Annotated in this window: 38 protein-coding genes and 1 pseudogene; 16 read left to right on the top strand and 23 right to left on the bottom strand. The window is 63.6% G+C overall.

The genetic code is table 11. From position 1 onward, the window contains the following. Window positions 1-152: 152 nt before the first annotated feature. Window positions 153-638, bottom strand: a complete 486-nt coding sequence (locus GSQ89_RS29710) for a MaoC/PaaZ C-terminal domain-containing protein (RefSeq protein WP_254073425.1) — start codon at window positions 636-638, stop codon at window positions 153-155. Window positions 639-655: 17 nt separating this feature from the next. Continuing rightward, entirely contained in the window at window positions 656-1,411 is a 756-nt protein-coding gene (locus GSQ89_RS29715; protein WP_158931732.1) for an SDR family oxidoreductase, read from the bottom strand. A gap of 118 nt (window positions 1,412-1,529) precedes the next feature. Between GSQ89_RS29715 and hmgA the strand changes: the two genes are divergently transcribed. The 3 genes from hmgA to GSQ89_RS29730 are packed head-to-tail and all read left to right on the top strand — an operon-like array spanning window position 1,530 to window position 4,897. Next, window positions 1,530-2,858, top strand: coding sequence for a homogentisate 1,2-dioxygenase (gene hmgA / locus GSQ89_RS29720; RefSeq protein ID WP_158931733.1), 1,329 nt, complete (start codon window positions 1,530-1,532; stop codon window positions 2,856-2,858). 51 nt (window positions 2,859-2,909) lie between these two features. After that, a complete protein-coding gene (locus GSQ89_RS29725; RefSeq protein ID WP_158931734.1) occupies window positions 2,910-4,103 on the top strand; it encodes an ABC transporter substrate-binding protein in 1,194 nt (397 codons plus the stop codon). Window positions 4,104-4,144: 41 nt separating this feature from the next. Continuing rightward, window positions 4,145-4,897: a DUF3750 domain-containing protein gene (locus GSQ89_RS29730; protein ID WP_158931735.1), complete on the top strand. Its 753-nt coding sequence runs from the start codon at window positions 4,145-4,147 to the stop codon at window positions 4,895-4,897. A gap of 3 nt (window positions 4,898-4,900) precedes the next feature. On the opposite strand, the gene GSQ89_RS29735 is transcribed toward GSQ89_RS29730, so the two are convergent. After that, complete coding sequence (locus GSQ89_RS29735) at window positions 4,901-5,473, bottom strand: hypothetical protein (protein WP_158931736.1); 573 nt, start codon at window positions 5,471-5,473, stop codon at window positions 4,901-4,903. 42 nt (window positions 5,474-5,515) lie between these two features. Between GSQ89_RS29735 and GSQ89_RS29740 the strand changes: the two genes are divergently transcribed. Further along, the gene (locus tag GSQ89_RS29740; RefSeq protein WP_158931737.1) at window positions 5,516-6,736 is read left to right on the top strand and encodes an MFS transporter; all 1,221 of its coding nucleotides are present in this window, start codon (window positions 5,516-5,518) and stop codon (window positions 6,734-6,736) included. Between the two features lie 131 nt (window positions 6,737-6,867). Here the strand turns inward: GSQ89_RS29740 and GSQ89_RS29745 are convergent, their stop codons facing one another. The 3 genes from GSQ89_RS29745 to GSQ89_RS29755 form a co-directional block, all read right to left on the bottom strand. Then, window positions 6,868-7,221, bottom strand: a complete 354-nt coding sequence (locus GSQ89_RS29745; RefSeq protein WP_158931738.1) for a GxxExxY protein — start codon at window positions 7,219-7,221, stop codon at window positions 6,868-6,870. Window positions 7,222-7,406: 185 nt separating this feature from the next. Then, window positions 7,407-8,159, bottom strand: a complete 753-nt coding sequence (locus GSQ89_RS29750; protein WP_158931739.1) for a creatininase family protein — start codon at window positions 8,157-8,159, stop codon at window positions 7,407-7,409. An 83-nt stretch (window positions 8,160-8,242) separates the two neighbouring features. After that, entirely contained in the window at window positions 8,243-9,454 is a 1,212-nt protein-coding gene (locus tag GSQ89_RS29755) for an LLM class flavin-dependent oxidoreductase (protein ID WP_158931740.1), read from the bottom strand. A 115-nt stretch (window positions 9,455-9,569) separates the two neighbouring features. On the opposite strand from GSQ89_RS29755, the gene GSQ89_RS29760 reads away from it, so the two are divergent. Further along, a complete protein-coding gene (locus tag GSQ89_RS29760; protein WP_158931741.1) occupies window positions 9,570-10,436 on the top strand; it encodes an SMP-30/gluconolactonase/LRE family protein in 867 nt (288 codons plus the stop codon). Window positions 10,437-10,734: 298 nt separating this feature from the next. Here GSQ89_RS29760 and ligA read toward each other — a convergent pair whose 3' ends face one another. The 6 genes and pseudogenes from ligA to GSQ89_RS29790 all read right to left on the bottom strand — a co-directional run bounded on the left by ligA (window position 10,735) and on the right by GSQ89_RS29790 (window position 18,953). Continuing rightward, complete coding sequence (gene ligA, locus GSQ89_RS29765) at window positions 10,735-12,810, bottom strand: NAD-dependent DNA ligase LigA (protein WP_158931742.1); 2,076 nt, start codon at window positions 12,808-12,810, stop codon at window positions 10,735-10,737. A gap of 58 nt (window positions 12,811-12,868) precedes the next feature. Further along, window positions 12,869-14,584: a DNA repair protein RecN gene (gene recN, locus GSQ89_RS29770; protein ID WP_158931743.1), complete on the bottom strand. Its 1,716-nt coding sequence runs from the start codon at window positions 14,582-14,584 to the stop codon at window positions 12,869-12,871. A gap of 33 nt (window positions 14,585-14,617) precedes the next feature. Next, window positions 14,618-15,484 (bottom strand): outer membrane protein assembly factor BamD, encoded by an 867-nt coding sequence (locus GSQ89_RS29775; RefSeq protein WP_254073426.1) that lies wholly within the window; start codon window positions 15,482-15,484, stop codon window positions 14,618-14,620. 192 nt (window positions 15,485-15,676) lie between these two features. After that, complete coding sequence (gene lpxC / locus GSQ89_RS29780; protein ID WP_158931745.1) at window positions 15,677-16,627, bottom strand: UDP-3-O-acyl-N-acetylglucosamine deacetylase; 951 nt, start codon at window positions 16,625-16,627, stop codon at window positions 15,677-15,679. Between the two features lie 209 nt (window positions 16,628-16,836). Next, window positions 16,837-17,588: pseudogene (locus GSQ89_RS29785) on the bottom strand (IS5 family transposase). Window positions 17,589-17,795: 207 nt separating this feature from the next. Further along, on the bottom strand, window positions 17,796-18,953 hold the full coding sequence (locus GSQ89_RS29790; RefSeq protein ID WP_158931747.1) for an epoxide hydrolase family protein: 1,158 nt from the start codon (window positions 18,951-18,953) through the stop codon (window positions 17,796-17,798). Window positions 18,954-19,067: 114 nt separating this feature from the next. Between GSQ89_RS29790 and GSQ89_RS29795 the strand changes: the two genes are divergently transcribed. Next, on the top strand, window positions 19,068-20,771 hold the full coding sequence (locus GSQ89_RS29795) for a tetratricopeptide repeat protein (protein ID WP_158931748.1): 1,704 nt from the start codon (window positions 19,068-19,070) through the stop codon (window positions 20,769-20,771). A gap of 7 nt (window positions 20,772-20,778) precedes the next feature. On the opposite strand, the gene GSQ89_RS29800 is transcribed toward GSQ89_RS29795, so the two are convergent. Beyond that, window positions 20,779-21,150: a nuclear transport factor 2 family protein gene (locus GSQ89_RS29800; RefSeq protein WP_158931749.1), complete on the bottom strand. Its 372-nt coding sequence runs from the start codon at window positions 21,148-21,150 to the stop codon at window positions 20,779-20,781. Window positions 21,151-21,548: 398 nt separating this feature from the next. Here GSQ89_RS29800 and GSQ89_RS29805 point away from each other — a divergent pair, with 398 nt between their 5' ends. Together GSQ89_RS29805 and GSQ89_RS29810 are read left to right on the top strand one after the other, a co-directional pair. After that, window positions 21,549-22,868, top strand: coding sequence for an MFS transporter (locus GSQ89_RS29805; protein WP_158931750.1), 1,320 nt, complete (start codon window positions 21,549-21,551; stop codon window positions 22,866-22,868). Between the two features lie 44 nt (window positions 22,869-22,912). Continuing rightward, window positions 22,913-23,503 carry a carbonic anhydrase gene (locus GSQ89_RS29810; protein ID WP_158931751.1) on the top strand — a complete coding sequence of 197 codons (591 nt, stop codon included), beginning with the start codon at window positions 22,913-22,915 and terminating at the stop codon, window positions 23,501-23,503. A gap of 51 nt (window positions 23,504-23,554) precedes the next feature. Here GSQ89_RS29810 and GSQ89_RS29815 read toward each other — a convergent pair whose 3' ends face one another. The 3 genes from GSQ89_RS29815 to GSQ89_RS40345 all read right to left on the bottom strand — a co-directional run bounded on the left by GSQ89_RS29815 (window position 23,555) and on the right by GSQ89_RS40345 (window position 27,884). Continuing rightward, the gene (locus tag GSQ89_RS29815) at window positions 23,555-24,148 is read right to left on the bottom strand and encodes a hypothetical protein (RefSeq protein WP_158931752.1); all 594 of its coding nucleotides are present in this window, start codon (window positions 24,146-24,148) and stop codon (window positions 23,555-23,557) included. A 110-nt stretch (window positions 24,149-24,258) separates the two neighbouring features. Further along, window positions 24,259-27,705, bottom strand: a complete 3,447-nt coding sequence (mfd, locus tag GSQ89_RS29820) for a transcription-repair coupling factor (protein ID WP_158931753.1) — start codon at window positions 27,703-27,705, stop codon at window positions 24,259-24,261. Next, a complete protein-coding gene (locus GSQ89_RS40345) occupies window positions 27,702-27,884 on the bottom strand; it encodes a succinate dehydrogenase assembly factor 2 (protein ID WP_371734314.1) in 183 nt (60 codons plus the stop codon). Before GSQ89_RS40345 ends, mfd begins: the two co-directional genes overlap by 4 nt. A 157-nt stretch (window positions 27,885-28,041) precedes the next feature. On the opposite strand from GSQ89_RS40345, the gene recG reads away from it, so the two are divergent. Both recG and GSQ89_RS29835 read left to right on the top strand, forming a co-directional pair. Further along, window positions 28,042-30,099: an ATP-dependent DNA helicase RecG gene (gene recG, locus GSQ89_RS29830; protein WP_158931755.1), complete on the top strand. Its 2,058-nt coding sequence runs from the start codon at window positions 28,042-28,044 to the stop codon at window positions 30,097-30,099. A gap of 105 nt (window positions 30,100-30,204) precedes the next feature. Further along, the gene (locus GSQ89_RS29835; RefSeq protein ID WP_216856477.1) at window positions 30,205-33,576 is read left to right on the top strand and encodes a DEAD/DEAH box helicase; all 3,372 of its coding nucleotides are present in this window, start codon (window positions 30,205-30,207) and stop codon (window positions 33,574-33,576) included. 509 nt (window positions 33,577-34,085) lie between these two features. Here the strand turns inward: GSQ89_RS29835 and GSQ89_RS29840 are convergent. Then, a complete protein-coding gene (locus tag GSQ89_RS29840; RefSeq protein WP_158931757.1) occupies window positions 34,086-34,568 on the bottom strand; it encodes a glycosyltransferase family A protein in 483 nt (160 codons plus the stop codon). 188 nt (window positions 34,569-34,756) lie between these two features. On the opposite strand from GSQ89_RS29840, the gene GSQ89_RS29845 reads away from it, so the two are divergent. The 3 genes from GSQ89_RS29845 to GSQ89_RS29855 are packed head-to-tail and all read left to right on the top strand — an operon-like array spanning window position 34,757 to window position 38,355. Next, on the top strand, window positions 34,757-36,112 hold the full coding sequence (locus GSQ89_RS29845; protein WP_216856478.1) for an NtaA/DmoA family FMN-dependent monooxygenase: 1,356 nt from the start codon (window positions 34,757-34,759) through the stop codon (window positions 36,110-36,112). A gap of 59 nt (window positions 36,113-36,171) precedes the next feature. Further along, window positions 36,172-37,248: a putative zinc-binding metallopeptidase gene (locus GSQ89_RS29850; protein ID WP_158931758.1), complete on the top strand. Its 1,077-nt coding sequence runs from the start codon at window positions 36,172-36,174 to the stop codon at window positions 37,246-37,248. A gap of 27 nt (window positions 37,249-37,275) precedes the next feature. Continuing rightward, a complete protein-coding gene (locus GSQ89_RS29855) occupies window positions 37,276-38,355 on the top strand; it encodes an NAD-dependent epimerase/dehydratase family protein (RefSeq protein ID WP_158931759.1) in 1,080 nt (359 codons plus the stop codon). A gap of 247 nt (window positions 38,356-38,602) precedes the next feature. Here GSQ89_RS29855 and GSQ89_RS29860 read toward each other — a convergent pair whose 3' ends face one another. The 3 genes from GSQ89_RS29860 to GSQ89_RS29870 form a co-directional block, all read right to left on the bottom strand. Then, window positions 38,603-39,388, bottom strand: a complete 786-nt coding sequence (locus GSQ89_RS29860) for a fumarylacetoacetate hydrolase family protein (protein ID WP_158931760.1) — start codon at window positions 39,386-39,388, stop codon at window positions 38,603-38,605. 10 nt (window positions 39,389-39,398) lie between these two features. Beyond that, the gene (locus tag GSQ89_RS29865) at window positions 39,399-41,078 is read right to left on the bottom strand and encodes an AMP-binding protein (protein ID WP_158931761.1); all 1,680 of its coding nucleotides are present in this window, start codon (window positions 41,076-41,078) and stop codon (window positions 39,399-39,401) included. A gap of 199 nt (window positions 41,079-41,277) precedes the next feature. Continuing rightward, window positions 41,278-42,249, bottom strand: coding sequence for a DMT family transporter (locus GSQ89_RS29870; RefSeq protein ID WP_254073427.1), 972 nt, complete (start codon window positions 42,247-42,249; stop codon window positions 41,278-41,280). A 287-nt stretch (window positions 42,250-42,536) separates the two neighbouring features. Between GSQ89_RS29870 and GSQ89_RS29875 the strand changes: the two genes are divergently transcribed. After that, on the top strand, window positions 42,537-43,919 hold the full coding sequence (locus GSQ89_RS29875; RefSeq protein ID WP_158931762.1) for an ABC transporter substrate-binding protein: 1,383 nt from the start codon (window positions 42,537-42,539) through the stop codon (window positions 43,917-43,919). 176 nt (window positions 43,920-44,095) lie between these two features. Here GSQ89_RS29875 and GSQ89_RS29880 read toward each other — a convergent pair whose 3' ends face one another. The 3 genes from GSQ89_RS29880 to GSQ89_RS29890 form a co-directional block, all read right to left on the bottom strand. After that, complete coding sequence (locus GSQ89_RS29880) at window positions 44,096-45,358, bottom strand: ammonium transporter (protein ID WP_158931763.1); 1,263 nt, start codon at window positions 45,356-45,358, stop codon at window positions 44,096-44,098. Window positions 45,359-45,541: 183 nt separating this feature from the next. Further along, window positions 45,542-46,342, bottom strand: coding sequence for a hotdog fold domain-containing protein (locus GSQ89_RS29885; protein WP_158931764.1), 801 nt, complete (start codon window positions 46,340-46,342; stop codon window positions 45,542-45,544). 153 nt (window positions 46,343-46,495) lie between these two features. Beyond that, window positions 46,496-47,395 (bottom strand): VOC family protein, encoded by a 900-nt coding sequence (locus GSQ89_RS29890; RefSeq protein ID WP_216856479.1) that lies wholly within the window; start codon window positions 47,393-47,395, stop codon window positions 46,496-46,498. A gap of 165 nt (window positions 47,396-47,560) precedes the next feature. Between GSQ89_RS29890 and GSQ89_RS29895 the strand changes: the two genes are divergently transcribed. Next, window positions 47,561-48,796, top strand: a complete 1,236-nt coding sequence (locus GSQ89_RS29895; protein ID WP_158931765.1) for an MFS transporter — start codon at window positions 47,561-47,563, stop codon at window positions 48,794-48,796. Between the two features lie 287 nt (window positions 48,797-49,083). Next, window positions 49,084-49,857, top strand: a 774-nt coding sequence (locus GSQ89_RS38810) for a transposase (protein WP_216856480.1), incomplete at its 3' end; no start/stop codon positions are given.

Genomic DNA, 49,857 nt, shown 5'->3' on the forward strand with positions numbered 1-49,857 from the left:
ATGCGCGACAATTGGTGCAAACAAATCAGGAAACCTGTTACCCATGTGCCCGGTCTGAAGTGTTACCAAGGTGCCCGGTTGTAGAGGCCTTCGCCCACCATGGCGGTGGTACAACGTTACCGACAGCTCAAGGGCCACATCCGTTGGTTTGATCAGCCGCCGGTGCCGCGTGCCTTCACCATGCGCAGCGGGTTGTAGGTGATGACAACCGAACCGTCCTGCTTCTTGACGCGGTTGAAGGTGCGGACCAGGCCGCGGTTCGGGCGGCTAGCGCTGCGGCGGCTTTCCACGACCTCGCACTCCACATGGATGGTGTCGCCGGCGAAAGTCGGGCCGGCAACGTTCAGTTCCATGTTCAGGAAGGCGAAGCCGGTGTGCTGCATGGTGGCATGCACCAGCAAACCCTCGGCGAAGGCGTAGACCATGGCGCCGGGGACGACGCGCTGGGTGATGTCGCTTTCAGTGCGCAGGAATTCGGTGTTGGAGAACAGCACCTCGGTCATGCCGGTCACGCCGATGAAGTTGACCAGATCGGCTTCCGTCAGGGTGCGGCCGATCGTGCGGAATTTGCGGCCGACCGGCAGGTCCTCGAAATACTGGCCCAGGCCCAGAACCTCGTATCCATCGATTTCCGTCACGGCGTTTTCCTTTTTCGTTACGACATAGTCAGGCCGCCGGATACGCTGAGCGTCTGGCCGGTGATGTAGGCGGCGTCATCGGATAATAGGAAGGCGATGGTGCCTGGATAGTCCTCCGGCTGGCCGATCCGCTTCAGTGGAACGGCACGCGCCATCGCCTCGCCCACCTTGGCACCGTCGGGCGTGCCGGCCTTGAATTCGTCGAACAATGGGGTGTCGGTCGGGCCGGGGCACAGAACGTTCAGGGTGATGCCCTTGCGGGCGACTTCACGAGCCACGGTTTTGGTGAAGGCGATGATGCCGCCCTTGCAGGCGGAGTAGACCGCTTCACCCGAGGACCCGACGCGCCCGGCGTCGGAGGATACGTTAACAATCCGGCCGAAGCCGCGCTGGACCATGCCCGGCAGGACAACATGGTGCAGATGCAATGGTCCATACAGGTTGATGCCGATGATGCGGTCCCACAGGGCCGTGTCGGTGTCCAGGAAGTTGCGGAACCGTTCCCAGCCGGCGATGTTGGCGAGGAAGTCGATCGGACCGATTTCGGTCTCGAATTGGGCTACAGTGGCTTCGACGTTGGTTCGGTTGGTGATGTCGGTGCGGGCGAACCACGCCCCGCCGGGGCAGCGCGCGATGGTGGCGGCGGCGCCGGCTTCGTCGATGTCCAGGATGCCGACCCGGCATCCTTCCTCGGCCAGGCGGATCGCCGTGGCCCTGCCGATCCCGCTGGCACCGCCAGTCAGCAGGACGCGACGGCCGGAAAGTCCCTTCATCGACGGTCTCCCTTGGTTCCTCTCACCGAAGGTATCGCACGATCCCACCCCGAACCAGGGTACTGGCGCCGGCGGCGGTGAGGGTGTGAGATCGCGGCGGGCAGGAAAGGATCGTCCCATGAACGACATCGCCGCGCTGTCGATCACGACCACCGGTTACCAGTCAGGTTTCGGCAACGGTTTCGAGACCGAGGCGCTGCCGGGGGCATTGCCGGTCGGGCGCAATTCGCCGCAGCGCTGTGCTTACGGGCTGTATGCGGAGCAGATCAGCGGATCGCCGTTCACCGCGCCGCGCGCCAGCAACCAACGCAGTTGGCTGTACCGCATCCGCCCGACGGTGGCGCATTGGGGCACCTTCCAGCCGGTCGATCCTGGCCTGTGGCGCACCGCCCCCTGCGCCGAAATCCAGGTCCCGCCCGCGCCGATGCGCTGGGACCCGATCCCGCTGGGCGATGAGGCGCTGACCTTTCTGCATGGGGTGCGGACAATCACCACGGCGGGGGATGCCGGAACGCAGGCCGGCATGGCAGCCCACGTCTACCTGGCGACGCGATCGATGACGGACGAATACTTCTACAATGCTGACGCCGAGATGCTGTTCGTCCCGCAGCAGGGCGCGTTACGGCTGCGCACCGAGTTCGGGATCATCGACATCACCCCGTGTGAAATCGCGGTGATCCCGCGTGGGATAAAATTCAGCGTGGAATTGCCGGGCGGGCCGGCGCGCGGCTATCTGTGTGAGAACTACGGCGGCGCCTTCACCCTGCCCGAACGCGGCCCGATCGGGGCCAATTGCCTGGCCAACCCGCGCGATTTCCTGACTCCGGTGGCGGCCTACGAAGACCGAGACACCCCCTGCCGCCTGGTAGTCAAATGGGGCGGCGCCTTGTGGCAAACGGACCTGGACCACGCGCCGCTGGACGTAGTGGCGTGGCACGGCAACTACGCGCCGTACAAATACGATCTGCGCCGTTTTGCCCCGGTCGGGCCACTGCTGTTCGACCATGCCGATCCCAGCATCTTCACCACCCTGACGTCGCCGAGTGAGACCGCCGGCACCGCCAACATCGATTTCGTCATCTTCCCGGAACGCTGGGCGGTGGCCGAAAACACCTTCCGGCCGCCCTGGTATCACATGAACATCATGAGCGAGTTCATGGGCCTGATTCAGGGGGTCTATGACGGCAAGACCGGCGGCGGCTTCGTGCCGGGTGGATTTTCGTTGCATAATACGATGCTGCCACATGGCCCGGACAGAGCCGCCTTCGACGCCGCCAGCCATGCCGACCTGAAGCCGCACAAGCTGGAAGGCACGCTGGCGTTCATGTTCGAGACCCGTTATCGGCAGAACGTCACCGCCTATGCCGCCGGCATCCCCCAGCGGCAGACCGCTTACGGAACGTATGGCAGCGCGCTGGCCAAGCGGTTCGATCCCAGCCGCCCGTGATTGCCGAAGGCGAACAAAGACCGCCAGAATAGCGGCCAGGAGGAATCGGGCATGCAGCGTAACACAATCGGCCGGCGTGCCGTGCTTGGCGGCGCGGCCATTGCACCGGCGTTCAGGGCAGCAGCGGCGCAAACTGGTCCGGTGCGGGTCGCGGTCCTGACCGATGAGAACGGCCCGTACACCGACAGCGGTGGGGTCGGGAACATCGCCGCCGCCCGTATGGCGGCACAGGATTTCGGTGGCGTGGTGCTGGGCCGGAAAATCGACATCCTGCACGCCGACACGCAGAACAAACCCGACGTGGCCGGGTCCATCGCGCGCGGCTGGTACGATTCCGGTGTCGATGCGATCATCGACCTGCCCGTCACACCGGTCGCCCTCGCCGTGCAACAAGTCGCTCGGGAAAAGGCCCGGACGGTGATGATCACCGCCTCGGCGATCAGCGAATTCACCTCGAAATTCTGTTCGCCCACCAGCAGCCATTGGGCGGACGATACGCATGCGCTGACCAGCGGTGTGGCCAAGCTGATGACCGGGCCGAACAGCCGCACATGGTTCTTCATCACGGTGGATTTCAGCTTCGGCACGGCGCTGGAATCGATGACCGCCAAGGCGATCGAGGCGAACGGCGGCAAAGTCATCGGCGATGTGAAATTCCCCATTGGCAACAGCGAATTTTCCTCGCAGATCGTGCAGGCGCAGGGGTCCGGCGCGTCGATCATCGGCATCGCCGCGGTGGGTGGCGACCAGGTCAACCTGATCAAGCAGGCGGCGGAATTCGGCCTGCGCAAGAACGGGGCCCGGCTGGCCGGCTACCTGGTCTATATCACCGACATCCATGCGCTGGGCCTTGACGTCGCCCAGGGGCTGAGCTTCCCGGCGAGTTTCTACTGGGACCAGAACGACGACTCGCGCGCGTTCGCCAAACGGTTCATGGCGGAACGGAAGGCGATGCCGACCAAGAACCAGGCGCTGAATTACGCCTGCACGCTGCATTTCCTGAAGGCGATGGCGCAGGCTGGCACCGACGATCCGATCGCCGTGAACAAGGCGATGCGGGCGATGCCGGTGGCGTATTTCGGCCGCCCCGCGACGTTGCGTGCCGATGGGCGGCTGTTGTACGACGTCACGTTGTATCGCGTGAAACGACCCGATGAGAGCCACTACCCGTGGGACTACTACACCGCGGTCGGCACGTTGCCGGCGTCGGATGCATTCCTGCCGATGAACCCCGTCTGCGCATAACGCGGGTTGTCGTTTCATCCCCCGGCGGCAATCTATGGGCTATGATCGCCCTCCTGAAAGCCTTCCTGGCGCTGTTCGCGCTGTTCTATGTCCTGCCCATTGCCGCCTCGGCGGCTCTGTATGCCGTTGGCGGGACCGGTGCAGGCTGGCGAACGGCGGACCGATCCAGCACCGGTGTCCTGCCGGACCCTGTTCGCCACCGGGCCGCGGTCGTGCGCGTCTTTTCCGCCAAGACCGTTCGGTGGCGCGGCATCCTTGCGTCGCATAGCTGGATCGTTGTTAAACCGGAAGGGGCGCCGTCCTATACCCGTTACGACTACACTGCCTGGGGCGAATGGCCGATCCGGGTCAATGGCTTCGAGCCGGATGGGCGCTGGTTCGGCCACGCCCCGCAAATCGTCTTCGCGGCGGACGGCGACGCCGCCGCGGCCCTGGTGCCGAGGATACAGGCGGCCATCGAGCGGTACACCTGGCGCAACCCCGGCGATTATCACGTGTGGCCTGGACCCAACTCCAACACCTTCGTCGCCGCCGTCATGGACGCCGTGCCGGACATGCGGGCGGCCTTGCCGCCGACGGCGATCGGCAAGGATTTTCCGTACGACGGAAAATGGCTCCGCCTGACGCCCGGCCGCACCGGCGTGCGACTGACATTCGGCGGCTACGGCGGCGTGACGTTCGGTTGGGTCGACGGGCTTGAGATCAACATCCTGGGGGCCGTGGCCGGCATCGACATCCGCCGGCCGGCGGTGAAGCTTCCCGGCCTCGGCCGGTTCGGCGTCGCGCCGACGTGATGCCTACGCCTCCATACCTCCGACGGCTTCGATGCGCACATCGTCCCGGTCCTCCCGCAGCGCTTCATCAAACGGCACCGATTTGTCATCGGGATTCTCTGCCATTTCCGCCACCGCGAACTCGACCGCCGCGACGATTTGGGCGAGGTTCACCGTCGCCACCGACGCGCCTTGCACCGGCGATCCCAGGAAATGCTTCGACCGCCAGGCCAGGTCGATGCCCTCGGGCACACCGGGGTCATCCAGCAGCACATCCAGCAGAACGATCCCTTCCGAGGACTGGTGGGCGGCCGCGATCGACGTCAGGCGCAGTACGTCGCCGGTTGTCAGCAGCAGCCCGAACGTCCCCCGCAATCCGATCATCCGGCGTCCCAGCCAGGCTGGCAGCAGGCCCGCGACCGTCTCCGGCTCCGTGATCCGCGTCCATGTCAATGCCTGGTCCTCCTCATTGCTGTTCATCCGCCGGCATATGGTGACGACGCGCTCGGACAAACGCCGCCCCGTCATCACGTCAAATTTCGCGACCGTGCCCATCGCGGTTTCGTCATCCGACACCATAAAGACAGCGGCCCCCATTCACGGCTGTTCGGCCACGTGCTTCCAGGAGAGTGAACGACAATGTCCGACACCGCGGACCGGCCCACGCGGGCGCAAATCCATGTCGTCCTCGCGGCCTTTCTGGGGTGGACACTGGACGCATTCGACTTTTTCATCATGGCATTCGTGCTGCGGGAGGTCGCTGCCACCTTCGGCGCCCCGATCGGCAGTGTCGCCCTCGCCATCACCCTGACGCTCGCATGCCGGGCGATCGGCGCGGTGCTGTTCGGGCGGCTGGCCGACCGTTATGGGCGACGGCCGACGCTGATGGTCAACGTATTGTGTTATTCGCTGCTGGAGTTCTGCTCCGGCCTGGCCCCGACGCTGGCGGTGTTCCTGATCCTGCGCGCGCTGTACGGCGTGGCGATGGGGGGCGAGTGGGGCGTCGGTGCCTCCCTGACGATGGAGAGCGTGCCGGCGAAGTGGCGCGGTACGGTATCCGGCCTGCTGCAGGCGGGATACCCCTGCGGCTACATGCTGGCCTCGGTGCTGTATCTGGCGCTGCCGTGGCTAGGATGGCGCGGGATGTTCATGGCGGGCGTGGTCCCGGCGCTGCTGGTGTTCTATATCCGCCGCACCGTGCCGGAGAGTCCGGACTGGCTGGCTCGCACCCAGCAGCAGCGCAAGGTCGGCATCTGGACGGTGCTGCGCCAGCACGCCGGGCTGGTCGTGTTCGCCGCCATCGTGATGATGGCGTTCAATTTCTTCAGCCATGGGTCGCAGGATCTGTATCCCAGCCAGTTCCTGGGGGCTCAGCATCATCTTGCGGCGGATCGGATCTCGCTGATCACCATCGTCGGGAATGTCGGCGCCATCCTGGGCGGCATCGGCTTCGGCACGCTGTCGCAGCGGATCGGGCGGAAATGGGCCATTGTGATCGCGGCGTTGCTGGCACTGCCGGCGCTGCGCGTGTGGGCGTTTTCGACCACGCCAGCGATGCTGGGGCTGGGCGCGTTCGTGATGCAGGTGTGCGTGCAGGGGGCGTGGGGTGTCGTGCCGGTCTACCTGAACGAACTGTCGCCGGCATCGATCCGCGGCACGTTCCCGGGTCTGGTTTACCAGTTGGGCAACTTCCTGGCAGCAGCGAACGCCAACATCCAGATATGGCTGGCGGAGCGGTTCGACGGCAATTACGGCATGGCACTGGCGATCGTGGTTGGGATCGTGGCGGTGGTGATCGCCGTTTCGGTGGCGTTGGGACGGGAGCCGAAGGGCACGCGGATGGGGTCTGATTCGGTCTAGGAACAGCGGCGTTCGGCCATGTCGTATTGGCGGCCATCGCGGGTTTTCGATTTGGTTCTGTGATGGTGGCTTTTCGTTTTTTGAGGCGGATGACGCGGGATAAGGGGGGATAAAGGGGATTCCTTTTGTGATCAGGCTTGGGCGGTGATGCGGCGGATTTCAACTTTGGGTTGGCCGCAGCTGATCAGCAGGCATCGGAGCTTGCCGGTCGCCCGTAAGTCGTTTCGGTTTTGCGAGGTGTACACGTCGCTCAGGGCGCCGACGACCTTGAGTTCGATGATGACCTGATCCTCGACTATCAGGCCGGCGGTGTGTTCATCGACAATTACGTCGTCGTAAAAGACCACGGTGCCACGCTGCTGGACGACACCTAACCCGGACTTTCGTATGTCGTGGGCAAGGGCGTTCCTATAGACCCTTTCGATGAACCCATGACCGAGCCCATTGGCGCCCCTGAAAGCGCAGCCGACGATCCGTTCACTCACCGGCGAAACAACCGCGAATCCCCTTCATCCATCTACATCCCGCGTCATCCGCCTTAAAAGCCTGCCGTGGCGTCGATGACGACACCTGGTGGGAGGCGAATCTCCTCCGGCGATCTCAGCATTCCCCCTCTCGCCCGCGCGGCCGAGAGGGGGTCACATTTCCCTTGGGTTCGGGCTCGTCCGGCTCAGGCATTCTCCCCGACAAACGCTGCATATGTCTTCGCCAATTCCGGCACGGCAGTGTCGAAGAACCGCTGTCCTTTCTCCGGCGTGGCCAACCCGGGGTTCGATCCGATCCGGCCGTCCGGAAAGCGCCGGCGGTAATCGGCCGGACCATGGAACCGGCCCGAGGGCGCCCGAGCGGGATCGAGTGTCGCCTGCTTGATGGTTTCCGGCAGGGCGTATTGGGTCAGCGCGACCTCACTGGCTGTCGCATGGCTGCCTTCGTCGTCGCCGAACACTTCTTTCGCCAGGTCGCTCATCGCGCGCCCGTCCCACCAATTGGCCAGCCGGCACCGCAATTCGTCGTTGCGCGCCGTGCCGAATGCGCCCTCGAACGCGGCGTAAATCTCGGAGAATGCCGCCTGGACGGTTGCGATGTTGCCGCCGTGGCCGTTGATGAACAGAAAGCGGCGGAAACCATGCCGGGCGAGGGACAGCACATAATCATGGATGATCGCGATCAGGGTGGAGGGCTTCACGGTCATCGAACCGGCAAAACCCATGTGGTGCACGGCGATACCCACCCCGATCGTCGGCCCGACCATGGCGCCGGCCGACTCCCCGACCGCGCGGGCAAGCACCTCCGCGCAAATCGCATCGGTGCCGATCAGGCCGTTGGGGCCATGCTGTTCGGTCGAGCCGATCGGCAGGATGATTCCTTTGGACCGGGTCAGGTAGGTCTCGACTTCCTGCCAGGTCTGGTGCTGCAGCAGCATACGCGCTCTCCTAAAATGGGTCCGTGACGGCGATCATCCGGCCATGACGTGGCGTCGATCCACCGCATCACAAGCGAAGTCCTTCATTCCGCCGCCTTCGTCACGGCGGCTTCGGCAATGGGAACGCGCGTGACCTGATGCGCCTGCAACCGAGGCATCACTTCGCGCCCAAAACGACGGATCTGTTCCAGGAACATATCGTGCGGCATGGATCCGCGGTTCAGGCTCACCAGCAGCGTGTTGGCGCCTGTCTTGTCCGCCTCGGCGATCAGGCGTTCGGCTACTTCATCGGGCCGGCCCCAGGGCATGTGTTCGGCGCGCTGCTCGACATCCGCCATGGTCATGTTGCGGAAGTCTTCCCGCGAATGCGCCGCCTGCTTCAGGTTTTCCTGGCGGACGTAATCGGTGGAATTGGCGCTGACGTAGCCATGTTCACGCTGGATGGCGGTTTCGGTGAAGTTACCGTGACTGAACAAGGTGCGGTTGAAATACAGATGGTAGGGGCCGTTTTCCTTTACCGCCTGAGCCTTGCTGTCGGCGACATAGGCACTGACGCCGATCGACAGATGATCCGGCGTCACGGTCCGGCCATGCCGAGCCTGAATGGTGGCGTAGAGGCGGATGATGTCCTCGCGCAGGCCGCCGGGTGCGAGACCGGGCGTGATGGGAATATTCTTGCGGGCGGCAAATTCGATGGATTCGCGGCTGCCGACGATCGGCATCCATACCGGCGGCCCAGGCTGCTGCACCGGACGAGGCCAAAGCGCCACATCCTTGTAGGACCAATACTTGCCGGTGAACGAAAACACGTCGTCGGACCAGGCGCCAAGAATGATGTCGTAGGCTTCCTCGAACCGCTCCCGCGACAGCGCCATGGGCACGTTGTGGACCTGGTACTCGCGCGGGATGCCACGCGCGAAACCCGAGATCAGCCGCCCGTTGGACAGGCAGTCGATCATCGCCAGTTCTTCGGCGAGGCGCAGCGGTTCGTGCAGGGGCAACAGATTGCCGTAAATCAGCAGTTTCAGGCGTTTGGTGCGCTGCGCCGCCGCGGCCGCCATCAGGTTAGGCGAATTCATCAGCCCGTAGGGCGAGGTGTGATGCTCATTAAAGCCGACACCGTCGTAGCCGAGGCGATCCATTTCTTCCCAGGCCTGAAGATGTTCCTCGTAGGTGCGGACAGCCGTGGCGGCGTCGAAATGCGCCTTGCCCAGCGGGTAGGGCAGTTCGCTGCCAACCTTCAGGTGGTCGAGATGCCGGTCATAGGCCAGCAGATCGAAGACGAAGACCTTCATCGCGACGCTATCTCCCCATCGTTCTGGGCAGGTGTGGCAGATCGGCGCGGATGTGTGAAGGTTGGCGCGCTGACCGGGGCGGTGTTTACTGCCGACAGCCAAAACGGAGGAAGCGATGACCACATTGTCCGATGTCCTGGAAACCACGGCGCTGGAACGCGTTGCGTCCGGGTTCGTCTTCACCGAGGGGCCGCTGTGGCATCCTGATGGCTTTTTCTACTTCGTCGATGTGCGGAGCAACGTGCTGTATCGCATGGTGCTGGGGCAACCGGCGGAGAAAGTCCGGGACACGCTTGGCGGCAATGGCACGACGTTCGATTTGCTCGGGCGCCTGGTCAATTGCGAAGGCGATGGACGGCGGGTAACGCGGACTGAAAGCGATGGAACCGTATCGGTCCTGCTGGATCGTTTCGAGGGGAAGCGGCTCAATCGCCCCAATGACGTGATCTGCCATTCCGATGGATCGTTGCTGTTCACCGATCCCAGCCTGCGCGTTCCGTTGGCCGAACGGGAACTGGACCAGGCGGGGATCTACCGGATCGCACCCGATGGCGGTGTCTCCCTGGTGGCTAAATTCGAGTACCCGAATGGCCTGGCGCTGTCGAAGGATGAGCGCACGCTGTATGTCGCGAACACGCGGTGGACCCAGTATATTCATGCGCTGGAACTGGATGCTTCGGGCAACATGGTGCGGCGACGGGTTTTTGCCGATATGTCGGCTGACGGAACGAACGGCGTTCCCGACGGGATGAAGGTGGATGAAGCGGGACGCGTGTTCTGCACGGGCACCGGCGGCGTCTGGGTGTTTGAGCCGGACGGCACGCGGATCGGCATCATCGAGACGCCGGAGGTTTGCGCGAATATCAGCTTCGGCGGTCCCGATCTGCGGACGTTGCTTCTGACGGCTTCTACATCGGTGTACACGGTGCGGGTCAGGATGCCGGGGTTGCCGCACCCTTGGTACAAGGTTCGGGGATCGTAGAACGGTTCTTGCCGGGTCGGGTGGTGCGAGCAAGCGTGTCGTTGTCTATCCGTTAACGGCACGTTGCTCCCCATACGCTATGAATGATCTCGTTATGCATCCGTCATGGCCGGGCGTGTCCCGGCCATCCACGCTTCGCCGGCCGGTGCGAAGATGGCCCGGCATCTCTATCCCGATGCCTATGGGATACGTCCGGCCATGACGGCGAAAGAGGCGTAGCGGGGGATTGCCGCGGCGCTTTGCTCCTCGCAATGACAAGGAGACATGGCCGGGCGTTGGTTGGGATCGGCGACGATTGCTACCCGACGTGTTCCCGCCATTCGGCCTCGGTCATGGTGCGGACACCGAGTTCCACCGCCTTGCGGGCTTTCGATCCAGCGTCGGCGCCGACGACCACGATGTCGGTCTTCTTCGATACCGAATCGGTTACCTTCGCGCCCAGCGACTCCGCTCGGGATTTCGCTTCCGGGCGCGTCATGGTTTCCAAAGTTCCGGTGAATACCACGGTTTTTCCGGCGATCGGGCTGTCGGCGGCGTCGGCCTTGGCGGCCTCCTGAATGGTCAGTTCGGCGGCGAGTTCGTCCAGGGCGGCGATGTTGCGGGCCTCACCAAAGAAGTCCGTCAGTTCCTCGGCGATCGTGGGGCCGATGCCGCTGATGCTGCCCAATTCCAGCCGTTCGTCCGATCCGAGCTGGGTCGCGGCCAGCATCTGAGTCCGCCAGTTGGCGAAACTTCCGTAGTGACGGGCAAGCAGTTTGGCGTTCGTGGCGCCGATCCGCCTGATGCCGAGGGCGTAAATAAACCGCTCCAACGGCACGGTCTGCCGCGTCCTGATCGCTCGGGACAGGTTGGCCGCCGACAGTTTGCCCCATCCCTCGCGCGTCGCGATTTCTGCCTCGCGTTCCGGCAGCTTGAACAGGTCGGCGGGACCGTGCAGCCAGCCTTCGTTGTAGAATTCCTGGATGGTTTTCTCACCGAGACCATCGATGTCGAAGGCAGGGCGGGAGACGAAATGGATCAGCCGTTCGACCCGTTGCGCCGGGCAGATCAGGCCGCCGGTGCAGCGCTTGACGACTTCGCCGGGCGGGCGAACGGCGTGGCTGCCGCAGGCCGGGCATATGTCGGGGAAAACGTAGGGGGTCGATCCTTCCGAACGGCGGTCGGTTACCACGGAAACGATCTGCGGGATCACGTCCCCGGCGCGTTGCAGCACCACGGTGTCACCGATGCGGATGTCCTTGCGGGCGATTTCATCTTCGTTGTGTAAGGTTGCACGAGCAACAAGGACCCCGCCGACGTTGACGGGTTCCAGTTCGGCGACGGGGGTCAGTGCGCCGGTGCGGCCGACCTGGATGCGGATGTCCCGCAGCACGGTCGTTGCCTGCTCCGCCGGGAACTTCCACGCCGTCGCCCAGCGTGGGGCTCGGCCGACGAAGCCCAGGCGGCGCTGCAAGGCCAGGTCGTCGATCTTGTAGACGACGCCGTCAATGTCGTAGCCCAGGCCGGATCGTGCCAGCCCGATTTCACTCTGGAATGTTTCGGCATCGGCTTCGCTGCCCAGGCGTTTCGACAGCGGGTTAACGTCGAAGCCCCAGACTTTCAGTCGTTGCAGATAATCCCAATGGGTGGTGGCGACGGGCTCGCTGCTTTCGCCCTGGGCATAGGCGAACAGCGACAAGGGCCGGCCGGCGGTGATCTTGACATCCAGTTGGCGCAGGCTGCCGGCGGCGGCATTGCGCGGGTTGGCGAAGATCTTGGCGCCGGCCTCGGCTTGCGATTGATTCAGAGCCAGGAAATCGGCCTTGGTCAGGAAGACCTCGCCACGAATTTCGATGAAGGCCGGCGCCTCGCCGTGAAGCCGGTCGGGCACCGATTTCATGGTGCGAAGGTTGGCGGTGACGTCCTCACCTTCCGTGCCGTCACCGCGGGTGGCGCCGCGCACGAAATGGCCATGCTCATAGGTCAGGCTGATCGACAAGCCATCAATCTTAGGTTCGGCGACGAACACCAATGGTTCAGTACGACCAAGAAACCGTTTGGCCCGTGTGCAGAATTCAGCGAACTCAGTGGCGTCGAAGACGTTGTCGAGCGACAGCATAGGCACGCGGTGACGGATTTTCGCAAAACCGGATTCGGGCGCTCCGCCGACACGACTGGATGGGGAATCGGGGCGAATCAGTTCGGGGAAGCGGACTTCGATCGCGGCGTTGCGGCGGCGCAGGGCATCATAATCGGCGTCGGTGATCTCCGGCGCATCGTGGGTGTGGTAGGCCGCGTCGTGATGGGCGATCTCTTGCGCCAGGCGCGCGAGTTCCTCGGCGGCTTCGGCTTCGGTTAGGGATTCGATCGTGGTTTGATGGGTGGGTTCTAACATAGGGCGACTGATCGGTTGGTGGACCTGCCGAATATTCTACCGTCACGGCCGGGCGGTCTCATACCAGCAACCCCTGCGTCGGGCGCTGCCCTCGCAGCAGGTCGTCGGCAGCCGCTCGGGCTGCATCCGAAATGATTTCACCTGCAAGCATCCTGGCGATTTCCTCTCGGCGGTCCGGCGGCGCCAGATGCTCCACAGTCGTCGCGGTGCGGTCGCGGGCGGCGGCTTTTGCCACACGCAAATGGGCCGCTCCGCGCGCGGCGACCTGCGGACTGTGAGTCACGACCAGCACCTGAACCCCCTCGGCGACACGCACCAGACGTTCCCCCACAGCGGCAGCCGTTGCGCCGCCGATGCCGGAATCCACCTCGTCAAACACCAGGGTCGGGACGGCGGAACCGGCGGACAGCACCACTTTCATCGCCAGCATCAGGCGTGACAACTCCCCGCCCGAGGCAACACGCGCGAGGGGGCCGGGTTCCTGGCCCGGATTGGTGGCGATCAGGAAGCGCACCTGGTCGGTTCCGTTCGGCCCCCAGGCGGTATCGGGCAGCACACCGACCTCGGCGAAGAAACGTGCCTTGTCCAGGCGCAGCGGCGGCAGTTCCTTCGCGACCGCCTTTTGCAACTTGCCGGCCGCGGCATGACGCGCCGCCGACAGCGCCTTGGCCGCCGCGACGTAACGATCGCGGCCATCCCGGGCGGCTTGCTCCAGCACGGTGATCTCGGCCGCCCCGTTTTCCAGGGCACCAAGCCTGGCGGCCAGGGTGTCCAACAGGGCTGGCAGGTCGGGAACCGCGACGCCGTGTTTGCGGGCCGAGGCGCGCAGGGCGAACAACCGTTCCTCCGACTGTTCCAGCAGCCTTGGATCGACGTCGGCATCTGCGATCAGGCGCGTCAGCAGGGTTTCCGCCTCGGCCAGTGATTCCTCGGCCCGTTCCAGTGCGGCCATGGCGGGATCGGCGGGATTGCCGCCTGCCTCGGGCTGGCCGGATGGCGCCAGGCGCTGCAATGACCGGACGGCGGCGCGCAAGGAAGCAGCGGGACCCGAATTGCGTCGATCGCGCGGCGTCAATTCGGCCAGGGCCGCGGCGATCGCCTCTGCCCGCCGTTCACTTTGTTGCAGGCGTTGCCGTTCACGCGCCAGGGTTTCTTCCTCGCCGATTCGGGGCGCCAGGGTGGCGAGTTCTTCGACCGCGTGACGCAACCATTCCTCATCCCGTTCGGCGGCGGCGATGGCGTCCCGGGCCTTTTCCAGAATGGCGAGGGCATCCCGCCAGACGCGCCATGATTCCGCGACGGCCGTTCGGAGTGTCGCGGGCACGCTGAAGGCGTCCAGCAGGCCGGCGTGGCTGGCGGGATCGGCCAGGCTCATTTGCTCGTGCTGGCCCTGCACTTCCACCAGCAGCGCGCCGATTCGGCGCAGCAGGCCGACGCCCACGGGGTGGTCGTTGACGAAAGCGCGCGAGCGTCCGTCCTTGGTGACGATCCGGCGCAGCACGATCTCATCCTCGGCGGCCAGGCCGTGTTCGTCGAGCACGGCCATGACCGAATGGTCGTCGGGTGGGGAAAAGCAGGCGGTGACGCTGGCTTGTTCGGCGGAAATGCGCACCAGGCCGGTTTCAGCCCTGGCGCCGAGGGCGAGGCCGAGACTGTCCAACAGGATGGATTTGCCGGCGCCGGTTTCGCCGGTCAGCACGGTCAGGCCATTGCCAAAGGCGAGATCGAGGCGCTCGATCAGCACGACATCGCGAATCGACAGCGCGGTCAGCACGCCGCGTTGCTCACATTTCTTAACAAATGGCGGTCAGAACACCGCATGCCAGGCACGGGAGAAGAAGCCGCGCGACGGAGGCTGGTCGTCTGGCGTTTGGCCGTTGTTGTGTGCCACCCCGTCTGCCACAAGCTGGCGGTAGCTGTCGCTGTACCAGTCGCTTCCCGGGTAGTTGTATCCCAGCACCGCGGCAGTTTTGCGGGCCTGGTCCTTCAGGCCGAGGGCCAGGTAAATTTCGGTCAGGCGGGCCAGCGCCTCGGGCACGTGGTTGGTGGTCTGGAAGTCGTCCACCACGCGCTGGTAGCGGCCGATCGCCGCCTCATAGAGATGCTGCTTCTGGTAGAAGCGGCCGACCTCCATTTCCTTGCCGGCCAGATGGTCGACGCACAGATCGATCTTCAACTTGGCGTCGCGGGCATAGGCGGAGTCGGGAAACCGGGTCACCACCTCACGCAGCGCATTCATCGCCTGTTCGGTGCCCTTCTGGTCCCGCTCGATGTCGGCGATCTGCTCATAATAGCAAAGCGCTCGCAGGTAGTAGGCGTAGGCAATGTCGCGATGCACCGGGTGCAACTGGATGAAGCGGTCGAGGATGCCGATCGCGTCGGTGTATTTGTTCTGCAAATATGCCGAGTAACCCGACATCAACTGGGCGTTCACCGCCCAGGACGAGTAGGGATAGTTCTGCTCCACAGCATTGAACTGATCGTCGGCGGTGGTGAAGCGGCGGGCGTTCAGCGCGTCCACGCCGTTATTATAGATCTCATCCACCGGGCCGGTGGTGGTTTCCGTCGTCTTGGGTTTGTCGCTCGACGAACCGCAGCCGGACAACAGCGGCAGAAGCAGCGTCATCCCGAGGAAAAGGCCGCGCGGAAAGCGCCGGGGAGGTGTGGAATGCATGGGGCGACTCTCGTTCATCGCTAGGCTTATACCATGCCATCGCGATCCGCGAATACGGGGGTTTATCGGTGCCCGGCGCGAGGGGAACGCCAGAGCATGATCGCGCTAAGCGGAACGTCCAGAGCGCGTGAATCATACGATCAAACAAAGCGTTAGAGCGTTTTCTCCCTGCACAGTCAGGGAGAAAACGCTCTATGCCGCGGCGGCGAGGGGGTCGGTGGCCACGACGCGCCAGGCGGCGGCATCGGCGAACAAGGCCCGCAGCAGGCGATTGTTCAAGTCATGGCCGGTGCGGTGCGCCACGTACCGGCCATGCAGCCGGCCGCCGGCCAGTGCCAGGTCGCCCACGGCATCGACCAGCTTGTGGCTGGCGAATTCGTTATCCATGCGCAGGCCGCCGGGATTGAGGATATCGGCGCCATCCACGACGATCGCGTTGTCCAAGCTGCCGCCGCGGGCCAGGCCGGCGGCCTGCAACTGCTGGACGTCCTCGGCATGGGTGAAGGTGCGGGCCGAGGCGATTTCGTGGCGGAAACTGTCGGGCGTCAGGCACAGGGAAGCGGACTGGCGGCCGATGGCGCTGGCGGCGAAATCGATCGAAAGGTCCATCTGCAGCACCGGGTCCGTGGCACGCCCCGCCGGACCCAGCGGCCGCAGCTCGGCCCAGGCCTTTCCGGCGGTGACGCGGACGGTGCGGCGGATTTCGACGACGCGGCGTGGAGCGTCCAGTTCCACCGATCCGGCGCAATCCAGCAGGAACAGGAAGGGAGCGGCGGAGCCATCCAGGATGGGGATCTCCGAATCGTCCACGTCGATCAGGGCGTTGTCGATGGATAGCGCGGACAGCGCCGCCATCAGATGCTCGACCGTGCCAACCCGGACGGAGGGCATGGTGGGATCGGCCAGCACGGTACACAGGCGGGTGTCGGCCACGTGGTCGAAGCGGGCGGCGATCTTGCGGTCCAGGTCGGTGCGGCGGAAGACGATGCCATGATCGGCGGCGGCGGGGCGGATGGTCAGATTGACGCGGCGGCCGGAATGGACGCCGATGCCGACGCAATCGATCGCCGCTTTCAGGGTGCGTTGCCGCCACCCGAAAGAGGTGCCTGATTGGGCAAGCGGCAGTCTGGCCAGACCATCCATCAAGGGCATCCCGTGTGGTACCGGCGAGAATGCAGGTACGTGAATACTGGTTAACCCGTTCCGGTGGCCGCGCCGAGTCAATGATTGTTGCCCGGTGTTACGCACCAAGCTGTTGCTATTGTTGCTTTTGTTGCACTGCGTTACATGGATGCCCCGGAGCAGTGGCGCCCCGGGGCCGATCGGTATTGGGGGTTAGGCTCCGGACTCAATTAAATCCACCACCTGAAGAGCAGGGCGAGTGTGACGGTGGCGCGAAAGTTTCTGGCGAGTTTGTCGTATCGGGTTGCGACGCGGCGCCAATCTTTCAAGTGCGAGAAGGCGCGCTCGATCACGTTGCGGCCCTTGTAGGCAGCCTTGTCGAACGGTGGGATGTTCTTGCGGGTCGGATTGGGCTTGATGACCGGGGTGCTGCCCCGTGCAATCAGGAATTCGCGAAACTTATCACTGTCGTAGGCGGTGTCGGCCAGCACTTGCGCGGCTTTCGGCAGCTTGTCGATCAGGCCCGCAGCCGATCGAACATCGCCCATCTGCCCCGGGGAGAGATCGAAGGCAATCAGGCGGCCGGTAGCGTTGGCAACGGCATGGATCTTGGTCGTCCGCCCGCCGCGGCTGCGTCCGATCGCCTGCTCTTGGCCCCCCCTTTTCCCCCTGCGGCACAGCGATGTGCCTTGGAGGTGGTGCTGTCGATGCTCTGCGATCCGATCGATCCCGGATCAACCAGCGCGGTCAGCATCGTTTGCCAGATGCCGGCCTTCGACCATCGGTTGAACCGATTGTAGATCGTGGTGTGCGGACCATACACTTCTGGACAGTCGCGCCAACGGCAGCCGACCTTCAAAACGTGGACGATGCCACTGATAACTTCCCGGTTGCGCTGCGGTTTCACGCCGCGCCGGTTCATCGGAATGAGCGGTTCCAACGCCGCCCATTGCCGGTCGCTCATCCAGAATTCGTTGGCCATCGGCCTGCTCCCATCAGCTAAGGAGCTTGAATCCCACCCGCCCGAGCCGGGGCAAGAAAATAATTGGGTTCCGAGCCTAGGGTGGGTGGCCAGGAGGGGGCGACGCAGTCCGTCGCAACCGACACGGTCGCCCCCTCCTGGCCACCCACCCTAAATGAATGGGATCAAAGGGCCGCGGCCCTTTGCGGGTTCGGGCAGAGCCCGACCTTACTTCCTCAGACCTCTGAAAAACGCGCGTATCTCCGCGGCGAGAGCCTCCGGCTGCTCCATCGCGGCGAAGTGGCCGCCTTTGGGCATTGGGGTCCAGCGCTGGATATTGGTGTACGTCTGACTGGCGATTGACCGTGGCGGCCGGATAATTTCCTTCGGGAAGGCACAGTAGCCCATCGGCACATCGACCGTCCCGCCGGCGGGAATCGGCCACGGGCCGTGCATACGAGCATAGTACGGCCAGAACGACGACCCGATCGCCCCGGTGAACCAGTAGAGCGACACATTCGCCAGCAGATGATCGCGGCTGATGACGGACTCGGGGTCACCGTCGCAATCGGTCCAGGTACGGAACTTCTCCGCGATCCAGGCAGCCAGCCCGGCCGGTGAATCCGTCAGCCCGTAGGCCAGGGTTTGCGGCTTGGTGCCCTGGATCCACTGGTAGCCGGTTTCCTCCTTCAGCCACGCGGCGAGTTCAGCGAAATACCGCCGTTCCTCCTCGCTCGGGTTGGCCGGAGGCGCCCGATCGCGCGGGATGGTCAGCAGGTTGATATGGATGCCGATCAGGTTTTCGGCGTGCGAATGTCCCAACCGCGACGCGGTGAAGGCGCCGTAATCGCCACCCTGCGCCGCGTAGCGCGTGTAGCCGAGGACATCGGTCATCAATGACGCGAAACAGGCAGCGATATCCTCGATGTTGAACCGTTTCTGCCCGGGCTTGAACGACAAGCCGTAACCAGGCAGCGATGGCGCGATGACGGTGAACGCATCGGCCGGATCGCCACCGAAACGGGCGGGGTCGGTCAGCCGCGGGATGATGTCGACGAACTCGAACACCGACCCGGGCCAGCCGTGCATCAGCAGCAGCGGCGTGGGCGAAGGCCCCTTCCCCGGCACATGCAGATAGTGCAGATCGACGTCCGGCATGGCGACCTTGAACTGCGGGAATGCGTTCAAGATGGCTTCCTGGGCACGCCAGTCGAACTGGTCTTTCCAGTATGGCACCAGCGTTTTCATGTAGCCGAGATCGGTACCGTACGCCCAGGGCGCGTCGGGCGCCTGATCGGGAAAGCGGGTCAGAGCGAGGCGCGCCTTGAGGTCGGCGATGGCCTCATCCGGAATCGCCAGGGTGAAGGGCGTTTGGTTTCGCGCCATGACCAACCTCCTCTCGGTGAGCATTCGCTTCCACCTTGCGCCCGCGGCCATCGAGGTCAAGTCCGGCCTTGACCCGGCCGTTGCGACCCGCGGTGGGAGGTTGTTGTATAGGGCATGTCGATCGAAACAGTTCTCACCGAAGCGAGAACGCTGGCGGCGGCTGGTCAATTGCCGGCGGCGGTGGCGATGCTGCAAACCGCTCTGCCGCGATATCCGGAGCATGCCGGGATCGCCTTGTTGTTCGCCGACCTCCTGCAGGCCGACGGTCAGTTACAAGCGGCCGTCGCGGCTTATAGAGTCGCCTTGCGGATTGGGCCGGAGTCCGCCGACGGCTGGTTCGGGGCGGGGTGTGCGCATCTCGCGCTGAACGCCTCCGGCGTGGCGGCTGCGTGCTTCGGTCGTGCGGTGGCCCTGATGCCCCGGTCGGGGCCCGCCCACTACAACCTGGGGAAATCGCTGTTTAACCTGGGCCGCATCGAATCCGCGGTTTCCTCGTTCGCCCGGGCGGAACCCCTGGACTCGCAAGTCACCGATATGGCGCAAGCAAGTATTGCCTGCATCATCCCGGGCGATCCTCGGGCTGATCACCTAACCGTCCTGCAGGCCCGCCGCCGCTGGGCTGGCAACACGGCGCTCGGTCTGGTGCCACTGAACGCATGTCCTGTCCCCTCGACACAACGCAAGCTCCGCGTCGGCTATCTTTCGGCCTTCTTCGGCGCCGCCAACTGGATGAAGCCAGTCTTTGCGCTGATTAACCGGCACGACCGTACAATCTTCGAAATCTATATGCTGTCGGACGGTGAGCCACCTTCGGCCGCGAGTGGCTATCGCGACCATGACCTGGATTACATCTGCGATCTGCGTGGCGTAACGAACGAAAGGGCAGCCGGCATCATCGCCGATCTCGGCATTGACGTTCTGGTCGATTTGAACGGATACAGTTTCCAACAGCGCCTGGGTCTGCTGATGCATCGGCCGGCGCCGCACATTGTTGGCTGGTTCAACATGTTTGCCACCACCGGCGTGGCTGCCGTCGACTGGCTGGTCGGCGATGGCCATGTGATCCGTCGCGATGAAGAACCGTTCTACGTGGAACGCATTCATCGCCTGCCGGGCACATATCTGGCCTTCGAGATCCTTTATGACGTACCCGACGTGGCGCCGCCGCCCTGTCTGGCAGCGGGCCAGATCACATTCGGTACACTCGGCTCCCACTACAAGCTGACGGATGCGGTCGTGTCGGCCTGGGCGCGCATTCTCCTGGCCGCGCCCCAAACGAAGCTCTTCATCAAGAATGCCACGCTGGAGGACGAATCCGTCCGCAACGACCTGTTGCAGCGCTTCCACCAACTTGGCGTTTCCGAGCGGCGGATGACCCTTGAGGGACGCAGTTCGCATTTCGCGTTTCTAGATGCCTACCGGCATATCGACATCGCCCTGGATACTTTTCCATACAACGGCGGCACCACAACGACCGAGGCGCTGTGGCAGGGCGTACCGATGTTGACGTTCGATGGCGACCGGTGGGCGTCCCGGACCAGCGCATCGCTTCTTCTGGCGGCGGGATTGCGGGACTGGGTGCTGCCCGATCTGGCAGGCTACGTGGATCGGGCGATCGCACTTGCGAACGATGTCAGGACGCCGGCCATGCTGCTGGCGTTGCGCAACGACATGCGAGCACGCCTGCGTTCATCGGCGGCTTGCGACGCCGATGATCTGTGCCATGCAATGGAGGACTTCTACCGAACGATCGCGCGAGATTCGCCAAAAATCCATACCGTAGGCGGAATGGCTATCGAATCCGGCCTGGATAGCTGACGATGGGTTAACCCAGGCGTGTACTTTGCCAAGTTACCATCTGCCATTGGCCACCCTTTTCGGCGTAGACATCCGTGAAGCGGACACGGAACGAATTCGTGTTGCCACCGGAATTCACGCTAATGGCTGCCACACCTGTCAGCACGACCGCACTACCCAGGTCCTGTGCGACAACATCGGATGGTTCCACCGACGTATAGACCGTCGCACCGGATTCCATGGCGCCGATCAGGCTCTGCTTGGTGTCCATCCGAGCGGAGGAGTGGGTGTAGATCAGGTCGTCGGAGAGGATTTTGGTCAGCGTAGCAACATCCTTCTTGGCCATCGCGGTCATCCGCTGACGGTCGAGTTCGACGATTTTCTGCGCGTTTCCGGCCATTTTTGAACATCCTTCCTGGGAGTTTCCGAACACCGGAAAGTCTACCCGAGACCGCGAACCCCTGTCGAACCGGGCCGGTGCCTGTTCGAAGCAAACAAGCCATTGGAACCGCGAATGAACGCGAATAACAGGAACCGCACGCCACGGCGCATTCGGAACTGTTTCGAACGATACGATTTCGCTCAAACCACCGAAACCGCCGATCCGCGTTCATCCGCGGTTGCAATTGCTTGCTTCACCCGCCCCCGAGCACCCAGAAGACCAACGCATATCAGGGGGTACGAAATGCCCAATCCAATGCCCCTGATGTGACCCCCTCCGGCATTGTCCGGAAAATCGCCGCCTGTATCATGGCCGGCGCAGCGAAGGCGTGTGAGACCTTCGCCGGAGGACATTCCATGACCAAACCAATCGCCCCGGCCAGCATCCGGCGTCGACAGCGCACCGCGTTGATCATGCTGGTGGTTGCCGGGACGCTGAACTACCTCGACCGCTCGACGCTTTCGATCGCCAACCCGCTGATCCGGCAAGAACTCGGCCTGTCGATCGCCGATATGGGGCTGCTGCTGTCCGCGTTCCTCTGGGCCTATGCCTTCGCGCAGTTGCCGGGCGGTGCGCTGGTCGACCGTGTTGGTCCGCATCGTTTGCTGGCGGGGGGACTCGGGTTGTGGTCGATCGCGCAGGCGGTGGCAGGGTTTGTCACCTCATTCTGGCAGTTTTCCATCGCCCGCGTGTTCCTGGGTCTTGGTGAGGCACCGATGTTTTCCTCGGCTGTCCGGGTGGTGCGCGATTGGTACAATGTGCGGGATCGGGGGCTGCCGACCGGCATATGGAATTGCACGTCGTCACTGGGGCCGGCCATCGCGCCGCCGATCCTGACCGTGCTGATGATCAGCTTCGGCTGGCGTTGGATGTTCGGCATCATGGGCGTGGTCGGCGTGGTCGTCGCCGCCACGTGGTTCCTGGTGTATCGCGACCCGACCGAGGCGCATTTCACCGAGGAAGAACGGCATTACCTGACCGACGGTGAGGAACAGCGGACCTACGCCCCCGTCCGTCTGGCCGAGTGGCTCGGCCTGTTCCGCTTCCGCACCACCTGGGGCCTCGTGCTCGGATTCTTCGGCGTGGTCTACATGGGCTGGCTGTACCTGGCCTGGCTGCCGGGCTATCTGGAGATGCAGCGGCACATGTCGATTCCGAAAACCGGCATCGTCGCGGCGATCCCATTCGCCTTCGGCGTCGTCGGCAGCATCAGCGGCGGCTGGATCGCCGACTGGCTGATGCGCCGGGGCTTTTCCCCCGTGAACAGCCGCAAGGTGCCGGTGATCGTCGGCCTGTTGGGGATGGTGGTCTTCACCGTGGTCGCGGCCGAAACGCCCAGCGACAGCCTGGCGGTGGCGGCGATCTCGGCGGCACTGATGTTCGGTGCTTCAGCCAGCGGCATGTCGTGGGCGCTGGCCTCCGTCGCGGCGCCGGCGAACTGCACCGCCTCATTGGGCGCGATCCAGAATTTCGGCGGCTATCTGGGCGGCGCGCTGGCACCCACCGTCACCGGTTTCATCGTGCAGGCAACCGGCAGTTTCGTGCCGGCGCTGCTGGTCAGCGCCTCGATCGGCCTGGTCTCGGCGCTGATGTATCTGGTGGTCATCCGCGGCGAACCGATCACAACCGCGGAACTGGACGCCGTGGCGGGCTTCACCACCCATCCAACTGCATAGACCCCCCTTGACCGGCACTGGTTGTTCGTCTTTTGGGTGGCCGCATGCTCGATCACCTGAAAGCGAACAACAGTGCCTGGGCCGCGCGCATGGTCGCGGCCGACGCCGGTTTCTTCAAGCGGCTGGAAAACCAGCAAGCACCGGAATATCTGTGGATCGGCTGCGCCGACAGCCGCGTTCCGGCAAATGAGATCGTCGGCCTCGATCCGGGCGAGATGTTCGTCCACCGCAACGTCGCCAACCTGGCACCGCCTCAGGATGCCAACTACCTGTCGGTGCTGCAGTTCGCCGTCGACGTCATCAAGGTGAAGCACGTCATCGTCGTGGGTCACTACGGCTGTGGTGGCATCGCCGCCGCGGTGGACGGCAGGCGGCGCGGCCTGGTGGACCACTGGCTGCATCCGATCCGCGAGGTGTTCACCGACAACCGCGTGGAATTGGAGGCCATAACGGACGAAAAGGCCCGACTGAACCGTCTATGCGAACTGAACGTCATCCGCCAGGTGCGAAACGTTGCGTCCGATGTGTTCGTCCAGGACGCCTGGGCACGCGGCCAGGACCTCAAGGTGCATGGCTGGGTCTACTCACTGAGCAACGGTCTGGTAAACGATCTGAACGTTACCACCGCGGGATAGGCGACCGTCGACTCTGTCCGCGGGCAAAGCGGACAGAGTCGCGGCATATCCTCAGACGCGGATGAAATTGCGATAGCCTTTGGCGAACTCGTAAACCGGTTGGACGCTGACGTGGGAAAGCGCATCTTTCCAGACGCTTTTCATATCGGGTATGAAAAGTTGAATCACGTCGGGGTTTCCCGGATAGTTGCCTCCGGCATCGATCGGAGAGACACCAACGTAGGTCTTGCCGGGTCGAACGGGACGTCCCCTGCCCTCATACGCATCGAGCGGCTTACGCACCACCGCCTGCACAATGCCGTCCGCGTGGTTCCACTCCCACGGGACAGCGAGGAAGGCTCGGGCCATCTGGGACAGGTTCAAACCACGCGATGGGCAGGCCACCATGATTTTCATGAGTTGATCCGTATCCAGCCACCAACCACCACCTTGCTGATTGTCTGGCTTCGCCGTCAGGTCAACGAACCTGTAATAATAAGTTCCGATATACAAGCTGGTACGATTAGGGTTCTCAATCCCGCCATTTCTCTCGACCATCCCGCCACGGGCCGAGAAATATGTGTTCAGTTGGCTCCAATTGAAGCCCTTGGCAAGCAACAGCCAATGCGGCTTTTCAAACGCGGAGGCGTTGGTCGGTACGGCCATGTGAAACTCCGGAAAGCGGTCTCCCGTTCACCACCGTTACCAGACAATTCCGGCCGGCGACATCGTCTTGCATCGCTGCCAACCGCAACGCCATCCCGCTTAGATGCTCGTCATGCCGCCTTCGCCTGGCGCACGATCTGATCCAACGATTTCAGCGTGTCTCGGGCGAATTTCAGCCGCGTGACCACATCCATGTCGCGTGAGATCGCCAGCTTATGGTCGGGCCGCAGCCGCACCATGCCGCCTTTGCTGGATAACCAACGCACCAGCCCGGCGGGGTTGCTGAACGCATTGCCGCGGAACGACAGCACCATGCCTTTTGGACCGGCCTCCAGCTTTTCAACTCCGGCCTCCCGGCAGGCGCGTTTCAGCGCGACGACGCCCAGCAGGTTGTCCACTTCCTTGGGCAACTTGCCGAAACGATCGACCAGTTCGGCGGCCATGGCATCGGATTCCGCGTCGGACGCCAGGGCGCCGATGCGGCGGTACAGGCCGAGGCGGACGGGCAGGTCCTTGACGTAGGCTTCGGGGATCAGGACCGGCAGGCCCAGCGAAATGTTGGGCGTCCAGTCGCGTTCCTGGCCGGCGCGCTTGCCTTCGCCGACCCGGATGTCGGCGACCGCGTCCTCCAGCATCTGCTGATACAACTCGATGCCGACTTCGCGGATGTGGCCGGATTGTTCGTCGCCCAGCAGGTTGCCGGCACCTCGGATGTCGAGGTCGTGCGAGGCCAAGGTGAAGCCGGCACCCAGGGCGTCCAGCGTTTGCATCACGGTCAGTCGTTTCTCGGCCGCGACGGACAAGCGGTGATTGGGCGGCCAGGTCAGGTAGGCGTAGCCACGCTGCTTGCCTCGGCCGACGCGCCCGCGAAGCTGATAAAGCTGCCCCAGCCCGAACATGTCGGCACGATATATGACCAACGTGTTCACCGCCGGCATGTCCAGCCCACTCTCAACGATGTTGGTGGACAGCAGGATGTCGTATTTGCCGTCGCCGAACTCGGTCATGACCCGTTCAAGTTCTGTGGGCGCGAGGCGACCGTGCGCCTGGACTGTGCGGGCTTCCGGCACGATCTCCTTCAACCGGTCGGCCATGCGCTGCATGTCCTCGATCCGGGGCACGACGCAGAAGACCTGTCCGCCACGGAACCGTTCGCGCTGCAACGCCTCGCGGATCACCACCGAATCGAACGGCATGATGAAGGTGCGCACCGCCAGCCGGTCGACCGGCGGCGTGGCGATGATCGACATCTCCCGCACGCCGGTCAGCGCGAGCTGCAAGGTGCGCGGAATCGGCGTCGCGGTCAGCGTCAGAACATGCACGTCGGCTTTCAGCGCCTTCAGCCGCTCTTTGTGAGCCACGCCGAAATGCTGTTCCTCATCGACAATCAGCAGCCCCAGATCGGAGAATTCGATCGACTTGGCCAACAGCGCATGAGTACCGACGACGATGTTGATTTCGCCGCTGGTGATGCCTTTGCGGACGTCATTGGCCTCCTTGGCGGTGACCATCCGCGACAACTGCGCGACCTTGATCGGCAACCCGGCGAACCGAGCGGAAAACGTGCGGTAATGCTGGCGGGCTAGCAGCGTGGTCGGCACCACCACGGCGACCTGGGACCCAGACATCGCGGCGACGAACGCGGCGCGTAGTCCGACCTCGGTTTTGCCGAAGCCAACGTCGCCGCAGATCAGGCGGTCCATCGGCTTGCCGGCGGCGAGGTCCTCCAGCACATCGGCGATGGCGCGCGCCTGATCCTCGGTTTCGGCGAACGGGAAGCGGGAGCAGAATTCGTCCCAGGCCCCCTCGGCCGGCGCCATGGTCTCGGCCTCGCGCATTTTCCGTAATGCCGCGATGCGGATCAGTTCACCCGCCATGTCGCGGATACGCTGCTTCATCTTGGCTTTGCGGTTCTGCCAGCCGACGCCGCCCAACTTGTCGAGCGTGGCACCCTGGTGCTCGCTGCCATAACGAGACAGCACTTCGATGTTCTCGACGGGCAGAAACAGCTTTTCGTCGCCGTCGTAGATCAATCGCAGGCAATCGTGTGGCGCGCCGGTGACGTGCAGCGTGGCCAAGCCGTCGTAGCGACCGATGCCGTATTCCTGATGGACGACAAGGTCGCCCTCGGCGATTTCGGTGGCTTCGGCGATGAACTGATCCGCCCGCTTGCGGCGGCGAGGCGGCCGCGAAATCCGCTCGCCCAGCAGATCCTGCTCGCCCACCAGCGCCAGGCGTTCGGCGACGAAGCCGCGTTCGACGCCCAGAACGACGAGGGAAACCGATCCGGCCGGCTTGCGGCGAATGGTGGCGAAATCGTCTTCCTGGGCGGCGTCCTTGAAGCCGTGCTCGCGCAGCAAATTGGTCAGGCGTTCGCGGGACCCACGGGTCCAGGCGGCGACGACGAGACGGCGGCCCTCGCTTTTCCAGCGTTCGGCCTGGCCGCGCAATTGATCGAAGACGTTGATGCCGGGACCGGAGGCCGATTGGGCGAATACCGGGCCTGGGCGGCCGCCGCCGTCGATGCCGCCCGCGCCATCGGGTTGGGCGAACGGCGTGAAGGCCAGCAGCGGGCCGAACGACAGCATCTCATCCCAGCCGTCGCGGTCCAGATAGAGCATCGCCGGCGGAATCGGGCGGTAGGGCACCTCGCCGTCACGCGGTATAGCTTTGCGGGCCTGCGCGTGGTCGGCGATCATCTCCAGGCGCGCTTCCAGCACCTCATCAGACTGGTGGTCGAGGCTGACGGCGGCGTCGGGCAGATAATCGAGCAGGTTTTCCATCGTCGGATGGAACAGCGGCACCCAGTGCTCCATGCCAGGGTGGCGGCGGCCGTCGGAGATCGACAGGTAAATCGGGTCCTTGGCCGCGTCCTGGCCGAACAGGTCGCGCCAGCCGGTGCGAAAGCGAGCGATCGAGTCCTTGCCGAGGGGGACCTCGGAGACCGGGCGCAGCGACAGGGATTTCCGTTTGCCGGCGCTGCGTTGCGATGACGGGTCGAAGACGCGGATCGACTCGATGGTGTCGCCGAACAAATCGAGCCGCACCGGTTCCGATTCGCCTGATGGGAAAATATCGATGATGCCGCCGCGCATGGCATACTCGCCCGGTTCCATCACCGTCCCGGCTCGGCCGTAGCCATTGGCTTCCAGGTATTCGGCGAGTTTCTCCGGTTTCACCTGGCCGTTGACCGACAGGTCCATGCTGGCGCCGGCAAAGGCGGACCGGGGTGGGACGCGCTGCACCAGGGCGTTGACGGTGGTCAGCACGATGCGCGGGCCGTTGGGTTTTTCCAGCAGGCGCGCCAGTGTGGCGATGCGTTCGGAGACCAGGGCCGGATTCGGCGACACGCGGTCGTAGGGAAGACAGTCCCAGGCGGGGAAGCGCAGGATTTCGGCTTCCGGCATGACGAAGGCCAGTGCCTCCGCCAAACGAGCCATGCGGGCGTCGTCACGGGTGACGTGGACGATGTTTCCCGTGTGCTCGCGGCGGCGTTGCGCCAGAAGAAAGGCGTCCCAGCCTTCCGGCGCGCCCCATACCTTTATGGGATCGCTCATCGTGTCTGGAAATCCCGCATACGGCGGAGCATCGGCGTTTCTTCCTCCGGAGGAATGGGCACGCGACCGGTCAGCCAGTCGGCGAGGTCGGTGTCCGGCATCTCCACCACTGCCTCCAGCGCGTCGAGGTCCGCTTCGGTCAGGCTGGTGAGATTGGCGCGCACGAACCCGCCAATCATCAGGTCGTTTTCGTACGTCCCGCGATGAGTGGACCGGAATAAAAGGCGGCGGCGCCGGAGGTCCGGGGTGGCATAATGCGGAGCGCCCGGCGATAGGTGGTCTGGTTCAGTCATTGGCTCGCTGTCATATAGCGGTGCCCCAGATAGCTGTCAGCCCGTGAACGCCGATCCACTAGCCCCACTTTTCGCGCCCCTGACCAGTCTGCGCGGCATAGGACCCGCCGTCGCAGGCCTGATCGCACGTGCGGCGGGCGGCGATCGGGTGATCGATCTGCTGTTCCACATGCCCGAATCGTATCTGGACCGCACCGCTCGGCCGCTGATCCGTGACGCCAGACCGGGGACGGTGGCGACGCTGGCGGTGGAGGTGGTGCGCCACGAACGGCCGGCGACGTCGCGGCAGCCCTGGCGGATCGTCGTCAAGGACGACACCGGTATCGCCGAACTGGTGTTTTTCAAGTTCACCCGGGAAGCGCAGATGCCGGCCGGCGCCAAATTGCTGGTGTCCGGCAAACTGGACGTGTTCAACGGCCGCCTGACGATTGCGCATCCCGAACATCTGGTACCAGCTGAGCAGGCCGACCGGATTCCGATGATCGAGCCGGTCTGGCCGCTGACGGCGGGCCTGTGGCCCCGGCAGGTTGCCGCGGGGCTGGCTCAGGCCCTGGACCTGGTGCCGATGTTTCCCGAATGGCACGACCCGGCGCTGCTGAAGCGGGAGAAATGGCCGCCATTCCCCGAGGCGATACGCGCCGTGCAGGCACCAGCCAGCGGAGAACCGGACCGCCGCATCCGCGCTCGTTTGGCCTATGACGAGTTGCTGGCGGGTCAGGTCGCGACGGCGCTGATCCGCGGCCGGGTGCGTGCCCGGTCCGGCCAGCCGCTGATCGGCGATTCACGATTGCGTGACGTCGCCATGCGGCGATTTGGATTTCCCCCCACGGCGTCTCAGGAAAAAGCGTTGCGGGAGATCGATGCCGATCTGGCCTCGCCCCGTCGCATGCTGCGGCTGCTGCAAGGCGATGTCGGGTCCGGCAAGACGCTGGTGGCACTGATGGCGATGCTGCGGGCGGTGGAAGCCGGCAAGCAGGCCGCCCTGATGGCGCCGACCGAGGTCCTGGCGAAGCAGCATCACCGGGTTTTATCCGAGCTTTGCCCGGTGCCGGTGGCGCTGCTGACCGGGTCTATCAAAGGCAAGGAACGTGCCCGCATCCTGCGTGGCATCAAGGACGGCTCGCTGGGGATTGTCGTCGGCACCCATGCGCTGTTCCAGGATGCCGTGGAATATCGCGACCTGGCGGTGGCGGTGATCGACGAACAGCACCGCTTCGGCGTCACTCAGCGGCTGACCTTGGGCGCCAAGGGCGAGCGAACTGACGTGCTGATCATGACCGCGACGCCGATCCCCCGGACATTGCTGCTGACCCAGTGGGGCGAGATGGATGTCAGCCGCCTGACAGAAAAGCCCGCTGGACGACTGCCCATTCGGACGACGCTGCATTCGCTGGGCACCATGCCGACGGTGCTGAACGGGATCGCCCGCAAATTGGACGAGGGCGCGCAGGTGTATTGGGTCTGCCCGCTGGTGGCGGAAAGCGAGGCGCTGGATGTGGCCGCGGCACAGGATCGGTTTGTCGCGCTGAAGGGCTTGTTCGGCGATCGCGTCGGGCTGGCGCACGGTCAGCAGACACCGGATGTCCGGGACGCCGCGCTGGCTGGCTTCTCGGCCGGGACGATCCGGCTGCTGGTCGCCACCACGGTGGTGGAGGTCGGGGTCGATGTGCCGGAGGCCTCGGTGATGGTGATCGAGCACGCCGAACGGTTTGGGCTGGCGCAGTTGCATCAGTTGCGGGGGCGGGTGGGGCGTGGCGCGGACGCCAGTTTCTGCCTGCTGCTGCACGAGGACTGGGTGTCCGAGACGGCTCGCCGGCGGCTGACTTTGTTGCGGGACACTGACGACGGTTTTGTCATCGCCGACGAGGATTTCCGACTGCGCGGCGGCGGCGATGCGCTGGGCACGCGGCAGGCGGGACTGCCAGGCTACAAGCTCGCCGACGCGGATGCGCACGAACACCTTCTGCACATGGCCAATCGCGATGCCGCCGTGCTGCTGTCCCGCGATCCGAAACTGGAGACCCCGCGCGGCCTGGCGGTGCGCGTGCTGCTGAGACTGTTTGAGCGCAGTGCGGCGATGCGGACGCTGGCGGCTGGGTAGCGTCGTGGCGCCGTCGTTGTCTCACCGTCATGGCCTGCGTTCGGATTCGGACTGCGCCTCTGGTCACGACTCGAACGTCACACGCATCTTCGGTATATGCATATCGTGCCCATCGCTCCTGACATCGATCCCTCTTTAGCAATACGAGAAGGCGACATCCGGCGGATCTTCCCGCCAGGGACGCTGACGGCTGGCCGTTCCTACGAACAGCGCGGGCGGGTGCAGGACCTGCAGATTGCCGACCGGGGCGCGGTCATCACCGCGACGACCCAGGGCACGCGGCCCGATCCTTATGTGCAGAGCCTGAAGGTCAGCCGGTCCCCCAACAACGGGATCAGGATCGCCGGCGCGTGCTCCTGCCCCACTGGACGCGGCTGCAAGCATTTGGCCGCGGTGTTGATCGCGGCGCAGCGCAAGGAGCTGCTGGTCCCGCGCCATCAGGAGTCGCTGTTTCCGATATCGCCCAAGGCCCCTGCCCCGGCAGCGCTGCCGGCACAGATCCAGACCTGGCTGGCGGATTTCGACCGCGACGATGAGGAACTGACGGAGGATTATCCCGCCGCCCTGCGGACGCGGGTATTCTACGTGCTGGACGCCGCGCCCAACGCGACCGGTGTGCCGCAACTGCGGATCGATCCGATGACGGTCACGCTGCGCAAGGACAACAGCCCCGGCACGATCAAACGCTACGCACCCAACCAGATCCAGACGCCGGCGAAATATATTCGCCCGTCCGACCTGATCATCCTGTCCCGCCTGTCCCGCCGGTCCGGTTATGCGGTCCCGCAAGGCGATGACGATCCGCTGGATACGCTACGCCGCATCCTGGGGACCGGGCGTGCCCGATGGGGAACGGCCGAGGGTCCCGCACTGAAAGAGGGGCCCGAACGGCAAGGCCAGATCACCTGGATCACTCGGCCGGATGCCTCGCAACAGGCGACGCTGGCGCTGGACGAAGGATTGGTTGGAGTCCGCGTTCCCGCGCCCTGGTACGCCGATCCGGCCGCCGGGCTGATGGGACCGGTCGGCCTCGACCTGCCGCAACGGATGGTGACACGGCTGCTGAATGCACCCTCCATTCCGCCCGAAGCCGCCGCCGAGGTGCGAACGCAACTGTCGCGGCGCATGCCGTCGGCGAAAGTGCCGGTGCCGGCGGAATTGCAGCCCCCCGAACAGATTCGGGCACAGATGCAGCCGCATCTGCGGCTGATCAGCGGCACGTTGCCCAGCGACCCCAGCTATGGGCGCGGGTCGGCCAGGGTGATTGGCCGGGGGCTATATGCCGTGCCGCTGGTTCGGCTGTCGTATCAGTACGGATCGATCACCCTGCCGCGCAGCCTGAAGCCGCTGCCGCGAATCACCGTGGTGGACGGCACATTGTACGAGGTCGAGCGTGATCGCGCCGCCGAAGCTCGGGTTCTGGCCGAACTGACCGGGTTGGGGTTCGGATCGGTGCATGAGGTGGTGCCGGTTTACTACCAGCACGCCCACACCGACGATTTCGCGCTGCGGGAGTATGGCCCAAACCCGACCTGGCTGCAGATTGTGACCCAGGAGGTGCCCAGGCTGCGCCGCGCCGGCTGGATTGTCGATATCGATGCGGATTTCCCGGTTCAGGTGCTGTCCGCCGATGCGGAGATCGATGCCGAACTTGTGGAAGGGTCGGGAATCGACTGGCTGGAACTGCATCTGGGCGTGATGGTGGATGGGGAACGGGTCGATCTGGTGCCCGCGCTGGTCCGGCTGATCACACGGCCCGAAGCCGCCGCCCTGGCCGAGGGACCCGATGACAAGCCGTTCGTCCTGACGCTGCTGGACGGACGCCTGCTGTCGCTGCCGATGGCGCGTATCCGGCCGACGTTGCAGGCGCTGCTGGAACTTTGGGCCAGCGGCGGGATTGATGCGGATAGCGAGCGGATCGGGTTTTCCCGGCTGGATGCCGCCGATCTGGCGGGGCTGGAGGAACGCACCGGGCTGGTCTGGCGTGGCGGCGAGGCGCTGCGGGATTTGGGCCGGACGTTGCGGCAATCGGGTGGAATTCCGAAGGCGGTGGTGCCGGATTCGTTCCTGGCGACGTTGCGGCCGTATCAGGGCCAGGGTGTCGATTGGTTGCAGTTCCTGGCCTCGGCGGGGTTGGGTGGCGTGCTGGCCGACGATATGGGCCTGGGCAAGACGGTGCAGACGCTGGCCCACCTGATGATCGACAAAGCCGCCGGGCGGCTGGATCGGCCGTCGCTGATCGTGTGCCCGACCAGTTTGATTCCGAACTGGACGGCCGAAGCGCGTCGTTTCGCACCCGAGTTGTCGGTGCTGGCGCTGCATGGATCCGGCCGGAAGGCCAGTTTTGGAAGCATCCCCAAGCACGACCTGGTGCTGTCCACGTATCCATTGCTGAGTCGCGACCATGAAGTGTTGTTGGCACAAGAATGGCACGCGGTGATCCTGGACGAGGCGCAATCGATCAAAAATCCCAATGCCGAAACGACCCGCCAGGCGTTGCGATTGAAAGCGCGACAGCGGCTGTGCCTGTCGGGGACTCCGTTGCAAAATCATCTGGGGGAGTTGTGGTCGCTGTTCGACTTCCTGGCGCCGGGATTCCTTGGCGGCCAGAAGTCGTTCAAGACGCGCTATAGAACGCCGATCGAAAAACATGGCGACGTGGAGCGGCAGGACCTGCTGAACCGCCGCATCCGCCCGTTCATGCTGCGACGGACGAAAGAAGAAGTCATTACCGAGCTGCCGCCGAAGACCGAAATCGTCGAACCGGTGGAGATGGAAACCAACCAGCGCGCGATCTACGAGGCGATCAGGCTGTCGATGCACGCCAAAGTACAGGCAGCCATTGCCCAAAAAGGTTTGGCTCGGTCTGGCATCATTATCCTGGATGCCTTGCTGAAAATGCGGCAAGCCTGTTGCGATCCCAGATTGTTGAAGTTGAAGACGGTGGCGAAAGCAAAGGCCGGTTCGGCCAAACTGGACCGGCTGATGGAAATGCTGAGCATCATGTTCGCCGAGGGGCGGCGGGTGCTGCTGTTCTCCCAGTTCACCGAGATGCTGGCGTTGATTCAGGCGCGGTTGGAGGACGATGGGGTCTCGTTCGTGAGGCTGACCGGCGATACGAAGGATCGGACAACGCCGGTGAAGAAGTTCCAGGCGGGCGATGTGCCGCTGTTCCTGATCAGCCTGAAGGCCGGGGGCGTCGGATTGAACCTGACCGCCGCCGATACGGTCATTCATTACGATCCGTGGTGGAACCCGGCGGTGGAGGACCAGGCGACCGATCGGGCGCATCGGATCGGGCAGACGAAGAAGGTGTTCGTGCATCGGCTGGTTACGTTGGGAACGATCGAGGAGAAGATGGAGGTACTGAAGGAGAAGAAGCGCGCCATCGTCGCCAGCGTGATGGACACGGAACATGGCGGGGCGTTGACGATGACCGAGGCGGATGTGGAAGAATTGTTCGCCCCGGCTGGATAGGGGCGGTGGCTTGGTGTCACGGAGCCAGACTGGGCGATTCGCTTTTGAAGCCCCCGGCGCCATCTGCCGCGGTAAGGTGCCGGACCAGATGGCCCGGACTTCGCCGAGCCATGACGGGGTGACGTGTCAACGTCAATGGCCGTTCGTATTAGTGGCAATCAAGACGTTCGATCGCCGAACATTCTGGAACGGACGACTAATTTTCCGTCATCGGCGGTCTCGATGACGTTGTATCGATCGGCACGACGCGGTTCGTCAGCGAACCGCGTGAATTGGGATGCGTTGTTCCAATGCGAGATGGCTGACGATGACGATTGCCGGTAAGCCTGTTGCCCGTTATCGGGATACCAGTCGAGGTGCCGGGCCTCGAATGGGTGATAGACACGCAAGCCGTTTTTTAAGCGCCGGAATCTCGATCCATCCCGATGCAGCGCGAATGTGGTGTCGATCGTGGCCCTGATAAACGCGCATTCCCCGAACCGGGTTTGTGTCCATTCAGGCTGTTTATGCTATAATTGCTCAATGTGGCGGTTCATTACGTGATTGAATAGTGGGTAGCTTGGCGGAATATCCTCGATTCGCAGCATGGGACCGACGCAGGCAACATCCGGAAACTGGTCGAGCAGTTCGTTGTAGACTTCCAAAGCTTCTGGGCGGGCGGCCGACAAATCGATATCGCAATCGGTGACGACGTATCGCGAGCGCCTTCCGAACCATCCAAAATAGTTTCTTACAGTACTGTTTACTCGACTGAGGTGCCGAGCGGATTTTATCGCCGGCCGGCGGTGGACCGTAACGCCCTGGGCCTGCAGGTCCGCAAGGACGTCGAGGGTGAACGGGTCGGTGCTGCCGTTATCATGCACGACGATATCGACTGGCATGGTCTGCCGCCTGTACGACGCAATAACCTGGCGCAGGAATGCACCGCGATTGAACGAGATGATGAATATGGGAAGACACCTGGACACCGCGGAGTCCTCTGTTTCCGCCATTCACATCGGGCGGGTGTACTGAGGCCTCATAACGCGGCCGCGGGCTTTCCGTAAAGGGGCCGCTCCCCTGTCGTTCGGTCGCGCGGAGGGCCTACCCACCGGTATGGACATTGCCGCGGTACCGTCCAGACTGGTGCGGCACACGGACAGCGCGGTCCCGGCGGGGCCGAGAGGAAGGAAGCGGAACGATGCGGCAGATGGTGATGGTGGGTTTCCTGCAGGCACAGAACTGCACGACCCTGGCGAGTGCCTGGCGGCATCCGGATGCGCGCAGCGACTTCACCTCCGCTGCGTACTACCAAAAAATCGGCCAGGTGTTGGAGGAAGGGAAGTTTCAGCTCGCGTTTTTTGATGATCGGCTGGCGATGCCGGACATCTACGGCGGCAACCCGGCGGAAGTCGTCGCCAACGGTGTTCGCGTGGTGAAGATCGATCCTGTCGCCACCATGATGGCGATGGGGTTCGGCACGAAATACCTGGGAATCGGCTCCACCGCGTCCACCACCTATTACGAGCCGTTCGATGTCGCTCGGCGGTTCCAAACGGTGGATCACATGCTGGGCGGGCGCGCGGCGTGGAACGTAGTGACGTCTGTCAACGACGGCGAGGCGCACAACATGGGCCGTGACGTCCACATGGAACATGATCTGCGGTACGACCGAGCGGATGAGTTCATGGAGATCGTGCATAGCTGCTGGGACGGATGGGAAGATGGCGCGCTGATCGTCAACAAGACCACTGGCGAGTTCGCCGATCCCTCGAAGGTGCATCGGTTGGAGTATAAGGGAAAGTTCCTGAATTCTTCGGGGACGTTCACCGTGCCTCGGTCGCCGCAGGGCCATCCGGTGGTGATCCAGGCGGGGGCCAGCGCGCGCGGCAAGACGTTCTCGGCGCGCTGGGCGGAAACCGTATTCGTTGCCTATCCGGACTTCGAGGATGGCAAACGTCAATACGCAGATTTCAAGGCTGAAATCGCTCGTTTGGGTCGCGATCCGGACATGACGACTGTCAATACCATCGCCTATCCGGTTGTCGCCGAAACACGGGCCGAGGCCGAGGACAAGATGGCGGTGATCGACTCGCTGTACAAGGAGGTCGATGGCCTGTCGCTGTTGTCCGAAGCGCTGAATTTCGACTTCAAGACTAAGGGCATGGATGAGGCGTTCACCCCGGACGAACTGGCCGGCATGTCCGGCATGCAGGCGATGCGCGACCGGGTGATGCGTCTGAGCGGGCGCGATCCGACGGTGCGGGACTTCCTGGAAATCACCCGTCGCGGCCGCCCGCGGGAGGCGATCGTCGGCAGCGGCAAGGACATGGCGGACCGGCTGGAACAATGGTTCGTCGAACGGGCGTGCGACGGCTTTGTGGTGGCCGGCACCCATATGCCCGGCAGCTTCGAGGATTTCGTGCGCTTCGTGGTGCCGGAATTGCAGCGGCGCGGCCTGTATCGCAAGGACTACACCGGCGCGACGTTGCGGGAGAATTTGGGCCTGCCGGTGCCTGGACGGGGCTCGTGGCACCTGCCTCAAGCGGCGACGTGATGGAACGATCGGCGGATTTCCGCGCTTCATAACCGCTGGCCGGTGGAAAGGAAGCGGGCGTGAAGCTGTTCAAGTGTCAAAGTTGCGGGCATCTGCTGTATTTCGAGAACACGCGCTGCGAATCATGCGGCCATGAACTCGGCTATCTGGCGGAGGCCATGACGATTTCGGCGCTTGAACCGGATGGTGACGTGTTCAAGCCGCTGGCCGCACCGGAACGGGCTGTTCGGCACTGCGACAATGCGCAATACGGTGCCTGCAACTGGATGGTGGATGCCGACGACACCGAGCCTTTGTGCCTGGCATGCCGGTACAACCACACCATTCCCGATCTGTCGGTTCCGCTGAATTTGGAACTCTGGCAGCGGTTGGAATTGGCAAAACACTATCTGTTCTATTCGTTGCGGCGGCTGCGGCTGCCATTGGTGGACCGGACGGACGATCCAGAGCATGGGCTGGCGTTCGATTTCCTGGCGGATACGCCTGATCGGGCGACTCCCAAGGTGATGACCGGGCACGACAACGGGCTGATCACCATTGCCCTGGCCGAAGCTGACGACGCCGAACGTGAACGCCGGCGCACCCAGATGCACGAGCCGTATCGGTCTCTGCTGGGGCATTTCCGACATGAGGTCGGACACTATTTTTGGGATGTGCTGATCCGCGACGGCGGGCGGCTGGAGGATTGCCGCGCGGTGTTCGGCGACGATACCCAGGATTATGCGGCGGCTTTGGAGGCGTATTACCAGGACGGGCCACCGGCGGACTGGCAGGACCACTACATCAGCCGCTATGCCAGCACGCATCCCTGGGAGGACTGGGCGGAAACCTGGGCGCATTACCTGCATATCGTCGATACGCTGGAGATGGCTCGGGCTTTCGGGATCAAGGTGCAGCCGCGTATCTCAGGCGACGAGACGATGACGTCGGTGATCGAACTCGATCCGTATGATACCGCCGACATGGCGGACATCATGGAAGCCTGGCTGCCGCTGACGTTCGCGATGAACAGCCTGAACCGAGCGATGGGGAATCCGGATCTGTACCCGTTTGTGCTGTCGCCGGCGGTGGTGGCCAAGTTGGGGTTCGTGCATGACGTCGTGCGGGGGCAATCGCCTTCCGGTGGGAAGCGGTGATACCTTGGGCGCTGGAGGATGGTGCCGATGACGTCAAAGACGGTGCTGGTGGCGGGGGCGACCGGGCTGGTGGGGTATGCCGCGGTGAAGCACTTTGCCGCGGTGCCGGATACCGAAGTGATCGCGCTGTCGCGGCGTCCGGTTCCTGACGTCGACGTGCGGCACATCGCGTTGGACCTGACCGATGCGGCGGCTTGTCGTGGTGCGGCGGCGGCGCTGCGGGATGTCACTCACCTGGTCTATGCGGCGCTGTTCGAATTGCCCGGGCTGGTCGAGGGCTGGCGCGACGACCGGCAGATCGAGACCAACGACAGGATGCTGCGCAATCTGCTCGATCCGCTGATGGCGGCGGCGCCGGGGCTGCGGCATGTGACGCTGCTGCAGGGGACGAAGGCGTATGGCGTGCATGTCCGCCCGCTGGCGGTGCCGGCGCGCGAAGGCCGCTCCGAGATGCGGGAGCAGCCGAATTTCTACTGGGCGCAGGAGGATTATCTGCGTGCCATCCAAATGGGGCGTGGCTGGCACTTCACGGTTTTGCGCCCGGTTCTGGTCGTCGGTGAGGCGATCGGCGGGGCGATGAACCTGATCCCGGCGCTGGGCGCTCATGCTGCGGTGATGCGGGAACGGGGGCCGATCCTGCCGTATCCGGGCGGCTCGGAGCGGGTCAGCCAGGCTGTGGATGCCGATCTGCTGGCGCGTGCCGTTGCGTGGGCGGGCGAAGCTCCGGCGGCGGCGAATGAGACGTTCAACGTGACCAACGGGGATGTCTTCACCTGGCCGAATATCTGGCCGGCGATCGCCGAGGCGGTGGGCATGCGGCCCGGTTCGGATGAGCCGTTCCTGCTGCAATCGCTGGGACGCGGCGATTGGGACCGGGCGCGCCAGCGTTTCGGGCTGGAGTCCCCTGCCCTGGCGGAGTTCGTCGGCCTGTCGCTGGAATATGCCGATTACCAAATGCGGTATGGTCACACGGAGCCGGGGCCGCCGTCGATCGTTTCAACCGTTAAGATCGTGCAGGCGGGGTTTCGCGAGGTGATGGACACGGAACTGATGTTCCGCAAGTGGTTCAAGGTGTTCCAGCAAAAGCGGCTGCTGCCACCTCCTTGATTTGCTTCACATCCGCTCGGCCGCGGCGTGTCGGAACCGCTGGTGTGGGGGTCGTTTCGTGGGTGATTGGGTCCTTTATCTGGGGCGGGGATGGTTTGTCCTTCCCCCCGTCATGACCGAGTGTGTCCCGGCTATCTTCGCACCGCCGGATGAAGCGCGGATGGCCCGGACACGCCGGGCCATGACGGTGAGAGTGTGCCGACTATGACGGCGACGTAAGACGGAGGGCAATACAAGACATCGTTCGCTACTGCCCCTCCCGCACGACGGGGTTGCTTAGGGTGCCGATGCCGCTGATCTCGACTTCGATACGGTCGCCGTGCTTCATGTTGGCGGTGGCGCCTTCTGTGCCCATCCAGATCATGTCGCCGGGAACCAGCGTCAGGCAGCTTGTCATGGCCACAAGATAGTCGACCACGCCGAAGATCATGTGGTTAGTGGGGAATTCGATCAGTTGCTTGCCGTTCAGGCGGATCTTGGTGACCAGGTCTTCGAGTTTGATATCCGTTTCGATCCACGGGCCCATCGGTTTGAAGGTGTCGGTGTTCTTTGACCGCCACATGGTGCGATCCGCCTTCTGCCAGGTCCGTTCGCTGACATCGTTGCCGATGGTGTAACCCATCACGGCGGAGAGTGCGTTTTCCCGGGTGAGGTTCTTGCATTTGCGGCCGATGACGACGACCAGTTCGCCTTCATACTGAACCTGATCGGTGGCGTTGGCGGGGATGACGATCGTTTCGTCTTGCGCGATCAGCGCGTTGTTGGCGCGATAGCCGATATCGGCCTGCGTCGGCAGGTTGGGTTTCTGGCCGACTTTTTCGGCGACTTCGCGGACGTGTTCGGGGTAGTTCATTCCGGCGGCGTAGAACGTGGGCGGGATGACCGGGACCAGGAGTTTTACGTCCGATAGTTTCAGTTTCTGGCTTGTGCGTTCCCACGCCTCGAACGGCGAGCCGCGGACGGGGATGACGGTATCGCCCTCGATGACGGCATAGGATGGCGACCCGTTTTGATCGAAGCGTGCCCAGCGCATGGTGTTTTCCTCAGTGTGATTGCAGTTCTTCGACCATTGTCGCACGCATCAGGTATTTTTGCATTTTCCCGGTCACGGTCATGGGGAATTCCTCCACGAACCGGACGTAGCGCGGCACCTTGTAGTGGGCGATCTGGTCTTTGCAGAAGGCCTTGACGTCGTCCTCGGTCAGCGAGTGGTTGGGACGCAGCTTGATCCAGGCGCAAAGTTCCTCGCCGAAACGCTGGTCGGGGACGCCGAACACCTGGACGTCGACGATGGCGGGGTGGCGGTAGAGGAATTCCTCGACTTCGCGCGGGTAGATGTTTTCGCCGCCGCGGATCACCAGGTCCTTGATACGGCCGACGATGGCGCAGTAGCCATTTTCATCCATCGTCGCCAGATCGCCCGTGTGCATCCAGCCCGCTCGGTCGATCGCCTCAGCGGTCATGGCGGGTTCGTCCCAGTAGCCCAGCATGACGGGGTAGCCGCGGGTGCAGAATTCGCCGGTGACGCCGCGGGGCACGACGCGGCCGTCGGTGTCGATGATTTTGACCTCCACATGCGGATGCGGCCGGCCGACGGTAGCGACCTGCTGTTCGAGTGAGTCGCCGATGCGGGTCTGGGTGCTGACGGGACTGGTTTCGGTCATGCCGTAGCCGATGGTTATCTCGGTCAGGTGCATGTCGCGGATGCAGCGGCGCATCACCTCCACCGGGCAGGGGGACCCGGCCATCATGCCGGTGCGCAGGCTGGTCAGGTCGTATTGCTTGAAGTCGGGGTGGTCGAGTTCGGCGATGAACATCGTCGGCACGCCATAGAGCGAGGTGCAGCGATATTCGGCAACGGTTTGCAGGGTGGCGAGCGGGTCAAAACCCTCGCCGGGGAAGACGATGGCGGCGCCGTGGGTCATGCAGGCGAGCGAGCCGATGACCATGCCGAAGCAGTGATACATCGGGACAGGGATGCAGACGGCGTCCTGATCGGTGTAGTGCATGACCTCGCCGAGGAAGAAGCCGTTGTTGAGGATGTTGTGGTGGGTCAGCGTGGCGCCCTTCGGCAGGCCGGTGGTGCCCGAGGTGAACTGGATGTTGATGGGGTCGTCGAATTGCAGCTTCGGGGCGAGGTCCTTCAGGTATTGGCGATCGACGTCGCGGCCGTGATGGGCGATTTTGTCGAACGCGAAGGTGCCGGGGGCGTCGCCGCCGATCTGGATGACGGAGCGGAGGGCCGGCAGCTTCGCGGCGTGCAGGTCACCGGGGTGCGATGTCGCGAGTTCCGGCGCCAGGATGTTGATCATGCCGATGTAGTCGCTGGTCTTGAAGTTGGTGGCGGTGACCAGGGCTTTGCAGCCGACTTTGTTGAGGGCGTACTCGACCTCGGTCAGGCGGTAGGCGGGGTTGATGTTGACCAGGATCAGGCCAGCCTTAGCGGTGGCGTATTGGGTGACGATCCACTCGGCGTTGTTGGGTGCCCAGATGCCGACGCGGTCGCCTGGTTGCAGGCCCAGGGCGACGAGGCCGGCGGCGAAGGCGTCGACGTGGGTGGCGAGCTGGGACCAGGTCCAGGCGATGCCTTGCTGGCGGCAGATCAGGCCGGGGCGGTCGGGGTAGCGGGCGACGGTGCGGTCGAAATGGGCCCCGATCGTGTCCCCGATCATTGGTTGGTCGGAGGCGCCATGCATGTAGCTGGGCGCTGGATCGGTGGTCATTGGGCGGCTCCCCGGGACGGTTTGTTTGGGGGGTATCTTGCTTGGTTGGGGGGTGGGTTACAACAGGGGTGGGAGAGTCGGTTTAGGTTCTGGTTTCGACCCGAAGCAGATATTCGCATCGTCCAAGCGGTTGATTTCCTGGTGATTGAGAAGCGTTGCAAAGTCTTTGAGAAATGCGCCAGCCGGGCTAGGCAACCGCTTAAATCTGTGGATCGAAGCCGTCTGAGGTCTTTCGCTTCCGCGGCCCGAATATCAGCCGGGGCAGGCGTCCATCAATGCACGCCAGCCCGACGCCGATCAATGCCATGCCGCCGAAATGCCGAGGCAACAGTATCTCGCCCAGGAAGAGCGCCCCGAGCAGGATCGCGCTGACCGGGATGAGGAACGTAACCAGCAGCAGGTTAGTTGCTCCGGCAGCGGCCAAAATTTTGAAGTACAGCACGTAGGCGAGCGCGGTAGAGAGAAGTCCCACCCCTATCACGGCAGTCCAGGTCGCTGGATGGGGCATCGCCAGCATCCAGGGTCGGTCCACCAGCAACATCAGCGGCAGCAGCAACACGGTGGAGGCGCAGACCTGCCCCGCGGCGGTCGCCATCGGTGCCACGCCCAATCGCTTAAATCGACGCCCAAAAATCCCGGCGAAGGCGTATGTCAACGCCCCTGCCAAGCACGCGAGTTGCGCCATAACGCCCGTTCCCAATCCGGTCAGCGCATCCGGGCCGATCATGAATACAGCACCGGCAAAACCGACGGCGACACCAGAAGCCTTGAGCGGCGTCAGCTTCTCATCCGGCGTAAGCAGGTGTGCGACCAGGACGGTAAACAGCGGCGTGGTCGCGTTCAGGATCGAAGCCAGGCCGCTGGCAATGTGATGCTGCCCCCAGACGATCAGCACAAACGGAACGACGTTATTGAGCAGCCCCATACCGAAGAAGGCTATCCAAATGCGGCCCTCAGTCGGCATCCGTTGCCCGAGCAGGCGCAGCACGAGCAACAACGTGGCCGCCGCTACCGCCACGCGCAACCAGACCAGCGTGAAGGAGGGCAGCTCACGCACGCCAATGGCGTTGAAGAAGAACGACCCGCCCCACAGCACAGCGAGGGCGACTAGCATGGCCCACTCCCGTCCGCCCATGGCTGGCGTTGCAATATCGGCCTGGCTTTGGCTCATCATGGTTACCTTACACTGGTAAGGCAGCTTCAGCGATCAGGTGGCGAGATAACACTCCGGTTCTTGCCTCGGTATCCAACGACCATCGCGCGGACGGGTCCGGACTTTTGCCGATGACCAACATAAAATCTACAGCTTCCTGAGCGTCATTTGGTCAGCCTGTCTGCCCCAATACTTTGTTTGACTATTACGCTGTCCGACAATAATATTATATTAAGTAAAGGCTGTTGTTCAGGCCATCAGGGATAGTCGGCGAATCACCGACCGGTGCAGGGAGGAGGACGGCCATGACCAACATGGGCCGGCGTTTGGTGTTGTCCGGGGCAACAGGCCTGGCCGCAACGGGTGGTTTGTCGCGTCCGCATATCGCCAACGCCGCGGGCACTACAACGACGGTCTGGCAGGTACAAGGTTTCGTTCCCCAGGAAGACGAAGCGTTTCGCAAAACGGTGGCGGACTACCAGAAAGCCAGCGGCAATAAGATCGACCTCAGCGTCATGCCATTCCAGGCGTTGAACCAAAAAGCCATCTCCGCGATCACCAGCGGCGAAGTGCCGGATGTCATTTTTCATGACGCCCCGGCGACGATCCTGCCGCAAACCGCGCTGGACAATAAGCTCGAGGATGTGAGCGACGTCGTGGAGGCGCAGAAATCGAAACTCAGTGAGACCGCGTTGCTGAACTCGACTTTCTATAACGCCACCACCAAACAACGCAGCATCTATCTTGTTCCGGTCAAACAGGCGGTCGCACCGTTCCATATCTGGGGCGATCTGGTCACGAAGGCCGGCTTCAAACTGTCCGATGCCCCAAACACTTGGGACGCATTCTGGGACTTTTTCAAACCGGTGCAGACAGCGTTGCGCGCCAAGGGCATGCGCAAGCTGTATGCCATGGGAATGCAGATCACCACGGTCGGCCCCAATGACGGCAACGGCCTGTTTGCGCATTTCCTGATCGCCAACGGGGGCCAAAACATCGTCACCAGGGACGGCAACCTGCACGTTGACGACCCACAGGTCCGGGAGGCAGCGATCAAGTCGGTCGCCTATATGACGAACTGCTACAAGGAAGGATACATCCCGCTCGAGGCGCTGTCCTGGAATGATGCCGACGACAACAATGCGTACCACGAAAAACAGTTCGTGATGAATCTCGACGGCACTTTGTCGCCCGAACTCGCGATGATCAAGAACAAGAAGGCTTACTACGAGGAAGCGGTGGTGATGGGTTTGCCGAACCGCAATGACGGCACGCCGATGGCGGCCGTCCAAGGTGCGGGCGGCGGCTTCATCCCGAAAGGTGCCAAGAACATTGCGACCGCGAAGGATTTTCTCAAGTTCTTCATCCAGCCTGAGGTGATGAACGAAAACCTCAAGAATGGCCTGGGCCGGTGGGTGCCGACCATACCACAGATCGCCAGGGACGATCCATGGTGGACAGATACCAAGGACGACCCGCACCGAGCCACTTATGTGCGCGAAGCGGTGTTTGGGCCGACCTTTCCGGCCTTCGCGGGCTTCAATCCGGCCTGGGGTCTGGTCAACGCCGAGCAGTTGTGGGGCGTCGCGCATGCCGATGTCATCAAGAATGGGATGACACCAACCGCAGCGGTGGACAAAGCTTTCAAGCGTGCTGAAACGCTCTTTGCACGGTACAGGTTGGGTTAGCATGCCCCGGCTGGGGCGCCCGGAGAGTGTTCCTGCCCCAGTCTCCGTTTCAGAAATTTTTCTCCGCTGGCTTTGAAACCGCGAAGAAGACCAGAACCCGGGCAGTTTTTTGCGTAGTGTTTGTGGTTATTTAACCGGAACGGTGTGCGAAAATTCAAACCGAGACATGACCGCTGTCAGAACACCTGCTCGCCGTGCAGGACGATGTCCAGACCTTCCCGCTCCTGATCCCTGGTTACCCGCAGGCCGACGGTGGCGTCGGTGATCTTCAGCAGAACCCAACTGGCGAAGGCACACCAAGCGATGGTCGCCAGGACGGCGACAGCCTGCACGGCCAGCAGGTGCAAGCCGCCGACGGCCACACCGGCTGGGGCGTCGCTGGTTGCCGACAGGGGGCCGAAGGCGAACCACCCGGTGGCCAGCGTGCCGATGATGCCGCCGATGCCATGGACGCCGAACGCATCCAGGCTGTCGTCGTAACCCAGGGCGCGTTTCATCGAGGTTGCGGTCCAGAAGCACACGGCGCCGGCCACCAGGCCGATCGCCAGCGCAGGCCCGGGCAGCACGAACCCGGCCGCCGGCGTGATCGCCACCAGGCCCGCCACCGCGCCGGAGATGGCGCCGAGGACGGACGGTTTGCCGCGCAGGAACCATTCCGCGAACGTCCAGGACAGGGTGGCGCCGGCGGCAGCGATCTGCGTCACCAGCACCGCCATCCCGGCTCGGCCGTTGGCGCCCAGCGCGCCGCCGGAGTTGAAGCCCATCCAGCCGACCCACAGCAGCGAGGCGCCGATCACGGCGTAGCTCAGGTTCCAGGGCGCCATGTTTTCGTGGCCGTAGCCCAGCCGGCGCCCCAGCATCAGGGCACAGACCAGGCCGGAGACGCCGCAGTTGATCTCGACGACGGTGCCGCCGGCGAAGTCGGCGACACCCATGACGTTCAGCCAGCCGTTCGGGCTCCAGACCCAGTGGGCGAGCGGCGCGTAGACGACGAGCGACCAGAGGGTGAAGAACATCAGCAGCGCCGAGAACTTCATGCGGTCGGCACAACTGCCGGTGACCACGGCGGGGGTGATGATGGCGAAGGCCATCTGGAACATCAGGAACACGCTCTCGGGGATCGTCGTCGGCTGGGCGTGGGCGGTGCCGGCGCCGAGGGTGAACGGCTTGTCCCAATGATCGGCGAGGCCGTTGAGGAACAGGCGGGAGAAATCACCGATCCAGGCATTGCCGTTGGTGAACGCCAGCGAATAGCCGGCGACCATCCAGATCACGGTCATCACGGCGCAGAGGATGAACGATTGCATCATGATGGCGAGGACGTTCTTCTTGCGCACCATGCCGGCGTAGAACAACGCCAGTCCCGGCACGGTCATCAGCAGCACCAGCACAGTGCTGACCAGTACCCAGGCGACGTCGCCCGGAACAACATTCTGCATCGTTAGCCTCCCGATCGCGGGCGGCTAACTCAAGAAGCGTGCCACGAATGAAGGCTTCGGACGGCGGCTTGCGAGGCGGATTGCCTCATTATTGGGCGGCGCTTGTTGCCTTCCTGGGGGGCAGATGAACGCGGTTTGGTGATGCCGGGGACGAAACGGTGCTGCTTAATCGTTGGGCAGGGATTATGCCGCCTGCGCCAGTTGGCGGGGGTGGTAGATGGCCGTGTGAGTGGCCTGGACGATCAGTTTGGTTTCGTTGGCAACGACCAGGCAGTCGAGCTCCACCCATTTATGGCCTTTGTGCTCGTAGTTCTTGGTGATCCTGGCGCAGACGTTCAGGGTGTCGCCGACGCGGGCGAGGCCGAGGTTGCGCACCTTGCTGCCCATGTGAATCCAGGCCGGCAGGATCACGTTGTGGGACAGCGCCCAGTTGCAGCAGCGCAGAATGGTTCCGGGATTGATGATCTTTTCCCGAACATAGATCGGATCTGTCTCGAGGGTGTCGTGGATGTCCTGGGCGAGGAATTCCTCGGTGATGGTCAGCGGGTTCATACCGAGCCAGGAGCCGACGGGGAGGGTTTGTTCGTTGGCGGCGAGGCGGTCGGGTCGGACTGGGACGGATTTGTAGTCGGACAGCGCCGGTGCGGGCGGCAAATTGGCGGGTAGCGCGGCTCGGCCGGTGGCGCAGAGGATGCCCAGGCTTTGCACAGTCAGTTCCAGGCCGTCGGCGTCCTCGGTGGCGATGACTTCGGCGATTTCGTTGTCGTAGACGGGTTTGCCGAATCTTGCCTCGCCGGTGCCGCGTTCCAGCCAGGCTTTGCCCCAGCGTTGCAGGGGTTGGTGGGACATGTAGCCGTAGACGCAGACGCCGCCGACGAAGCCGCCCTTGAAGCCGAAGCGCTTAGCGGTGGCATCGTCGTGGATCTTGTTCTCCGACGCCTTGGCGGTGTTGTAGGAACGGACTTCGTAGTTCGGGAGGGACATTGGGGGGCTCCTGGACTTCAGAGAGGCGTTCGAAGAACGGCGCGCTTCCCTGAGATCCTTGGAGTCCCGGCCATCTGCGCGCGAACGGTTCCGGGGCGGATGGCCGGGACACGCCCGGCCATGACGATGACAGTGGTTAGACGATGATAGTGGTTAGTTCAGCGCCCAGAGACCGACTTCGTAGCCGGGGACGAAGTTGCGGTTGGTCATGTCCGGGTTGCGGTTGATGAAGGTGCGACCGAACATCGGGTGACGCATGCTGCGGGTTTCGTGCTCGATACGGAACAGCGGCTTGTTGGTGTCGACGTCGACGATATCCAGGAAGCGGTATTGGTGCTGGTCGGATTCCTCGGTGATCACGCCGCGTTCGAGCAGTTTCTTGTGCGGGCCGGAGAAGTCCACAAGGGTGATCTGGATGTGGTGGCCGTCGTATTCCGGCAGCGGCTTGGTGGTTTCGCGGTAGATGACCTTGCTTTCGGCCGAGGTGCGAGCCCAGGCAAAAGGACCGCGCTCGTCGCTGTCGACGCCGGCAATGCCGCCGAGGATTTCGACGTAGAACTTGGCGATGGCGGCAAGGTCGGTGCCGGCGGGGATGTCGAATTCCACGTAGGGCATGCCGACGCGCATCGGGCCGAACTTGTCCGCGTCGGGGGCGTGGACGCGAATGCGGTTGCCCCAGGGGCAGATGGCTTCGACGGTGTCGCCGGCTTCGCGGAAGCTGAATTTGGTGCCTTCGAGGTATTTCTTCGCGCCGTTGAGCCGTTTCAGGACGGCTTCGAGGTCCGGAATGACAAGGGCGGTGGTACCGCGAACGACTTCGCCTGTGCTCGCCGCGGTGGTGGGCAGGTGAAACTGGCCGCGGCCGACATTCACCCACATGTTGTCGAGTCCGGACATTAGATACGGGTCGCGGGTCAGGCCGAGACCCATCAGGTAGAACGCGATCGCCTTGCTCTGATCGGGCACCCTGACATTCACATGGCCGAGCTCGACGATGTTGCCGAGGTCCTCGGCGGTGCGGTCGAACGTCGGAGTCATGACGGCGGTATCCATCTTGTTGCTCTCCCTGTGTAGCGGTGTTCAATGCTGGTCCGCATCCTAGTCGTGGCTTTCTGACTGGTCCATCCCGGCGCGGCGTGCTCTGTATCCGGGATAAAATCGAGTTCAGGGAAACGTCATGACTCCGCCTGGCCGGACGATGGGGATATCCCCTTCGTCGTGAGTGCCGTTCTGTCTAACAGCGGGTTGCGCACGCTGCTTTCGTCCGCCGCGTTCCTGCGGCTCTGGTCGATCGGTAACTGCGTCAATACGATGCGGTGGTTCGAGGTGCTGTCGGCGGCGCTGTTCACGCTGGACGTGACTGGGTCGGGCTTCGCCGTTGCAGTGGTGTCGGCCGCGCGCACCATGCCGATGTTCCTGCTGGGTGCATTTTCCGGTGTGGTGACCGAAGCGGTGAACCGTAAATACGTGCTGGTGTGCGGGCAGATACTGGCGTGTCTGTCCTCGGCATCCGTTGCGCTGCTGGCCTGGGCGGGCGTAGCTCAGCCGTGGCATGTGGCGGCCGCGGCATTGGCCTCGGGGACCGTGTGGTCAACCGAGATGGCGACACGGCGGCGGATGGTGGGTGAGTGCGTGCCAAGCCATATGGTCTCGCGGGCGTTGGCGATGGACACGATGTCCAACTCCTTCACCCGGCTGCTGGGGCCGATGCTGGCCGGGGTGATCTACCAGCGGCTGGGGCTGGCCGGGTCGTTCGGTTTTTCCGCCTGCATCTATGCGGTGGCGGCGTTCCTGGGGTCCGGTTTGCGGTATCGACAGGACATCAGGCCGCTGGTGCTGGGCAACGTGCCGCGCGATCTGGCCGAGGGCGTGCGGTATGTCCGGGGCGATCTGATCATCGGCGGCGTGCTGGCGGTCACGATCGCGATGAACCTGCTGGGATTCCCTTACTCCGCGTTGGTGGCGCCGATCGGGCGGGAGGTGTTCCACGTCTCCCCTGCCCTGGTCGGCGTGCTGGCGGCGTCGGAATCGTTCGGCGGGTTCCTCGGCGGGGCGCTGCTGACCAGCCGGGAGCCGGCGATCAACGGCCGGGTGCTGATGGTGGGCGGATCGATCCTATACCTGGCCTGCGTCGTGGCGATGCCGTTGGCCCCGGGTTTCTGGATCGCATGCGGGCTGCTGGCCTTCGGCGGGTTCGGATCAGCGGCGTTCGCCAACATGCAGACGTCGCTGATCGTGTTGCATACACCCGCGCATATACGATCGCGGTTGATGGGGTTGCTGACGGTCTGCATCGGCATGGGACCGTTGGGGATTCTGCTGATGGGCACGGTCGCGGACTTCCTCGGGCCGATGCTGGCGGTCGATATCGTGGCGTCAACGGGGTTCGTTTCAGTGTGCGTGATCGGGGTTGTGTGGCGGCGGCGGGAGAGAGCCTACGCCTATCCGTCTTAGTATCCGACGCGAAATAACCGCTCGAGGGGAAGCACGGCTACCCCATACCATCATGGCGGGGGTGGCCCACCATCGGGGCCTTTTCCGAGATCAGCGCTGGAGGTGTGGATGGTGGGCCTGCCAGGCTGTGTGAAAACCTCAGCCGTCCGCCGGACCACACCGATATCGATCTAAATTGTTCGAACTGATCGGTAAATCAACATACAAGCCCGGTTTTCCCTAGCCAAAACACCGCAATTCGTAATAAAATCACGCCGTCGGTTCACGAGTGGGAAAGGGGCGGTTCGATGGATTTCATCGCCGGGGCGGATCGGCAACAACCCATGCTTCTGCCGGCGATGGTCGAAGACTATGTCAGCCCCGATGCCGAAGTCCGCGTGATCGACGCCTTCGTCGCCTCGCTGGACATGCGTTCCCTGGGGTTCGAGCGTTTCACCCCCGCCACGACCGGCCGGCCCGGCTATGATCCACGCGATATGCTGCGGCTTTACCTCTACGGCTACCTCAACGGCCTGCGGTCCTCGCGCCGGCTGGAGAAAGCGTGCCACACCAATCTCGAACTGCTGTGGTTGATGCGCAAGCGTGCCCCCGACTTCAAGACCATCGCCGATTTCCGCCGCGACAGCGGCACCGGGATCATCGGCGCCTGTCGCACCTTCGTGCGGTTCTGCCGTCAGGCCGGCCTGTTCGCCGGGGCCATCGCCACCATCGACGGCACCAAGGTGCGGGCCGTCGCCAGCATCAAACGGGTGATGACCAAGGAAGCCATCGCCGCCGAGACGGTCGCGTTGGACAACCGGATCGGCGATTACCTGCTGGCCATGGACGCGGCCGATGCGGCCGAACCCGATGCGGCCACCGTCCAGCAAATCCGCAAGGCCCTGCGGACGCTGCAAGCCAGGCGCGGCGAACTGACCGGACTGGCCAAACAGATGGTGGACGAGGCGCATGAGATCGGCGTCACCGGCGAGCACGAAGCCCGCCCGATGGGCAAGGGCACAGCAACCAAATATCCGTCCTACAACGTCCAGATCGCAGTCGATCCGCACAGCCACATCGTC

Source organism: Acidisphaera sp. S103, assembly GCF_009765975.1.
Lineage (GTDB): Bacteria > Pseudomonadota > Alphaproteobacteria > Acetobacterales > Acetobacteraceae > Rhodopila.

What these genes read in the sequence shown, in the direction of transcription:
- GSQ89_RS29715 (WP_158931732.1), bottom strand. Translation starts at nt 1,411, where the DNA reads ATGAAGGGACTTTCCGGCCGTCGCGTCCTGCTGACTGGCGGTGCCAGC.
- lpxC (WP_158931745.1), bottom strand. Translation starts at nt 16,627, where the DNA reads ATGGATGGTCTGGCCAGACTGCCGCTTGCCCAATCAGGCACCTCTTTC.
- GSQ89_RS29735 (WP_158931736.1), bottom strand. Translation starts at nt 5,473, where the DNA reads ATGGGGGCCGCTGTCTTTATGGTGTCGGATGACGAAACCGCGATGGGC.
- GSQ89_RS29725 (WP_158931734.1), top strand. Translation starts at nt 2,910, where the DNA reads ATGCAGCGTAACACAATCGGCCGGCGTGCCGTGCTTGGCGGCGCGGCC.
- GSQ89_RS29865 (WP_158931761.1), bottom strand. Translation starts at nt 41,078, where the DNA reads ATGACCACCGATCCAGCGCCCAGCTACATGCATGGCGCCTCCGACCAA.
- GSQ89_RS29750 (WP_158931739.1), bottom strand. Translation starts at nt 8,159, where the DNA reads ATGCTGCTGCAGCACCAGACCTGGCAGGAAGTCGAGACCTACCTGACC.
- GSQ89_RS29755 (WP_158931740.1), bottom strand. Translation starts at nt 9,454, where the DNA reads ATGAAGGTCTTCGTCTTCGATCTGCTGGCCTATGACCGGCATCTCGAC.
- GSQ89_RS29795 (WP_158931748.1), top strand. Translation starts at nt 19,068, where the DNA reads ATGTCGATCGAAACAGTTCTCACCGAAGCGAGAACGCTGGCGGCGGCT.
- GSQ89_RS29815 (WP_158931752.1), bottom strand. Translation starts at nt 24,148, where the DNA reads ATGGCCGTACCGACCAACGCCTCCGCGTTTGAAAAGCCGCATTGGCTG.
- GSQ89_RS29845 (WP_216856478.1), top strand. Translation starts at nt 34,757, where the DNA reads ATGCGGCAGATGGTGATGGTGGGTTTCCTGCAGGCACAGAACTGCACG.
- GSQ89_RS29730 (WP_158931735.1), top strand. Translation starts at nt 4,145, where the DNA reads ATGATCGCCCTCCTGAAAGCCTTCCTGGCGCTGTTCGCGCTGTTCTAT.
- GSQ89_RS29760 (WP_158931741.1), top strand. Translation starts at nt 9,570, where the DNA reads ATGACCACATTGTCCGATGTCCTGGAAACCACGGCGCTGGAACGCGTT.
- GSQ89_RS29805 (WP_158931750.1), top strand. Translation starts at nt 21,549, where the DNA reads ATGACCAAACCAATCGCCCCGGCCAGCATCCGGCGTCGACAGCGCACC.
- hmgA (WP_158931733.1), top strand. Translation starts at nt 1,530, where the DNA reads ATGAACGACATCGCCGCGCTGTCGATCACGACCACCGGTTACCAGTCA.
- GSQ89_RS29775 (WP_254073426.1), bottom strand. Translation starts at nt 15,484, where the DNA reads ATGCATTCCACACCTCCCCGGCGCTTTCCGCGCGGCCTTTTCCTCGGG.
- GSQ89_RS29870 (WP_254073427.1), bottom strand. Translation starts at nt 42,249, where the DNA reads ATGAGCCAAAGCCAGGCCGATATTGCAACGCCAGCCATGGGCGGACGG.
- GSQ89_RS29875 (WP_158931762.1), top strand. Translation starts at nt 42,537, where the DNA reads ATGACCAACATGGGCCGGCGTTTGGTGTTGTCCGGGGCAACAGGCCTG.
- mfd (WP_158931753.1), bottom strand. Translation starts at nt 27,705, where the DNA reads ATGAGCGATCCCATAAAGGTATGGGGCGCGCCGGAAGGCTGGGACGCC.
- GSQ89_RS29860 (WP_158931760.1), bottom strand. Translation starts at nt 39,388, where the DNA reads ATGCGCTGGGCACGCTTCGATCAAAACGGGTCGCCATCCTATGCCGTC.
- GSQ89_RS29800 (WP_158931749.1), bottom strand. Translation starts at nt 21,150, where the DNA reads ATGGCCGGAAACGCGCAGAAAATCGTCGAACTCGACCGTCAGCGGATG.
- ligA (WP_158931742.1), bottom strand. Translation starts at nt 12,810, where the DNA reads ATGTTAGAACCCACCCATCAAACCACGATCGAATCCCTAACCGAAGCC.
- GSQ89_RS29740 (WP_158931737.1), top strand. Translation starts at nt 5,516, where the DNA reads ATGTCCGACACCGCGGACCGGCCCACGCGGGCGCAAATCCATGTCGTC.
- GSQ89_RS40345 (WP_371734314.1), bottom strand. Translation starts at nt 27,884, where the DNA reads ATGATTGGCGGGTTCGTGCGCGCCAATCTCACCAGCCTGACCGAAGCG.
- GSQ89_RS29855 (WP_158931759.1), top strand. Translation starts at nt 37,276, where the DNA reads ATGACGTCAAAGACGGTGCTGGTGGCGGGGGCGACCGGGCTGGTGGGG.
- GSQ89_RS29810 (WP_158931751.1), top strand. Translation starts at nt 22,913, where the DNA reads ATGCTCGATCACCTGAAAGCGAACAACAGTGCCTGGGCCGCGCGCATG.
- GSQ89_RS29790 (WP_158931747.1), bottom strand. Translation starts at nt 18,953, where the DNA reads ATGGCGCGAAACCAAACGCCCTTCACCCTGGCGATTCCGGATGAGGCC.
- GSQ89_RS29890 (WP_216856479.1), bottom strand. Translation starts at nt 47,395, where the DNA reads ATGGATACCGCCGTCATGACTCCGACGTTCGACCGCACCGCCGAGGAC.
- GSQ89_RS29840 (WP_158931757.1), bottom strand. Translation starts at nt 34,568, where the DNA reads ATGGCGGAAACAGAGGACTCCGCGGTGTCCAGGTGTCTTCCCATATTC.
- GSQ89_RS29880 (WP_158931763.1), bottom strand. Translation starts at nt 45,358, where the DNA reads ATGCAGAATGTTGTTCCGGGCGACGTCGCCTGGGTACTGGTCAGCACT.
- GSQ89_RS29885 (WP_158931764.1), bottom strand. Translation starts at nt 46,342, where the DNA reads ATGTCCCTCCCGAACTACGAAGTCCGTTCCTACAACACCGCCAAGGCG.